Source organism: Achromobacter sp. SIMBA_011 (assembly GCF_046535435.1).
Taxonomy (GTDB): Bacteria; Pseudomonadota; Gammaproteobacteria; order Burkholderiales; family Burkholderiaceae_B; genus Achromobacter; species Achromobacter dolens.
In genome coordinates, this window is the sequence record NZ_JAWRWN010000010.1 from 1 (window position 1) to 57,299 (window position 57,299).

Annotated in this window: 48 protein-coding genes and 1 pseudogene (1 of these 49 running past the window's edge); 24 read left to right on the plus strand and 25 right to left on the minus strand. The window is 69.3% G+C overall.

From position 1 onward, the window contains the following. The 8 genes and pseudogenes from SB816_RS25505 to kdgD (SB816_RS25540) form a co-directional block, all read right to left on the minus strand. Positions 1-201 (minus strand): annotated as a pseudogene (locus SB816_RS25505) (amino acid ABC transporter permease); the annotation flags it as partial. 1 nt (position 202) lies between these two features. Continuing rightward, the gene (locus tag SB816_RS25510) at positions 203-1,390 is read right to left on the minus strand and encodes an amino acid ABC transporter permease (RefSeq protein ID WP_395757791.1); all 1,188 of its coding nucleotides are present in this window, start codon (positions 1,388-1,390) and stop codon (positions 203-205) included. Positions 1,391-1,393: 3 nt separating this feature from the next. Further along, the gene (locus SB816_RS25515; protein ID WP_410547694.1) at positions 1,394-2,602 is read right to left on the minus strand and encodes an aminotransferase class I/II-fold pyridoxal phosphate-dependent enzyme; all 1,209 of its coding nucleotides are present in this window, start codon (positions 2,600-2,602) and stop codon (positions 1,394-1,396) included. A 106-nt stretch (positions 2,603-2,708) separates the two neighbouring features. Then, on the minus strand, positions 2,709-3,725 hold the full coding sequence (locus tag SB816_RS25520; protein ID WP_410547695.1) for an amino acid ABC transporter substrate-binding protein: 1,017 nt from the start codon (positions 3,723-3,725) through the stop codon (positions 2,709-2,711). Positions 3,726-4,184: 459 nt separating this feature from the next. Continuing rightward, complete coding sequence (locus SB816_RS25525; protein ID WP_049073862.1) at positions 4,185-4,907, minus strand: FadR/GntR family transcriptional regulator; 723 nt, start codon at positions 4,905-4,907, stop codon at positions 4,185-4,187. Positions 4,908-5,137: 230 nt separating this feature from the next. Next, entirely contained in the window at positions 5,138-6,052 is a 915-nt protein-coding gene (kdgD, locus tag SB816_RS25530; protein ID WP_059270414.1) for a 5-dehydro-4-deoxyglucarate dehydratase, read from the minus strand. Between the two features lie 179 nt (positions 6,053-6,231). Then, positions 6,232-7,812 carry an aldehyde dehydrogenase (NADP(+)) gene (locus SB816_RS25535; RefSeq protein ID WP_410547696.1) on the minus strand — a complete coding sequence of 527 codons (1,581 nt, stop codon included), beginning with the start codon at positions 7,810-7,812 and terminating at the stop codon, positions 6,232-6,234. Positions 7,813-7,873: 61 nt separating this feature from the next. After that, the gene (kdgD, locus tag SB816_RS25540; protein WP_059270414.1) at positions 7,874-8,788 is read right to left on the minus strand and encodes a 5-dehydro-4-deoxyglucarate dehydratase; all 915 of its coding nucleotides are present in this window, start codon (positions 8,786-8,788) and stop codon (positions 7,874-7,876) included. A 247-nt stretch (positions 8,789-9,035) separates the two neighbouring features. On the opposite strand from kdgD (SB816_RS25540), the gene garD reads away from it, so the two are divergent. Together garD and SB816_RS25550 are read left to right on the plus strand one after the other, a co-directional pair. Next, a complete protein-coding gene (garD, locus tag SB816_RS25545; protein WP_144657397.1) occupies positions 9,036-10,610 on the plus strand; it encodes a galactarate dehydratase in 1,575 nt (524 codons plus the stop codon). A 128-nt stretch (positions 10,611-10,738) separates the two neighbouring features. Further along, positions 10,739-11,716 carry a Bug family tripartite tricarboxylate transporter substrate binding protein gene (locus SB816_RS25550; protein ID WP_116793544.1) on the plus strand — a complete coding sequence of 326 codons (978 nt, stop codon included), beginning with the start codon at positions 10,739-10,741 and terminating at the stop codon, positions 11,714-11,716. A gap of 87 nt (positions 11,717-11,803) precedes the next feature. Here SB816_RS25550 and SB816_RS25555 read toward each other — a convergent pair whose 3' ends face one another. Next, positions 11,804-12,478, minus strand: coding sequence for a ProQ/FinO family protein (locus SB816_RS25555; RefSeq protein ID WP_175167782.1), 675 nt, complete (start codon positions 12,476-12,478; stop codon positions 11,804-11,806). 133 nt (positions 12,479-12,611) lie between these two features. On the opposite strand from SB816_RS25555, the gene SB816_RS25560 reads away from it, so the two are divergent. From SB816_RS25560 to copD, 3 genes are all read left to right on the plus strand, one after another. Next, entirely contained in the window at positions 12,612-13,082 is a 471-nt protein-coding gene (locus SB816_RS25560; RefSeq protein WP_410547697.1) for a hypothetical protein, read from the plus strand. Between the two features lie 189 nt (positions 13,083-13,271). After that, a complete protein-coding gene (gene copC, locus SB816_RS25565) occupies positions 13,272-13,628 on the plus strand; it encodes a copper homeostasis periplasmic binding protein CopC (protein WP_054502452.1) in 357 nt (118 codons plus the stop codon). 1 nt (position 13,629) lies between these two features. After that, positions 13,630-14,517, plus strand: coding sequence for a copper homeostasis membrane protein CopD (gene copD / locus SB816_RS25570; RefSeq protein ID WP_410547698.1), 888 nt, complete (start codon positions 13,630-13,632; stop codon positions 14,515-14,517). A gap of 37 nt (positions 14,518-14,554) precedes the next feature. Here the strand turns inward: copD and SB816_RS25575 are convergent, their stop codons facing one another. The 8 genes from SB816_RS25575 to SB816_RS25610 form a co-directional block, all read right to left on the minus strand. Beyond that, positions 14,555-15,928 (minus strand): hypothetical protein, encoded by a 1,374-nt coding sequence (locus SB816_RS25575; RefSeq protein ID WP_410547699.1) that lies wholly within the window; start codon positions 15,926-15,928, stop codon positions 14,555-14,557. A gap of 80 nt (positions 15,929-16,008) precedes the next feature. Then, positions 16,009-16,722, minus strand: a complete 714-nt coding sequence (locus SB816_RS25580; RefSeq protein ID WP_410547755.1) for a glutamine amidotransferase — start codon at positions 16,720-16,722, stop codon at positions 16,009-16,011. A 145-nt stretch (positions 16,723-16,867) separates the two neighbouring features. Next, positions 16,868-18,244, minus strand: coding sequence for an LLM class flavin-dependent oxidoreductase (locus SB816_RS25585; RefSeq protein WP_372413310.1), 1,377 nt, complete (start codon positions 18,242-18,244; stop codon positions 16,868-16,870). Positions 18,245-18,348: 104 nt separating this feature from the next. After that, positions 18,349-19,215, minus strand: a complete 867-nt coding sequence (locus SB816_RS25590) for an ABC transporter ATP-binding protein (protein ID WP_064525120.1) — start codon at positions 19,213-19,215, stop codon at positions 18,349-18,351. Between the two features lie 18 nt (positions 19,216-19,233). Then, positions 19,234-20,058, minus strand: a complete 825-nt coding sequence (locus SB816_RS25595) for an ABC transporter permease (RefSeq protein WP_410547700.1) — start codon at positions 20,056-20,058, stop codon at positions 19,234-19,236. Then, positions 20,055-20,888, minus strand: a complete 834-nt coding sequence (locus SB816_RS25600) for an ABC transporter permease (protein ID WP_258955741.1) — start codon at positions 20,886-20,888, stop codon at positions 20,055-20,057. The genes SB816_RS25595 and SB816_RS25600 overlap by 4 nt, the downstream gene beginning before the upstream one ends. A gap of 12 nt (positions 20,889-20,900) precedes the next feature. Continuing rightward, entirely contained in the window at positions 20,901-21,992 is a 1,092-nt protein-coding gene (locus SB816_RS25605) for an ABC transporter substrate-binding protein (RefSeq protein ID WP_054502456.1), read from the minus strand. 81 nt (positions 21,993-22,073) lie between these two features. Further along, the gene (locus SB816_RS25610) at positions 22,074-23,600 is read right to left on the minus strand and encodes an amidohydrolase family protein (protein ID WP_410547701.1); all 1,527 of its coding nucleotides are present in this window, start codon (positions 23,598-23,600) and stop codon (positions 22,074-22,076) included. A 238-nt stretch (positions 23,601-23,838) separates the two neighbouring features. Between SB816_RS25610 and SB816_RS25615 the strand changes: the two genes are divergently transcribed. Continuing rightward, positions 23,839-25,167, plus strand: a complete 1,329-nt coding sequence (locus SB816_RS25615; RefSeq protein ID WP_410547702.1) for an LLM class flavin-dependent oxidoreductase — start codon at positions 23,839-23,841, stop codon at positions 25,165-25,167. A gap of 12 nt (positions 25,168-25,179) precedes the next feature. Here the strand turns inward: SB816_RS25615 and cysW are convergent, their stop codons facing one another. From cysW to SB816_RS25635, 4 genes are all read right to left on the minus strand, one after another. Then, positions 25,180-26,007: a sulfate ABC transporter permease subunit CysW gene (cysW, locus tag SB816_RS25620; RefSeq protein WP_054502459.1), complete on the minus strand. Its 828-nt coding sequence runs from the start codon at positions 26,005-26,007 to the stop codon at positions 25,180-25,182. A 3-nt stretch (positions 26,008-26,010) separates the two neighbouring features. Beyond that, the gene (gene cysT, locus SB816_RS25625) at positions 26,011-26,853 is read right to left on the minus strand and encodes a sulfate ABC transporter permease subunit CysT (protein ID WP_054430478.1); all 843 of its coding nucleotides are present in this window, start codon (positions 26,851-26,853) and stop codon (positions 26,011-26,013) included. Positions 26,854-26,933: 80 nt separating this feature from the next. Next, entirely contained in the window at positions 26,934-27,950 is a 1,017-nt protein-coding gene (gene cysP / locus SB816_RS25630) for a thiosulfate ABC transporter substrate-binding protein CysP (RefSeq protein ID WP_054474425.1), read from the minus strand. 211 nt (positions 27,951-28,161) lie between these two features. After that, positions 28,162-29,106 carry a LysR family transcriptional regulator gene (locus SB816_RS25635; RefSeq protein WP_410547703.1) on the minus strand — a complete coding sequence of 315 codons (945 nt, stop codon included), beginning with the start codon at positions 29,104-29,106 and terminating at the stop codon, positions 28,162-28,164. Between the two features lie 181 nt (positions 29,107-29,287). Here SB816_RS25635 and SB816_RS25640 point away from each other — a divergent pair, with 181 nt between their 5' ends. The 8 genes from SB816_RS25640 to SB816_RS25675 all read left to right on the plus strand — a co-directional run bounded on the left by SB816_RS25640 (position 29,288) and on the right by SB816_RS25675 (position 38,299). Beyond that, positions 29,288-30,493, plus strand: a complete 1,206-nt coding sequence (locus tag SB816_RS25640) for an aminotransferase class V-fold PLP-dependent enzyme (protein ID WP_054502461.1) — start codon at positions 29,288-29,290, stop codon at positions 30,491-30,493. 45 nt (positions 30,494-30,538) lie between these two features. Further along, positions 30,539-32,092: an ABC transporter substrate-binding protein gene (locus SB816_RS25645; RefSeq protein WP_410547704.1), complete on the plus strand. Its 1,554-nt coding sequence runs from the start codon at positions 30,539-30,541 to the stop codon at positions 32,090-32,092. A gap of 7 nt (positions 32,093-32,099) precedes the next feature. Further along, a complete protein-coding gene (locus SB816_RS25650; protein WP_116793531.1) occupies positions 32,100-33,056 on the plus strand; it encodes an ABC transporter permease in 957 nt (318 codons plus the stop codon). Then, positions 33,053-33,883, plus strand: a complete 831-nt coding sequence (locus SB816_RS25655) for an ABC transporter permease (protein ID WP_175167792.1) — start codon at positions 33,053-33,055, stop codon at positions 33,881-33,883. Before SB816_RS25650 ends, SB816_RS25655 begins: the two co-directional genes overlap by 4 nt. After that, the gene (locus SB816_RS25660) at positions 33,880-34,746 is read left to right on the plus strand and encodes an ABC transporter ATP-binding protein (protein WP_144657371.1); all 867 of its coding nucleotides are present in this window, start codon (positions 33,880-33,882) and stop codon (positions 34,744-34,746) included. Before SB816_RS25655 ends, SB816_RS25660 begins: the two co-directional genes overlap by 4 nt. Beyond that, entirely contained in the window at positions 34,743-35,564 is an 822-nt protein-coding gene (locus SB816_RS25665; protein ID WP_410547705.1) for an ABC transporter ATP-binding protein, read from the plus strand. Before SB816_RS25660 ends, SB816_RS25665 begins: the two co-directional genes overlap by 4 nt. Before the next feature lie 139 nt (positions 35,565-35,703). After that, positions 35,704-36,102 (plus strand): DUF2946 family protein, encoded by a 399-nt coding sequence (locus SB816_RS25670; protein WP_410547706.1) that lies wholly within the window; start codon positions 35,704-35,706, stop codon positions 36,100-36,102. Between the two features lie 88 nt (positions 36,103-36,190). Then, positions 36,191-38,299: a TonB-dependent copper receptor gene (locus tag SB816_RS25675; protein ID WP_410547707.1), complete on the plus strand. Its 2,109-nt coding sequence runs from the start codon at positions 36,191-36,193 to the stop codon at positions 38,297-38,299. Here the strand turns inward: SB816_RS25675 and SB816_RS25680 are convergent. Further along, positions 38,289-39,203: a LysR substrate-binding domain-containing protein gene (locus tag SB816_RS25680; protein WP_054502469.1), complete on the minus strand. Its 915-nt coding sequence runs from the start codon at positions 39,201-39,203 to the stop codon at positions 38,289-38,291. The genes SB816_RS25675 and SB816_RS25680 overlap by 11 nt on opposite strands. A gap of 108 nt (positions 39,204-39,311) precedes the next feature. Between SB816_RS25680 and metC the strand changes: the two genes are divergently transcribed. From metC to SB816_RS25725, 9 genes are all read left to right on the plus strand, one after another. Next, positions 39,312-40,460, plus strand: a complete 1,149-nt coding sequence (gene metC / locus SB816_RS25685) for a cystathionine beta-lyase (RefSeq protein ID WP_410547708.1) — start codon at positions 39,312-39,314, stop codon at positions 40,458-40,460. Between the two features lie 155 nt (positions 40,461-40,615). Then, positions 40,616-41,767: an amino acid ABC transporter substrate-binding protein gene (locus tag SB816_RS25690; RefSeq protein ID WP_410547709.1), complete on the plus strand. Its 1,152-nt coding sequence runs from the start codon at positions 40,616-40,618 to the stop codon at positions 41,765-41,767. 19 nt (positions 41,768-41,786) lie between these two features. Then, positions 41,787-42,935 (plus strand): amino acid ABC transporter permease, encoded by a 1,149-nt coding sequence (locus SB816_RS25695; protein ID WP_410547710.1) that lies wholly within the window; start codon positions 41,787-41,789, stop codon positions 42,933-42,935. After that, positions 42,932-44,026 (plus strand): amino acid ABC transporter permease, encoded by a 1,095-nt coding sequence (locus tag SB816_RS25700; protein WP_175142300.1) that lies wholly within the window; start codon positions 42,932-42,934, stop codon positions 44,024-44,026. The genes SB816_RS25695 and SB816_RS25700 overlap by 4 nt, the downstream gene beginning before the upstream one ends. After that, positions 44,023-44,778 (plus strand): amino acid ABC transporter ATP-binding protein, encoded by a 756-nt coding sequence (locus tag SB816_RS25705; RefSeq protein WP_410547711.1) that lies wholly within the window; start codon positions 44,023-44,025, stop codon positions 44,776-44,778. Before SB816_RS25700 ends, SB816_RS25705 begins: the two co-directional genes overlap by 4 nt. 91 nt (positions 44,779-44,869) lie before the next feature. Then, positions 44,870-45,373: a sigma-70 family RNA polymerase sigma factor gene (locus SB816_RS25710; RefSeq protein WP_049073825.1), complete on the plus strand. Its 504-nt coding sequence runs from the start codon at positions 44,870-44,872 to the stop codon at positions 45,371-45,373. After that, positions 45,360-46,334: a FecR family protein gene (locus SB816_RS25715; RefSeq protein ID WP_410547712.1), complete on the plus strand. Its 975-nt coding sequence runs from the start codon at positions 45,360-45,362 to the stop codon at positions 46,332-46,334. Before SB816_RS25710 ends, SB816_RS25715 begins: the two co-directional genes overlap by 14 nt. A gap of 162 nt (positions 46,335-46,496) precedes the next feature. Continuing rightward, complete coding sequence (locus SB816_RS25720; protein WP_410547756.1) at positions 46,497-48,878, plus strand: TonB-dependent siderophore receptor; 2,382 nt, start codon at positions 46,497-46,499, stop codon at positions 48,876-48,878. Between the two features lie 90 nt (positions 48,879-48,968). Then, entirely contained in the window at positions 48,969-50,642 is a 1,674-nt protein-coding gene (locus SB816_RS25725; RefSeq protein ID WP_155865912.1) for an NAD(P)/FAD-dependent oxidoreductase, read from the plus strand. A 114-nt stretch (positions 50,643-50,756) separates the two neighbouring features. Here the strand turns inward: SB816_RS25725 and SB816_RS25730 are convergent, their stop codons facing one another. The 3 genes from SB816_RS25730 to prpB are packed head-to-tail and all read right to left on the minus strand — an operon-like array spanning position 50,757 to position 55,410. Next, positions 50,757-51,734 (minus strand): Bug family tripartite tricarboxylate transporter substrate binding protein, encoded by a 978-nt coding sequence (locus SB816_RS25730; protein WP_410547713.1) that lies wholly within the window; start codon positions 51,732-51,734, stop codon positions 50,757-50,759. A gap of 38 nt (positions 51,735-51,772) precedes the next feature. Further along, entirely contained in the window at positions 51,773-54,442 is a 2,670-nt protein-coding gene (acnA, locus tag SB816_RS25735) for an aconitate hydratase AcnA (RefSeq protein WP_410547714.1), read from the minus strand. A 59-nt stretch (positions 54,443-54,501) separates the two neighbouring features. After that, positions 54,502-55,410 carry a methylisocitrate lyase gene (gene prpB, locus SB816_RS25740; protein WP_054502479.1) on the minus strand — a complete coding sequence of 303 codons (909 nt, stop codon included), beginning with the start codon at positions 55,408-55,410 and terminating at the stop codon, positions 54,502-54,504. Between the two features lie 175 nt (positions 55,411-55,585). On the opposite strand from prpB, the gene prpR reads away from it, so the two are divergent. Continuing rightward, positions 55,586-57,299 carry the 5' portion of a propionate catabolism operon regulatory protein PrpR gene (gene prpR / locus SB816_RS25745; RefSeq protein ID WP_155865909.1) on the plus strand. 233 nt of this gene lie beyond the right edge of the window, so the window shows 1,714 of its 1,947 coding nt (coding positions 1-1,714); it begins with the start codon at positions 55,586-55,588; the stop codon falls past the right edge of the window.

Sequence of the window (57,299 nt, forward strand, 5' to 3'; positions counted from 1 at the left end):
GTTGGCGGCGGTGAAGTTGGCCTTGATGAAGGCCCACTCGACCAGCGCCGGCACCGACATCAACAGGAACCACGCCACCAGCACCGTGATCAGGATGTTCAGCGGCGAGGAAAACAGGCGCGAGCGCAGCCACGCCCACGCGCCGACATGGGTCTTGGGCGGCGGCAGCCCTTCGCTGGGGGTATGCGTAGTGCTGCTCATATCAACGCTCCACCAGCGCGATGCGCTTGTTGTACCAGTTCATGAAGATCGAGATCGACAGGCTGACCGTGAGGTACGCGCCCATGATGATGAGAATGCCCTCGATGGCCTGCCCGGTCTGGTTCAGCGTGGTGTTGACCACCGACACGATGTCCGGATAGCCGATGGCCACGGCCAGCGAGCTGTTTTTCAACAGATTGAGATACTGGCTGGTCATGGGCGGAATGATGACCCGCAAGGCTTGCGGCAGCACCACCAGGCGCAGGGCCAGCGGCCGCCGCAATCCGAGGGCGCCGGCCGCTTCCCATTGGCCGTTGCCGACCGCCTGGATGCCCGAGCGCACCACCTCGGCGATGAACGCCGCGGTGTAGATCACCAGGCCCAGCAGCAGCGCCGCGAACTCCGGCGTCAGCGTCAGGCCGCCCGTGAAGTTGAAGCCCTTCAGTTCCGGCATGTCCAGTGTCAGCGAGGCGCCGCTGGCGAGCCAGCCGATCACCGGCAGGGCGATCAACAGGCCGATGGCCGCGCGGCCCAGCGGGAACGCCTGGCCGGTGGCTTCCTGGCGTTTCCGGCCCCAGTGGCCCAGGAACAGGATGGCGACGACCGCCAGGCCCAGCCCGGCCAGCACCCAGTCGAGCGAGGCGCCTTCCAGCCCCGGCACCTTGAGGCCGCGGTTGGAGATGAAGACGCCCGGCAGCGGATGGTGCGCCTGGCGCGGACCCGGCATGTTCTCGGTGATGAGCGCATACCAGAAGAACAACTGCAGCAGCAGCGGCACATTGCGCATGACCTCGACGTAGATCGAGGCCAGCCGCGCCACCAGCCAGTTCCTGGACAGCCGGCCCACGCCGATCAGCACGCCCAGCACGGTGGCGGCCACCAGCGCCAGCAGGCCGACCCGCAGCGTGTTCAGGATGCCCACGACGATGGCGCGGCCGTAGGTGTCGGCCGGCCCGTAGGCGATGGGCGATTCGCCGATGGCGAAACCGGCTTCGCGCGCGAGGAAGCCGAAGCCGGTAGCGATGTTGCGCAGCGCCAGGTTCTGCAGGGTGTTGTGGACCAGGAACCAGATCGCCGATCCCGCCAGCGCCAGCGCCAGGGCCTGGTAGGCCAGGGCGCGCGTGGCGGGATCGTTCCAGGACCAGCGGCGCGGCGCTCGCCGCGCGTTGGCATTGTTCTGCTTGCCCACGGTTCAGCCTGCCATCAGCGCGCCGACCGCGGCGGCCAGCCGGTCCATGCCCTGTTCGATTACTTCGGTGGCGGTGGCGAAGGAGAACCGCACATACGGCGACAGGCCGTACGAACCGCCGTCGATCACCGCCACGCCTGCCTGGCGCAGGAAGAACAGGCTGACATCCAGGTCGGTCTTGAGTTCGCCGTCCGGCCCCTTGCGGCCGATCAGGCCGGCGACGTTGGCATAGACGTAGAAGGCGCCGTCGGGCGTGGCGCAGGAAATGCCGGGAATCGCATTCAGGCGCCGCACGATCAGGTCGCGGCGCGCCTTGAAGATGGCGACCATCTCGGTCACGCTGGACTGGTCGCCTTCGAGCGCGGCCTGGGCCGCGGCCTGCGAGATGGCGCTGGTGCAACTGGTGCTTTGCGACATGACCGTGCTCATGGCCTTGATGAGGTCGGCCGGGCCGGCGCCGTAGCCGATGCGCCAGCCGGTCATGGCGTAGGCCTTGGACATGCCGTTGACGATCAGCGTGCGCTCGGCCAGGCGCGGCTCGACCTGCACCGGCGAGACGTGCGCTTCGGCGCCATAGCAGAACGGCGCGTAGATTTCGTCGCTCAGGATCCAGACGCGGGGATGGCGCACCAGCACTTCGGTCAGGGCGCGCATCTCGGCGCGGCTGTAGACCGCGCCGCTGGGGTTGCTGGGCGAATTCAGGATCAGCCAGCGGGTGCGCGGGGTGATGGCCGCCTCCAGGCTGGCGGCGTCGAGCTTGAAGCCCTGCGATTCGGGTCCGGTCACGACCACAGGCTTGCCCTCGTTGAGCAACACCATGTCGGGATACGACACCCAGTACGGCGCGCACACGATCACTTCGTCGCCCGGTTCCAGGCTGGCGGTCAGGGCCGCGCCGATGATCTGCTTGGCGCCGGCGCCCACGGTGATCTGGTCCAGGCCGTACTTGGCGCCCAGGGTCTGCTCCAGGCTGCCGGCGATGGCGCGGCGCAGGCCCGGGGTGCCGTTGGGGCTGGTGTAGCGGATATCGCCGCCGGCGATGGCGTCCTGGCCGGCGCGCGCGATGTGGGCGGGCGTGGCCATGTCGGGCTCGCCCAGGGTGAAGTCGGCGATCTCGCGCCCGGCGCGGCGCAATTCGTCGACCACGATCTTGGCGGCCATGCTGGGGGAGGGTTTGATCTGCTTGAGGCGGGCGTTGACGATGCTGTTCATGGTGACTGCTTCAAAGAATGCGGAGGCCGGCGCGAGGCGGCCAGTCCGCGGAAATCGGGAAAACGCGGCGCGACCCGGCGCCATCGCCGGGCCGCGCGAGAGTCGCTCAGCGCACGGGCCAGCCGTACATCAGGCCGCCCTGGGTCCACAGCTTGTTCAGGCCGCGGTCCAGCTTCAGGGGGCTGTTCTTGCCCATGGCGCGGTCGTAGCTTTCGCCGTAGTTGCCGACCTGCTTGATGATGTTGTAGGCCCACTTGTCGTCCAGGCCCAGGTTCTTGCCCATGCCGGGCGTCACGCCCAGAATGCGCTGCACGTTGGGGTTGGCGCTCTTGAGCATCTCGTCGACGTTCTTGGACGTGATGCCGTATTCCTCGGCTTCGAGCATGGCGTTGAGCGACCAGCGCACCACGTTGAACCACTGTTCGTCGCCCTGGCGCACCATGGGGCCGAGCGGTTCCTTGGACAGGTTCTCCGGCAGGATCTCCCAGTCGTCCGGCTTGGCCAGGCGGGTGCGCATGTTGGCGGCGGTGTTGGACTTGTCGTTGGTGTAGGCGTCGCAGCGGCCCGACTCCAGCAGGCGGAAGTTCTCGTCGTAGTTCTCGACCAGCACCGGCTTGAAGGTGATGCCGCGGGCGCGGAAGTAGTCGGCCAGGTTCAGTTCGGTGGTGGTGCCGGGCTGCACGCAGACCGTGGCGCCGTCCAGTTCCTTGACCGTCTTGACGTTCATCGACTTCTTCACGATCAGGCCCTGGGCGTCGTAGAAGTTCACGCCCACGCCGATCAGGCCCAGGGTGGTGTCGCGCGTCAGGGTCTGGGTGGTGTTGCGCGACAGCATGTCGATCTCGCCCGATTGCAGGGCCGTGAACTTGGCCTGCGCGGTCAGCACGTTGCCCTTGACCTTCGCGGCGTCGCCGAACATCGCGGCGGCCACGGCGCGGCACATGTCCACGTCCAGGCCGGTCCATTCGCCCTTGCTGTCGAGCACCGAGAAACCGGGAATGCCGGCAAAGCCGCATTGCAGGAAGCCTTTTTTCTTGACGGCTTCGAAGGTGACGCCGGCCTGGGCGCCGGAGGCAACGCACAACAGGGTCGCCGCGACGGCGGTGGTCAGGAACTTGCGCATGAGAGTGTTCTCCAGGGGTACGGAAAAGGGCAGGGAATGGCTAGGAAACAGACCGGCGGCGCACCGTCGCGTCCCCCGGGCGGGCGGGATGGGACAGGCGCTTGGGACGGGGAGGGGAAAGGCGGGGCGTCAGCGACGATGGCCTTCCGGGCGGGCCTTACCGGTGGAGGCGGGCGGCGTAGCGTTGGAAGGTCGGGCGGGGGACAGGCAACAGGCTCATCGGCGGCACTTGGACGGCAGATCTTGCATAACTGATGCGACGTATGATGGCAGCCATCATACAAGTGAGCAAGTCAGGGGATTCCCGTAATTTGCAATGTCGGCAGCGGTTATATGGCGCGAGCGGCCGGGCGCCATGAGGGCGCGGTGCGCGGCAGGCGACGGGCCTGGGCGGGGCGGCGCGTGGCCGCCCCGGAGGATTCCGCGGCGCAGTCGCGCCGGGAATGGGACCGGGGCCGGTCAGGCCGGCGGGTTGGACAGCAGCTTGCGGTAGCGGGCGATGCTGTCGCCCAGGTGGCGGGCCATGGCGGCGCGCGCGGCGCCGGGATCGCGGCGCATGATGGCGGTCAGGATGGCTTCGTGCTCCTGCACGTTGCGGGTCTCGTAGACCTCCAGCTCTTCGGGGGTCTTGCCGCCGTGCTTGATGTTCAGGTCCAGCATCACGTCGCGCACCGCCGCCTGCAGCAGGGCCGGGAAGTGCGGGTTGTTGGACGCGCGCGCGATCGACAGGTGGAACTCGTAGTCGGCCTTGACGGCGGCTTCCATGTCGCGGGTGGCGCGGTTGAAGGCGTCGAAGGCTTCGACGATGCCGCTCAGGTCGGCGGCGCTGCGGCGCTCGGCCGCCAGGCCACAGGCCTCGACCTCGAGGCCGGCGCGCAGCTCCATGATGTGCAGCGCCCAGCGCGGATCGGCGGCCGGGGCGACGACGAAATCGATGGGCTTTTCGCGGTCTTCGGTGACGAACACGCCGATGCCGGCCTTGCTGACCAGCCGGCCGCTCAGGCGCATCGAGGCCACGGCCTCGCGGATCACGGTGCGGCTGACGTCGAATTCGGCGCACAGCGCATGCTCGGACGGCAGCTTGTCGCCGGGGCGGTACTGGCGGGCGTCCAGCCGCTTGGTCAGTTCGTCGATCACGACGTCGGTCAGGCGCGAGCGCGGGCGGGGCCGGGGAGTTTCCATTGTCTCTCTTGTAGGGTTGCGGCGCCGGGAGGGCCGTAACCCCTATGATAAACGCCCGATGCCGTATGACAGCATACAGGAGCGTTATCGGGCCATGGCTGGGGCGGGCTCATGGCGCCGTGGCCGTGGCGCCCAAAGCAGGACGCCCTCCGGTGGGCGGAGGGCGTCCTGGCTGCGCGGAACCGCAAGAGGCAGTGGTCGGCGCGTGGCCGCCCGTTGCGGGCCGGCGTTTACTGCGGGCCGAGCTTGCGGATCAGGGCGTCGAGCATCTCCAGTTCCTCGGGATGCAGGTCGGTCAGCGGCGCGCGCACGGGGCCGGCATCGTGGCCGACCAGTTTGGCGCCAGCCTTGACGATGCTGACGGCGTAGCCGGCGCAGCGGTTGCGGATCTCGAGGTAGGGCAGGAAGAACTCGTCGAGCAGACGGTTGGTGGTGTCGTGGTCATTGGCGGCGATGGCGCGGTAGAACTGCATCGCGGTCTTGGGCACGAAGTTGAAGACGGCCGACGAGTAGACCGGCACGCCGAGCGCGCGGTAAGCAGCGGCATAGACCTCGGCGGTGGGCAGGCCGCCCAGGTACGAGAAGCGATCGCCCAGCTTGCGGCGGATGCGGACCATGGCTTCGATATCGCCGACGCCGTCCTTGAAGCCGATCAGGTTGGGGCAGCGCTCGGCCAGGCGGGCCAGGTGGTCGGCCGACAGGCGCGACTGGGCGCGGTTGTAGACGATGACGCCGATCTTGACGGACTTGCAGACCTGTTCGACGTGGTCGGCGATGCCTTGCTGGGAGGCCTCGGTCAGGTAGTGCGGCAGCAGCAGCACGCCCTTGGCGCCCAGGCGCTCGGCTTCCTGGGCGTAGGCGATGGCCAGGCGGGTGGGGCCGCCGGCGCCGGCCAGGATCGGCACTTTGCCGGCGCAGGTGGTGACGGCGGTGCGGATGACATCCGAATACTCGTCGGGGGCCAGCGAGAAGAACTCGCCGGTGCCGCCGGCGGCGAACAGGGCGGTGGCGCCGTAGGGGGCCAGCCATTCCAGGCGCTGGGCATAGGTCTTGGCGTTGAAGTTGCCTTGCGCGTCGAAATCGGTCACGGGGAAGGAGAGCAGTCCTTCCGAGACGATGGCCTTGAGTTCCTGGGGTGTGGTCATGCCTGGGTCCATTGAAGCGAAGTGAAGGCCGCCGTAGCGTCATGCCCGCGGCCGGGATTGGGTAACTTAAGATGTATGTCATCGTACAACATACAAGATGAATCGACAATGCCTGTGCGCCGATCCAAAAGAAAACGGGCGGCCCACGGCCGCCCGTTCATGGCTTCGCCGGAAGCGGATCAGGCCGACAGCACGCCGTCGGTCATGCGCGGCAGGCCGAGCGGATTGGCGCGCTTGAGGCCGTCGGGCAGCAGCGCGTCGGGCAGGTCCTGGTAGCAGACCGGACGCAGGAAACGGCGGATGGCGGTGGCGCCGACCGAGGTCGAGGCGGGATTGGAGGTGGCCGGGAACGGGCCGCCGTGCACCATCGCATGGCTGACTTCGACGCCGGTGGGATAGCCATTGGCCAGGATCCGGCCGGCCTTGCGTTCGAGCACCGGCAGCAGGCCGCGCGCCATGTCGGCGTCGGCTTCGTCCACGAACAGGGTCGCGGTCAACTGGCCTTCCAGGTGCTCGGCCACCGCGCGCATCTGCGCGGCGTCGCGGCACGCCACCACCAGCGAGGCGGGGCCGAAGACTTCGGCCTCCAGCTCGGGCGAGGCCAGGAAGCGGGCGGCGTCGGTGCCGAAGACGGCGGGGCCGGCGGCGTTGGCGGCGGGCCGCGAGGCTTCGCCGCGTCCCAGCGTGGCGACGCTGGCGTGGCCGGCCAGGGCCTGTTCGCCCTGTGTGTAGGCGGCGAAGATGCCGGGGGTCAGCATGGTGGCGGCGCCCTTGGCCTGCACCGCCTGCCCGGCGGCCTGGCGGAAGCGCTCCAGCGCCGGGCCTTCGATGCCGATCACCAGGCCGGGGTTGGTGCAGAACTGGCCCACGCCCATGACCAGCGATTCGACGAAGCCCTTGGCGATGGTTTCGGCGCGCGCTTCCAGGGCGGCAGGCAGCAGGAAGACCGGGTTGATGCTGGACATCTCGGCATACACCGGAATCGGCACCGGGCGCGCGTTGGCGGCCGCCACCAGGGCCAGGCCGCCGCGGCGCGAGCCGGTGAAGCCGACCGCGGTGATGGCCGGGTGCGTCGCCAGTGCGGTGCCGATCTCGTTGCCGGCGCCGAACAGCAGCGAAAACACGCCTTCGGGCAGGCCGTGCTTGGCCACCGCTTGCTGGATCACGCGGCCCACCATTTCGGAGGTGCCGGGATGGGCGTTGTGCGCCTTGACGATCACCGGGCAGCCGGCGGCCAGCGCCGACGCGGTGTCGCCGCCCGCCACCGAGAACGCCAGCGGGAAGTTGCTGGCGCCAAATACGGCCACCGGGCCCAGCGGCACGTTGGCCAGGCGCAGGTCGGCGCGCGGCAGCGGCTGGCGGTCGGGTTGGGCGGGGTCGACGGTGGCGTCCAGGAAGTAGCCGTCGCGCACCACGCGCGCGAACAGGCGCAACTGGCCGACGGTACGGCCGCGCTCGCCCTGCAGGCGGGCCAGCGGCAGGCCGGTCTCCAGGTGGGTGCGCTCGATCAGCGCATCGCCCAGTGCCAGGATGCCTTCGGCGATGCTCTCGAGAAATTGCGCGCGGGTCTCGAGCGGCGCGGCGCGGTAGGGGTCGAACGCGGCGGCGGCCAGTTCCGCGGCGCGCGCTACGTCCTCGGCGGTGCCGGCGCGGAAACCGGGTTGCAGCGGTTCGCCGCGGGCCGGGTCGATGGCGTGCAGCGGGGCGCCGGCGCCCTTTACGGACTGGGCGCCGATCAACATATTGCCGGTCAAGGTCATGAATCTCTCCGAATGAAAACGCCCCCGGAACGGGGGCGAACAGGTGTGGCGCGTCGCGGGCCTATTGCGGGCCGAGCTTGCGGATCAGGGCGTCGAGCATCTCCAGTTCCTCGGGATGCAGGTCGGTCAGCGGCGCGCGCACGGGGCCGGCATCGTGGCCGACCAGTTTGGCGCCAGCCTTGACGATGCTGACGGCGTAGCCGGCGCAGCGGTTGCGGATCTCCAGGTAGGGCAGGAAGAACTCGTCGAGCAGGCGGTTGGTGGTGTCGTGGTCATTGGCGGCGATGGCGCGGTAGAACTGCATCGCGGTCTTGGGCACGAAGTTGAAGACGGCCGACGAGTAGACCGGCACGCCGAGCGCGCGGTAAGCGGCGGCATAGACCTCGGCGGTGGGCAGGCCGCCCAGGTACGAGAAGCGGTCGCCCAGCTTGCGGCGGATGCGGACCATGGCTTCGATGTCGCCGACGCCGTCCTTGAAGCCGATCAGGTTGGGGCAGCGCTCGGCCAGGCGGGCCAGGTGGTCGGCCGACAGGCGCGACTGGGCGCGGTTGTAGACGATGACGCCGATCTTGACGGACTTGCAGACCTGTTCGACGTGGTCGGCGATGCCTTGCTGGGAGGCTTCGGTCAGGTAGTGCGGCAGCAGCAGCACGCCCTTGGCGCCCAGGCGCTCGGCCTCCTGGGCGTAGGCGATGGCCAGGCGGGTGGGGCCGCCTGCGCCGGCCAGGATCGGCACCTTGCCGGCGCAGGTGGTGACGGCGGTGCGGATGACATCCGAATACTCGTCGGGGGCCAGCGAGAAGAACTCGCCGGTGCCGCCGGCGGCGAACAGGGCGGTGGCGCCGTAGGGGGCCAGCCATTCCAGGCGCTGGGCATAGGTCTTGGCGTTGAAGTTGCCTTGCGCGTCGAAATCGGTCACGGGGAAGGAGAGCAGTCCTTCCGAGACGATGGCCTTGAGCTCCTGCGGCGTGGTCATGGGCGGGTTTCCGTAAGTGGCGGGGTGACCGCTGGCAGGCGTGCCTGTCGCGCGGACCCGATTGAATAGGTACGTCATCGTACAACATGATTTTGGGCGGTTCAACCGATTGCCCAGCGCTTGCAGGCGTAATGTTCGGGAAATCCGCAATGCGAGCCAGGCTTGGGGCAAAGCATAATTGCATTGGTTGTACGATAACGTATCGCGCGCCGCCTACCGCGGCACTCCATTCTCAGAGGACTCCCCCATGCTGCCCGCGGCTGGCCCTGCGCCCGTGCTGATCAAGATTCATCCCGAGGACAACGTTGCCATCGTCGCCAATGACGGCGGCCTGGCGGCCGGCGCCGCGCTGGCCGACGGCCTGACGCTGGTCGAAGCCGTGCCGCAAGGCCACAAGGTGGCGCTGCGCGACCTGGCGCAGGGCGAGCCGGTGCGCCGCTACAACGTCATCGTGGGCTACGCCGCGCGCGACCTGCCGCGCGGCAGTTGGGTCAATGAACGCGTCACCACCATGCCCGCCGCGCGCACGCTGCAGGACCTGCCGGTCGGTACGCGCAAGCGCGCGCCGCTGCCGCCGCTGGAAGGCTACACGTTCGAGGGCTACCGCAATGCCGACGGCACCGTCGGCACGCGCAACATCCTGGCGATCAGCACCACGGTGCAATGCGTGCAGGGCGTGGTCGAACATGCGGTCGAGCGCATCCGCCGCGAGCTGTTGCCGCGCTATCCCAACGTCGACGGGGTGGTGGGCATCGAGCACACCTATGGCTGCGGCGTCGCCATCGACGCGCCGGGCGCGGCGATTCCGGTGCGCACGCTGCACAACATCGCCCGCAATCCCAACTTCGGCGGCACCGCGATGGTGGTGAGCCTGGGCTGCGAGAAACTGCAGCCCGAGCGCCTGCTGGCGCCCGGCGCCATCCCGATCCGCGCTGGCGAGGGCATGGCGGCGGACGGCGGCGTCGATACCATCGTGCTGCAGGACGACGAACACGTGGGCTTCGAGTCCATGATCGCCAACATCATGCGCACCGCCGAGCGCCATCTGCGGATCCTGGACCAGCGCCGCCGCGAAACCTGTCCGGTGTCGGAGCTGGTGGTGGGCGTGCAGTGCGGCGGCAGCGACGCGTTCTCGGGCGTGACGGCCAATCCGGCGGTCGGCTTCGCGGCCGACCTGGTGGTGCGCGCCGGCGGCACCGTGATGTTCTCGGAAAACACCGAGGTGCGCGACGGCATCGACCAGTTGACCGCGCGCGCCGCCACGCCGGAAGTGGCGCAGGCGCTGGTGCGCGAAATGGCCTGGTACGACGAATACCTGCAACGCGGCAGCGCCGACCGCAGCGCCAACACCAGCCCGGGCAACAAGAAGGGCGGCCTGTCCAACATCGTCGAGAAGGCGATGGGGTCGATCATCAAGTCCGGCACGTCCAATATCGATGGCGTGCTGTCGCCGGGCGAACGGCTGACGCGCAAGGGTCTGATCTTCGCGGCCACGCCGGCCAGCGATTTCATCTGCGGCACGCTGCAGTTGGCGGCGGGCATGAACCTGCACATCTTCACGACCGGCCGCGGCACGCCTTATGGGCTGGCGCAGGTGCCTGTGATCAAGGTCGCCACCCGCAGCGACCTGGCGCGGCGCTGGCACGACCTGATGGATGTGGACGCCGGCCGCATCGCCACCGGCCAAGCCAGCATCGAAGACGTGGGCTGGGAGCTGTTCCGTCTGATGCTGGACGTGGCCAGCGGCCGGCGCCAGACCTGTGCCGAGGCGCTCAAGCTGCACAACGCCCTGGCGCTGTTCAACCCGGGTCCGGTGACCTGACGCCTTTCCCTCGGGGCCGCCGGCGGCGGAGCCGACGCAAGCGGCACCCCGGCGCGCGACGCCGGGGGCTGGACCGGGCCTGCCGCGGCCGGCCCGGACACTCTACTTACAACGACAACGGAGACAACATGGATTCAAACAGAAGGCACCTGCTGGCCGCCGCCGCCGCGCTGGGACTGGCGCGGCTGACGCCGGCCTGGGCCCAGGCAGACGCATGGCCGACGCGGCCGGTGCGCATCGTGGTGCCGTACCCGCCCGGCGGTTCGTCGGACATCATCGCCCGCGTGATCGCGCCGCGCCTGGCCGAAGCGCTCAAGCAGACGGTGGTGGTCGAGAACAAGCCGGGCGCCAACGGCAACCTGGGCGCCGGCATCGTGGTGCAGTCGGCGCAGGAGGGCCACTCGGTGCTGCTCTGCGACGTCGGCGCGCTGGCGATCAGCCCGTCGGTCTACACCAAGCTGTCGTTCGATCCATCCAAGGATCTGCGCGCGGTCGGCATGCTGGCGTATTCGCCGCACGTGCTGGCGGTGCATCCCGATGTGCCCGCCAGGACCGTGCCGGAGCTGGTGGCGCTGTCGAAGAAGCAACGCCTGAATTTCGCCGTCACCGCCATCGGCAGCGCGCCGCACCTGGCGGCCGTGGCGGTGCAGCAGGCCACCGGCGCGCAATGGGAATACGTGCCCTACAAGGGCGGTTCGCAGGCGGTGACGGACACCATCGGCGGCCAGACCCAGGTCATCATGAACGGCCTGCTGGCGACGCTGCCGCACATCAAGGGCGGCAAGCTGCGCGCGATCGCGATCTCGAAGAAGGAACGCATGCAACTGGTGGCCGACATTCCGACGATTTCGGAGCAGGGTGTGGCGGGCTTCGAGTCCGGCACCTGGCAGGGCGTGATGGCGCCCGTCACCACCACCGACAAGACCGCCAGCCTGCTGGCCGCGCTGATGGGCCAGATCGTCAACCAGCCCGACGTGAAATCGCAACTGAACGAGCAGGGCGCCGAGATCGTGGTGCGCGATCCGGTGCAACTGGCGCAGTTCTTCAACAGCGAGCGGGCGCGCTGGGCCAAGGTGGTGCAGAGCGCCGATATCCGGCTGGATTGAGGCGGGCGGCTCCGCCCGGCCCTCCAAAGCACCGCGGACCGTGGAGCGCCTGGCGCCGCACGGTCCGCGTTCTTTGGGATGCAGCGATCAGTCGGCCGTCTGCGTATCCGACGGCGCCTGGGCCGGCGTTGCCACCGAGGTATCGACAGACTTATCGACAGACGTGTCGACCGTCGCGTCCACGGACGTGGCGGCGGGCGCGGCGGCCTCGACCTGCGCCGGCTGCTGGGCGCCTTCCGCGGCCGGCTTGCCCTTGTTCGCATTGCCCTTGCCGCCGCGACCGCCCGCCTTGGCGTGGCGGCGCGAGGCCATCCGCTTGGCGTGCTGCGCCTCGTTGGCGGTGACGGCGCCGGCGGGTTCGCCGTTCAGGTCCACGCGCGCGGCGGCCTCGACCATGCAGTCCCAGTAGCGGCGGCCGTCACACCAGGTCTTGACGGCCTGCTTGATCTCGTCGGCGCTGAGCTGCAGGGCCTTGGCGTGTTGCACCAGATCCTCGAGCACGCCCAGCTTGAGCGGCACCTTGGGCGCCGGCTTCTTGGGGAAGGCCTTGGGGAATTGCCGTTGCAACCGCGAAATGGCGATCAGCACCGGGTCGACCGCCGGCGCCTCGCGTCGTTCGCCAGCCGGCGAACGCGCAGGTTTCTTCCGGGCGGCAGCCGCATCGTCGGACGGACGCGCGGAGGGCTTGCGCGACCCCGCTTCGTTGGCGGCCGGACGGGCGGGTTTCTTTTTGGAAGCCGCCTCTTCGGGAGCCTGCTTCACGAGCAGTTCTCGGATTGCGGCGAGCTGTTCTAGACCCATGGTGTGCTGCGACTTCAAATGTTGAAAGCGTGGAGCATAACAGTTGTAGCGGGTCAGATTGAAGTTGCGGCCCTCCGGCGGCCGTCGTAAGCTCATGGCCACCATGGGGATGCACACGCCGGTTACGTTTACAAGCCCGTCCGCCGCCACCCGCCGCGCGGTGGCGTGGCTGGCGGCGGCGTTGCTGGTTTTCCAGTCGCTGGTGGCCTCCGCGGCGTTCGGCGCGCCCGCGCCGGCGGCGTCCGCGGGGGGGTCCGGAAATGGAGCCAGCGTCGTCCTCTGCACCGCCAGCGGTCCGCGCGTGGTGGTGTTGGCGGCGGATACACCGGCCAGCCCGTCCGCGGCCGGCCATGACGCCGGGGCCCTGGGCGGCCCGTTGCCGCACTGCTGCGCATCGACCTGCGCCATGCTGGGCGGGGCTTGCCCGCCCGCGCCAGCCGGCATCGCCTGGCGCCTGCCGGCCGAGCTGCCGGCGTTGCCTTTTGCCATCGACGTCGCGCCGCATCCCCGCGGCGAGCCGCTGTGGCTGCCACAGCAGTCACGGGCCCCGCCGCGCGCGGCCTGATGCCGTTTTCGCGCCGCGCCTGCACGGTTTCGCCCGGCTGGCTCGTCGTTGACACGCACGGGACCCCGGCCCTGGCGCCTGCCTCGCCCCGTCTCGCGCGCCATTCCTTTCGCGACTTTCCCCCGCGCCTGCCGCGCGTCTCTTATTCGCCACGCGGCCCCGCGCCGCCTATTTTCCAGGAGATTCATCATGTTCAAACCCGTTCTGATCGCCGCCACGCTGATCCTGGCCCCGCAATGGGCCTGGGCCCACGCCCACCTGCAGCGCGCTACGCCGGCCGACAAGGCCGAAGTGGCCACGCCGTCCTCGGTGAGCGCCAGCTTTTCCGAAGGGCTGGAGCCCGCGTTTTCCACGCTGACCGTGCTGGATGCCGCCGGCAAGCCCGCCGTCACGGCCAAGGCGGCGCCGGCGCCCGGCGACGACAAGACCCTGGTGCTGCCGGTGGCCCAGCCGCTGCCGGCCGGCGCCTACACGGTCAAATGGCAAGCGCTCTCCAAGGACGGCCACAAGACCGACGGCGCCTGGACCTTCACGGTCAAGCCTTGAGATGACCCCGTTGTTGCTGGCGTTCGCGCTGTGCCGGGCCCTCGCCGCCGGCGCGGTGGCGGTGTTGTTCGGCGCTGGCGCGATGCTGGCCCTGGGCGGTTCGCCCCGCCTCGGGCTGGAGACGGAAGCCGCGCTGCGGCGCGCTTTCCGCCTGGCGGGGATCGTCGGCCTCGTCGCCACGCTGTGCCTGTTGCCGTTGCAGGTCGCCAGCATCGCCGGCGACTGGCACGCGATGTTCGATGAAGACATGCTCGACACCGTCATCCTGCAGACGCGCTACGGGCAGGTCTGGATCGTGCGGGCGCTGGCCGCGGCGGCGCTGCTGGGCGTGGTGCTCGGCTTGCGGCCCGGCAGCCCCAGCCTGATCGCCGGGGTCGCCGCGCTGGCGCTGGCGCCGCTGGCCCTGAGCGGCCATGCGGCGATGCACGAGGGCTGGTTGGGGTTGGCGCACGCGCTGAATGACTTCCTGCACGTGCTGGCGGCGGCGTTCTGGCTGGGATCGCTGCTGGTCTTCCTGCTGTGGCTGGCGGCTTGGCGGCGGCCGGCGTGGCGGCGGGACGCCACGCGGGCGCTGCTGCGGTTTTCGGCCTGGGGGCATGTGGTCGTGGCCGTGCTGCTGTTGAGCGGCGTCGCCAATGCGGCGCTGATTCTCGGTCCCGGGTTGCCCGACCCAGCCTCCGGATACGTGCAGGCGTTGATGGTCAAGGTGGCGCTGGCGCTGGCCATGACGGGCCTGGCGCTGTGCAACCGCTATCGCTGGATCGCGCGCATCCGGACACAACCCGTGGTGGCGTTGCGCGCGATCCGGCGCAACACGCTGTGGGAGCTGGCGCTGGGCGCGTTGGTGCTGGCGGTGGCGGGCCTGTTGGGGCTGACGTCGCCGCACTAGCCTGCGCCCGCCACGTTGGCCGGGCGCGGCGTGCGGTTCAGCCCGCCAGCACCAGCAGCAGCGCCAGGCCCAGCAGGATGGCGAAGGCGCTCAGCGCGAACGGCAGCAGTTGCGCGTAGACGGCCCGTTCCTGGCCACGGCCGTGCGCCAGGCCGGCGGCGATCGACATGCGGATCGGCGAGAAGAATCCCATCGACGTGCCCGACACGTGCAGCAGCGCGGCCGCCGCCGGCAGGCTCAGGCCGGCGTGCAGCGCCAGCGATAGCTGCGACGGCATGAACAGGCTGTTGGGCGCGTTGCCGCTGTTGGCCAGGATGCCGAAGGCGCCGGCCAGCAGCGGCGTCAGCAGCAGCGTCCAGTCCTGCAGGCTGCGGAACAGCCCGTCGGCGAAGGCCTGTGAAATGCCGGCGCCGGCCAGCACCTCGGCCATCATCGCGAACAGGAACACGGACAGCACTGCGTGCTTGCCGGTGTTCCAGGCGTGGCGCGCATTACCGGCCAGCAGGCCGGGCTGGCGGCGCAGCAGCGCCATCAGCAGCGCGCCGCCGATCAGCCAGCTCCCGGCGTGCAGGAAAGGCGCCCAGGCGGGCAGGTCGGGATAGGGCGCGATCCTTGCCAGCCGGGCCAGGGCCGGGTTCAGGCCCGGCGTCAGGCGCGTCACCACCAGGCAGGCGATCAGCACGACGTAGGGCAGGGCGCCGCGCGCCGCCGTGCGCAGCTCGGCGCGGCCGGGCCGGCGGTCGAGCACGAAACGCAGCACGATCAGCGGGCCATAGGCCGCCAGCAAGGCGGTCTCGGGCCCCAGCAGCGCCGTGGCCGCCGTCAGCAGCGCCAGGCAGGCCAGCATCCAGCCGGCCTCGCGGGCGCGCTCGTTGGCGGCGGCCGGCAGTCCGGCGCGGTTCGCGGTGCGCCAGAACAATGTCATCCAGACGATCATCAGCAGGGCCACCGGCACCATGCCGACCAGCGCCAGATGGGCTGCCGGCACGCGCGCATAGGCCGAGGCCAGCAGCGTGCCGCTGCCCATGGCGCCCCAGGGGATCAGGGTCTGGCTCAACAGCGCGAACACCATCAGCTCGCGCGGCTTGAAGCCGAGCGGCCGGATCAGCAGCACCGTGCCCAGCATGCCGACGCCGAAGCCGGTGGCCGACTCCGCGAAAGGGCCGATCAGGAAACAGGCGAAGAACAGCAGGCGGCGCCGCGCCAGCGGGTCGGCCGGCGCCAGCGCGTCACGCTGGCCGGGATCGCCGCGCGCGGCCATCTGCCAGAACAGCAGGCCGCCCAGGATGTAGGGAGTGATGATGGCGCCGATCCACAGGCCGCGCGCCAGGGCATGGCCCAGATGGCCCGCGCCGAAGACGCCGGGCGCGCTGAACAGGGCCACCGGCGCGGCCGCCAGCAGGCCCAGCACGGCGGCCAGGGTGGTGTTCAGGCGGCCGCTGGCGATGGCGGCAATGACGATCAGCGCCGGCAGCGACCACAGCAGATAGGTCAGTATGCCGCCGCGAAGCCGCGCAGGATCGATTGCGCGTGCGGGGTGGGCGCCAGGGCGGCGCGCAGCGCGGCGACGTCATGGCCGTCCGCCGCGAGCAGGCCCTGGCGCCGCGCCAGGCAGGCGTCCATCAGGCCGGCGGTGAATTCGGGGTGGAACTGCACCGACAGCGCGCGCGGGCCGTAACGCAGCACCTGGTGCGGATCGTGCGCCGTGCCGGCCAGCACCGTCGCGGTCGCGGGCGGCCGCAGCACGCTCTGTTCGTGCGTCAGGTGGGCCAGGAAACGGTCGGGCAGGCTCGCCAGCAGCGGATCGGCGGCCGCGGCGGGCAGGCGCTGAACCGTATGCAGGCCGATTTCGCGGCCGCGCGGGTGATAGTCGACCACGCCGCCGAACGCGTGCGCCATCAGTTGATGGCCATAGCAGATGCCTAGCAGCGGCAACTGCGCGGCCATGGCGTCGCGCAGCCATTGCGCGGTGCGCTCGCTCCACGGCTCGCGGTCGGTCACCATGGACCAGGAGCCGGTCAGCACCGCGCCGCGCAGCGAGGCGGGGTCGGGCAGCGCGTCGCTGGCGGCGGGATGCAGGACCGCCAGGGGGACGTCGATGCCGTCCAGGGCGGCGGCGACCCAGTCGGCCTGTTCGCCGTGGGTGGCGCGCAGGTCTTCGGGCGGACGGCCCATTTGCAGGATGGCGAGCGGTTTGTGCGGCATGTCGGTGGCGGAATCGGCGCGGGGTCCGGACGGCCCCCGCGCCATGATGAGGCCAGCGCGGTCATTCATCAATATGAAAAACCGCCTATCTGCTATGAGCCAGGATGATATCGCCGGGCCGCCTGGCGTCCCGCCACGCCCGGCCTCAGGCGGAGGCGGCTTCCGCCTCGGCGACAGCGGCTTGCGCCGCCGCCACGGCCCGATGCGGCGGACGCGCCAGGCCGAGATGCTGGCGCAGCGTGGCGCCCTCATACTCACTGCGGAACAGGCCGCGGCGGCGCAGCTCCGGCAGCGCCAGTTCGATGAAGTCGTCCAGCCCGCCGGGCAGCCACGGCGACATGATGTTGAAGCCGTCGGCGCCATCTTCCTCGAACCATTGCTGCAACTGGTCGGCCACGCTCTGCGGCGTGCCGACCACCTGCTGGTGGCCGCGGGCGCCGGCGATGCGCAGGTACAGCTCGCGGATCGTCAGGTTGTCGCGCCGCGCCAGATCGATCAGCAACTGCTGGCGGCTCTTGCCGCCGTTGGTCTCGGGCAGGTCGGGCAGGGGCCCGTCGACCGGATACCCCGACAGGTCGAAGCCGCCGATCATGTTGGACAGCAACTGCACGCCGACCACCGGATGGATCAGGTCCTGCAGGCGCGCGAACTTGTCCTCGGCCTCGGCCTGGGTGCGGCCGATCACGGGAAAGATGCCGGGCATGATCTTGATATCGTCGGGATCGCGGCCGTACGCCACGGCGCGGCCCTTGATGTCGCGGTAGAACGCCTGGGCTTCGTCGAAGGTCTGGTGGGCCACGAAGATGACCTCGGCGGTGCGCGCCGCCAGGTCGCGGCCGGCGGGCGAGGCGCCGGCCTGCACCACCACCGGCCGGCCCTGCGGCGAACGCGACACGTTCAACGGCCCGCGCACCGAGAAATGCTCGCCGCGATGGCGCAGCGGATGCAGCTTGGCGGGGTCGAAGTACTGGCCGCTGGCCTTGTCGCGCAGGAAGGCGTCGTCCTCCCAACTGTCCCACAACCCCAGCACCACGTCGTGGAATTCGGCGGCGCGGGCGTAGCGGCGGGCGTGTTCCACGTGTTCGTCCAGGTTGAAGTTCTGCGCCTCGCCCTGGCCGCTGGAGGTCACCAGGTTCCAGCCCGAACGGCCGCCGCTGATGTGGTCGAGCGAGGCGAACTTGCGCGCCACGTGGTAGGGCTCGTTGTAGGTGGTGGAGACGGTGGCGATCAGGCCGATCTTCTCGGTCACGGCGGCCAGCGCCGACAGCAGCGTCAGCGGCTCGAAATGGTCGCTGCGCGCGGTGCGCGACAGCGATGGCAGGTCGGTGTTGCGCACGCCAACCGAGTCGGCCAGGAAGATGGCGTCGAACTTGGCGGCCTCGGCGCGCCGCGCCAGTTCGACGTAGTGGCGGAAGTTGACCGGCGCGTCGGCCTGCGCCTCGGGATGGCGCCAGGCGGCGATGTGGTGGCCGGTCTGCATCAGGAAGGCGCCGAGCTTGATCTGGCGCGAGGGGCGGGTCATGGGTTTCCCTCCAAAAGGAATGGCGGCCTCGCTCGGGCGGCGGCCGTCGGCAAGTGACGAAACAGGCGGTCAGGGCGCGACAAGTGGCGTGGCCGTCGCAGGCATCACCAGGCCATCCGCAGCGAGGCCAGCGACGGCAGCGCCGGCACGCCGCCGGCCGCCTCCGCGCCCAGCGGCGGGCTGTCGTCGGCGGGCGCGCCATCCGGCTCCAGGAAGTCGGACAGCACGTCGTCGCGCAGGCGGATGAAGCGTGGATCGCTGCGGTTGCGGGCGTGCGCCAGCGGCACGTCGACGATGCGGCGGATGCGCCCCGGGCGCGGCTGCATGATCACCACCCGGTCGCCCAGGTAGACCGCTTCCTCGACATCGTGCGTCACCAGGAGCATGGTGATGCGCTCCTTCTGCCAGATGCGCTGCAACTCGGTCTGCAGCCGCGCCCGGGTCAGCGCGTCGAGCGCCCCGAAGGGTTCGTCCAGCAGCAGCACGCGCGGCCGGTTGACCAGGCCGCGCGCGATCGCCACGCGCTGCGCCATGCCGCCCGAGATCTGGTGGGGATACGACTGCTCGAAGCCCTCCAGCCCCACCAGGGCGATGTGCTCGGCCACCCGGTCGCGCTTTTCGTTGTTGGAAATCGCCGCGTTCCGCAGGCCCACGGCGATGTTCTGCGCCACCGTCAGCCACGGGAACAGGCGGTGGTCCTGGAACACGATGCCGCGTTCCGGCCCGGTGCCGCGCACCGGCTCGCCGCCCAGCGTGATGGCGCCCTCGAAGCTGTCGTCCAGCCCCAGGATCAGGCGCAGCAGGGTGGACTTGCCGCAGCCGCTGGCGCCTACGATGGAAACGAACTGGCCTGCGGGGATGTCCAGGTCCACGCCCGTGAGCACCTGCAGCACGCCGCCCTCGGCCTGGGCGCTGGGATAACGCTTGCCGACCGCCTGCAGCGACAGGTCCAGCGAAGTAGGTTGAGTCATGCCTGAGTTTTCCTGCGGTTATTGGTCCTGCCCGCGCAGGCGCGCGAGCCGCCGTTCGGCCACGCGGGCCAGGGCATTCATGAGCCAGCCGATCACCCCGACCACGAACATGCCGAAGATCACCAGGTCCATCTGGAAATGTTCGCTGCCCTCGATCAGCAGGTTGCCGATGCCGACACCCGCCACCAGCAGGTATTCGGCGCCGATGGTGGCCAGCCAGGAATAGATCAGCGCCAGGTAGACGCCGGTGAAGATGGCCGGCGCGGCGGCCGGCAGCACCACCTGGGCGAAGGTCTGCCAGCGGCTGTAGCCGTAGACCCGCGCCACCTCCAGCAACTTGGGCGGCGCGTTGCGCACGCCATCGCAGGTGTTGACCACCACCGGCACCAGCGCCGCCAGCGACAGGAACACCACCTTGGCGGTGTCGCCCAGCCCGAACCACACCGAGATCAGCGGAATCCAGGCGAACAGCGAGATCTGTTTGAAGGTGTTGAAGCTCGGCCCCACCAGCCGGTTGAACAGCGGCGACAGGCCCAGCAGCACCCCCAGCAGCAGGCCCGGGACCGTGCCGATGGCGAATCCGGTCAGCTCGCGCGCCAGGCTGGCGCCCAGTGCGCGCCACAGCTTGCCGCCGACGATCTGGTCGGCGGCGGTGGCCAGCACCTTGCCGGGCGACACCAGCAGGGCCGAGTTCACCAGGTCGGCGCGGGCCAGCAGCCACCACAGCGCGATGGCGGCCACCGGCAGCACCAGGCCGCGCCACCGACCGCCGCCGCGCACGGCCAGCGGTTGCGCCAGCGCCAGTTCGGCCGCGTCGCGCGAGGCAGGCGTGGGCGCGTTCATGGCCGCACCTGTACGTTGGCGGCGCCGCGGCGGCCGTGGATCAGGCGCGTCTCGGTCCAGTCGAGCAGCCGGTCGATGGCGTAACCGATGGCGCCCACCACGATCACCGCGGCCATCACCAGGTCGAGCTGGAACAGTTGGCGGCCATAGACGATCAGGTAGCCCAGGCCCTCGCTGGAGGCCACCAGCTCGACCACCACCAGCGACAGCCAGGCCTTGGTGAAGCCCAGCCGCAGGCCGGTGAAGAGCGTCGGCAGGGCCAGCGGCACCACCACCTCCAGCACTTCCTGGCGCCGGCTGTAGCCATAGACCCGCGCCACTTCGCGCAGCGCCGGACTGGCCTGGCGAAAGCCCTGCAAGGTATTGAGCGTGACGGGCACCAGCGCCGCCTTGGCGATCAGGATGTACTTGAGCGGTTCGCCGATGCCGACGATCAGCAGCACGAACGGCAGCCAGGCCAGCACCGGGATCTGCACCAGCGCGTTGAAGGTCGGCAGCACGTAGGCCTCGAGCCGGCGAGACAGGCCCATCGCCGTGCCCAGCAGCAGCCCCAGCAGGCTGCCCAGGGCAAAGCCGACCAGCACCCGTTGCAGGCTGGCGCGGGTGTTCAGCCACAGGTCGCCGCTGGTCGCCAGGTCGCGCAGGGTGTCCCAGACGAAGGCGGGCGGCGGCAGCACCTGGGGCGAGATCCAGCCCTGGCTGGCGCCAGTCTGCCACAGCGTCAGCAGCGCCAGCGGCAGCAGCCAGGGCGCGGCGGTCCAGGCCGCCTGGCGCGCCCTGGCCGGCGCCGGGGCCAGGCGCGGCAGGGCGTGATGAGAAAGAGAGGCCATGGCGCGGTCCCGTCAGCGCGCAGCCTGCGCCGGGCCCGATACCGGCTTGCCGGCGGCGTCGAACGCGGTCCAGTAGCGCTCCAGCCCCTGGGCCTTGAGCGCATTCTGCAGATAGCGCGGATCGAACCAGCCGTCCAGCGAGACCTCGCGGCGGATCAGCTTGAGCTTGGCGGCGTCGGCCACCACCGCCTTGTAGCGGGCGATGATGAAGTCGTCGATCAGCGGCGAGTTGCGCGAGGCCAGGTCCTGCTTGTCGAACTCGGCCTGCCACGAGGCGTAGGGCACGCCGCTCTTTTCCCAGATCTTGAAGAGGGCGTCGCGGTTCTTCTCGTCGGACGACCACTGCGCGGCGCGCACGAACACGTCCACCACCTTCTGCACCTGGGCGGGATTCTCGCGCTCGAAGTCCTCGCGCACCAGCAGCGAGGCCTGGCGGGTGTAGGCGGGATCCTGGCCCTGGGTGCTGTAGATGACCTTGGCCAGGCCCTGGTCGCGCACCTTGAACCATTCGTAGCCGCCGAAGGCCGCGTCCACGCCGTTGGACACCAGCGCCGCCTGGGCGCTGCCGGCATCCAGGTTGACGCCCTTGATGTCGCGCTCGGCCAGGCCATGCGCGGCCAGCACGTTGATCGCCACCAGGTGGCCGTTGGTGCCGCGGAAGATCGACACCTTGCGGTCCTTCAGGTCCTCGATGGACTTGAGCGGGGAGTTCGGCGGCGTCACCAGGTACAGGTTGTTGCGCGCCCCGCTGACCAGCAGCAGCTTGGTCTTCAGGCCGTTGGCGCGGCCCACCACCTGCGGCAGGTCGCCCTGGTAGGCGAAGTCGATCTGCTTGTTCGACAGCGCCTCGTTGACGGCCGGGCCGGCGCCCTTGAAGAACAGCCACTCGACCTTGACGCCGTCGGCGGCGAAGGCCTGTTCCAGCCACTGGTTGACGCGCACCACGCCGCCGGGCGAGCCGCCCCAGGTGATCGGGTCGCCGCCGCCGGCCGTGGCCACGCCGACGCGGATCACGTCGGCGGCCCGGGCGCTGCCGCCCCACGCCGCCAGAGCCACCAGGCCCAGTGCGGCAACGCGTTTACTCAGGATCATCAATGACTTCATGGAAAGACTCATTCAGGAAAGGATCGGGCAACCGGCCGGCATCACGCCGCCCGGCGGTCAGGCAAACAGCGGCGGGCGGGATCAGGCGGCCGCGCGCGCGGGCGCGGCGGCGGCGAGCTTGCGCTCGATGGCGGTGCCCTGGAAGAAGGCCGGATTGGCCTCGGTATAGAAGCGGTAGGGGTTGCCGAACACCAGCGCCTTGAAGTCCTGCGCGCTGATCACGCCCTGTTCGACCAGGTCCCAGCTTTCGGCCAGCGGCGCGGTGAGGTCGGGCACGTCCCAGTGGCCGATGTCCGAGGACCAGATGGCGTTGATCTTCACGCCGAGCGGGTTGACCTTGTCGTTGAAGGCCGCCGCCACGGTGCGGTCGTCGGATTCCGAGCCGAAGTAGAAGCTGTCGACCCAGCGCTTGCGGATGTCCTCGACCGATTCGATGCCGGCGGCGGCGAAATCGTCCAGTTCGTCCGGATGCGGGTCGCGGCTGTGCGGCAGGGCCGAGATGCCCAGGCTGTCGCGCAGCAACTGCTGCGGGTCGATGTCGCGGCCCCGGATGAAATCAGCGCCGTAGCGCTGGAACAGCTCGTGCAGCAGCGCCACGTCGGCGTTGGCCGGGTTGTAGTTCTGCACCGCCGCGCGGTTGCGCTTTTCCCAGCGGTCCACCAGGTGGGTGTAGACGTGCGAGCCCCAGTCGGCGCCGCCTTCCAGCAGCGCCACGCGCAGGTTCGGAAAGCGCCGCGTGACGCCGCCGAAGAACAGCGCCTTGGCGAAGGCCTGCGAGCCATCGGCGAAGTGGCCGATGTGGTTGAACATGTAGTTGCTGATGGAATGGCGCCCGGTCCAGCCCTGGCTGCCGTAGTGCGTGGTGACCGGCACGCCCAGCTCGACCACCTTGGCCCAGAACGGGTCGTAGTCGTACTCGCTGTCGATGCCGTAGAAGTCGATGTAGCTGGCGTGTTTCGAGACCTCGGGATGGTCGGCGGCGGGATACTTGCGCGCGATCGCCTTGATCGGCCGCTTCACGCCGCCGGCGATGTTGATGACTTTCAGGCCCAGCGTCTTGACCGCGAACTCCAGTTCCTCGATGCCTTCCTGCGGCGTGTTCAGCGGAATGCCGGCCACCGGCGTCAGGCGGTCGCTGTACTTGCGGTACTGGTCGGCATGGAAGTGGTTGATGGCGCGGTGCAGCGGCTGGCGGAACTCGTCGCCCGCGGCCAGCGGCGCCAGGACGTCATTGGGGAATAGCACGGAGTAGTCCGCGCCTTGCTCGGCCAGGCGCTCGTTGAGCAGCTCGGGCAGGGTGTAGGTGGCCAGGTCCAGCGTGTTGCGCGTGACCCGCGCCCACCAGGGCGAGCGCAGGGTGCGGTTGTCCTGGCGCTCGGCCGGCGTCTGCTGGTACCAGTCCTTGCCGCCGCTCTTGGTGGCGAAGCGCGAACCCAGCGCCTTGCGCAGCGCATCCACCAGCTTGCCGCCGCCGTAGTGCTGGACATAGTCCTCCAGGACCGGCGCGTAATCGTTGACGTGCACGTCGGTGTCGATCACCGGGAAATCCAGGGTCGCCTTGACGGCGGCGGACCGTGACGCGTGGCTCGGGTGCAAAGGCTGGTTCATGCTGGCGCTCTCCGTGGGTCATGTCGCGAGGCGCAGGGGAAGGTCCCTGCTTGCCCGGCAAACATTACGGGAGCGCCGCGCGGCGACCAACGAAGGATTGGTTGTTTAGTTGTGCGTCATGACCAAATAACCGGCGCGCGCTCGACGCGCCGGCTTATAGCCATATAGCGCCAGGTTGGTTCGCCTGGCCGTCGGGGCGCGCTATCTTTTTCGTTTCGGCGAAAACAGGGTTCTTGTCATGCCAGCGCAACGTCAACTCAAGCTGGGCGCGTTCATGCGCCCCGTCAGCATCCACACCGGCGCCTGGCGCTACCCCGGCGCCCAGCGCGACGCCAATTTCAACTTCGAGCACCTCAAGCGCTACGCCCAGGCGCTGGAGCGGGCGCGCTTCGACGCGTTCTTCATGGCGGATCACCTGGCGCTGCTGAACATGCCGATCGAGGCGCTCAAGCGCAGCCATACCGCCACTTCGTTCGAGCCGTTCACGCTGCTGTCCGCGTTGAGCCAGGTGACCGAGCGGCTGGGGCTGGTGGCGACCGCGTCGACCACCTTCGATGAACCGTTCCACGTGGCGCGGCGCTTCGCCTCGCTCGACCACCTGAGCCAGGGGCGCGCCGGCTGGAACATCGTGACCACCTCCAATCCCGACGCCGCGCTCAATTTCGGCCGCACCGAACAGCCCGACCATGCCCGGCGTTATGCCCGCGCCCGCGAGTTCTACGACGTGGTCACGGGCCTGTGGGACAGTTGGGCCGACGACGCCTTCATCCGCGACGCCGACAGCGGCATCTATTTCGACCCGGCGCGCCTGCGCACGCTGGATCACCGCGGCGAACACCTGTCGGTGCGCGGACCGCTGCACATCGCGCGGCCGGTGCAGGGCTGGCCGGTGATCGTGCCGGCGGGCGCCTCCGAGCCCGGCCGGCAACTGGCGGCGGAGACCGCCGAGGTGGTATTCGCCGCCTCTGCCACGCTGGAGGACGGGCAACGCTTCTATGCCGACGTCAAGGGCCGCATGGACGCGCTGGGGCGCGACCGCGACCATCTCAAGATCCTGCCCGGCGTGCTGGTGGTGGTGGGCGAGACCGATGACCAGGCGCGGGCCATCCGCGCGCGCCTGGACAGCCTGGTGCACTACGAAAGCGCGATCGCCTCGCTGTCGGTCGCGCTGGGGTGCGATGCCTCGCGCTTCGATCCGGACGCGCCGCTGCCACCGTTGCCCGAGACCAACGCCAGCAAGAGCAGCCAGGAACGCGTGCTGCGCCTGGCCGAGCGCGAATCGCTCACGGTGCGTCAACTGGCGCAGCGCCTGGGCGGCTATGGCGGGCTGGCGATGGTCGGCACGGCCGCGCGCATCGCCGACCAGATGCAGGAATGGCTGGAGACCGAGGCATCCGACGGCTTCAACGTCATGTTCCCGTGGCTGCCGGGCGGCCTGGACGCTTTCGTCGGCCAGGTCGTGCCGGAACTGCAGCGGCGCGGCATCTTCCGGCGCGAGTACGAGGGCCGCACCCTGCGCGAGAACCTGGGGCTGCCGCGTCCGGCCAACCGCCATTTCACGCCGTGACGGGCGCCGCGGTCAGTGCGTCGGCGCGGGGCGGGCCTCGCCCCGGCGCCGCTCCATATAGGTCTTGACCACCAGTGTCAGCAGCGCCATGCAGGCCAGCAGCGCCGCCGCCGTGAAGGCGGCAACGGTCTTGTAGTCATCGTTGAGCTGTTCGATCAGCAGCGGCAGCGTCAGCGTCTTGCCCCGGATGGCGCCGGCCACCACCGACACCGCGCCGAACTCGCCGACCGCGCGCGCATTGGTGATGACCGCGCCGTACAGCAGGCCCCACTTGATGTTGGGCAGTGTCACGCGGCGGAAGATCTGCCAGCCGCTGGCGCCCAGCGTCAGCGCGGCCAGTTCCTCTTCCTGGCCTTGCGCCTGCATCAGCGGAATCAGCAGGCGCGCGACGAACGGCGAGGTCACGAACACCGTCACCATCAGGATGCCGGGCCAGGCGAACATCAGTTGCACGCCGTGGCCGCTGAGCCAACGGCCGAAGATGCCTTCCAGGCCGTACACCACCAGGTAGCACAGCCCGGCCACCACCGGCGAGGTGGCATAGGGGATGTCGACCAGCGCCACCAGCAGGCGGCGGCCGCGGAAATCGTAGCGCGTCACGCACCAGGCCAGCAGCACGCCGAACACCAGGTTGACGGGCACGCTGACCACCGCGGCCAGCAAGGTCAGGCCGATGGCGGCGCGCATGTCGCTGGCGCCCAGGTTCTGCAGCAGGGCGTCGAAGCCGCCGGCGATCACCCGGGCGAAGATCAGGGCCAGCGGCAAGGCCAGCAACAGCAGGGCGGCGAGCAGGCCGGCGCCGATCAGCAGGCGGCGCGGCCAGGGGGAAGGGCGCGTCATGGCTCAGATTCCCGGCACGCGCTGCCACGGCAGCAGGCGGCCCTGCAGCACCTGCAGGGCGAACAGCAGCAGCAGGGAGGCCGCCAGCACCACGGTCGCGATGGCGGCGGCGGCGGGGTAGTTGTATTCGGCCAGGCGGCTGAAGATCATCAACGACGTCACCTCGGTCTTGTAGGGAATGTTGCCGGCGATCATGACCACCGCGCCGAATTCGCCCAGGCTGCGGATGAAGGCCTGCGAGCCGCCGGTGAACAGGGCCGGCACCAGCGCCGGCAGCAGGATGCGCCAGGCGGTCTGGCCCGGGCTGGCGCCGAGCGTGCGGGCGGCTTCCTCGTATTCGGCCCCGATGTCGGCCAGCACCGGCTGCACCGAGCGCACCACGAACGGCAGGCTGGTGAAGATCATGGCGATCACCAGGCCCGGGAATGCATACGAAATCTTGATGCCCAGCGGCGCGAACCATTGGCCGACCCAGCCGCCCGGCGCCAGCAGCACCGACAGGGTCAGCCCGGCCACGGCCGTGGGCAGCGCGAATGGCAGGTCGATGGCGGCGTCCAGCAGGGCCCGCCCGGGGAAGCGGTAGCGCACCAGGATCCAGGCCAGCAACAGGCCGATGACCAGCACCACGGCGGTCGAATAGAACGCCGCCAGCAGCGTGACGCGGTAGCTGGCGAGCACGCGCGGGTCGGTGACGGCCTGCCAGTACTGGCCCCAGCTCATCTGGCTGCTGTAGAGCGGCAGGGCCGACAGCGGCAACAGGATCACGAGCGTGATGAACAGGCTGCTGACGCCGAAACTGAGGCCGAAGCCGGGCAGGACGGGATGCTGCCGGAAGAACGTGGACATGCGGACCTGAACGTAAAAACGCCAGCCACCCTCGCGGGCGGCCGGCTGACGAGACGGAAGGCGGGGATCGACGCGGCGCGTCAGCGGCCGGCGCCCAGCAGTTGGTCGAGCACGCCGTTGGCGGCGAAGTGGGTCTTGGTGATCTGGTCCCACGAGCCCAGCACGTCCTGCGGATTGATCAGCCGGATCGACGGAAAGCGGCTGGCCGCGGCCTTGACCGCCTCGGGGTCATGCACCCGGTAGTTGAAATCGGTCAGCAGCTTCTGGATGGCGGGCGAGTACTGGAATTGCAGATAGGCCTCGGCGACCTTGCGCGTGCCTTTCTCGTCGGCGACCTTGTCGACCACCGCCACCGGGAACTCGGCCAGCACGCTGACCGGCGGCACCACCACCTCGAAGCCCTGCGCCTTGAACTCGTCGCCCTTGGCGATGTTGTTGACCTCGGATTCGAAGGTCAGCAGCGCGTCGCCCTGGTTGTTCTGGGCAAACGCCACGGTCGCGCCGCGGCCGCCGGTGGGAAAGCTCTCCACGTTCTTGAGCAGCTTGCCGACGAAGGCGCGGGTCTGCGCGTCGTCGCCCTTGAACTTCTCGTTGGCGTAGAGCCAGGCGCCCAGGTACGAGTAGCGCGCGTTGCCCGAGGTCTTGGGATTCGGGAACACCAGCTTGACGTCGTCGCGCACCAGGTCGTCCCAGGTCTTGATGTTCTTGGGATTGCCCTTGCGCACCAGGAAGGCAATGGTGCTGTAGTAGGGCGAGCTGTTGTTGGCGAACTTCTTCTGCCAGTCGGCGGCCAGCAGCTTGTTCTGCGCCAGGATGTCGACGTCGGGCACCTGGTTGAAGGTCACCACGTCGGCCTTCAGGCCCTGGATGATCGACTGCGCCTGGCGCGAGGTGCCGGCGAACGACTGTTCGATCGTGACGTCCTGCCCGGTCCTGGCCTTCCAGTCGGCCTGGAATTTCGGATTGATGGCGGCGAACAGTTCGCGCGCGATGTCATAGGACGTGTTGAGCAGGGCCTGGGGCGCTTGCTGGGCTTGGGCGGCGCTGGCGGCCAGCGCCGTCAGCGTCAGGGCCGAGGCGAGCAGTCGTTTGAGCAAAGGGCTTCTCCGGATGAAAGACGCTACGCGGGAAACCCGCGGCCGGGGCGAAAGGCCCCGATACCGCATGATGCTTATGCCGGCCGCTATTTGGAAATATTCAATTACCTTTAACTCATAGCCGGGCGTTGTAACCGGCGCGCCGCACCCGCGTTTTCCGGCATGTGGCGGTCTCGCGGATCGACCAGGCCTGGCGCGGGCGGCGCCGGTCTCACGGGAACGCCATCAACGCGTCGCTTTCGGCGGGATCGGGCTCGATCAGTTCGACCCGTTCCGGCGCCATCTCCTTGACCAGCCGGATCAGCATGCGGGCGAACTCGCGCGCCTGCTCCGACGGCGCAAAGGCGCTGGGCAACAGGAAGCCGTAGGGCATGGTCAACCGCGGCTCGAAATCGCGCAGCACGATGCCCGGCACATTGGCCGCCAGGATCGGATCGGCCAGCGCAATGCCGATGCCCAGCGCCGCCAACTGGCAGGCCGACTGGCCGGAGGAAGTTTCCATCACCAGCCGCAGCGGCAGCCGGCGCCTGGCCATCAGATCGTCGATGTGCTGACGCAGCAGGGTAAACGGGCGCAGCGCGATGAAAGGCTCGTGCTGGATGTCGTCGGCGGTGACCACCGCCTTGGCCGCCAGCCGATGGCCCTCGGGCATGGCGATCACCAGCCGCACCTGGGCGAAGGTGCGCGAGATGATGCCGGGGAAGTCGATCGGCAGCGCCGCCACGCCCAGGTCGAACTGCTGCCCGGACATCCACAGGCCGACGTCGACCCGCGAGCGCACCTCCAGCGACACCCGCGTATGCGGATGACTGCGGGCAAACTCGGCGATGGCGCGCGGCGTGACGCTGTAGGCGAAGTACGGCTGGGTCAGGATGCGCAGCCAGGCGTCCTGCCTGTCGCGGATCGAATCGGCGATGCGCGAGACCTCTTCGAACCCGGCCAGGATGTGGCGCGTGCCTTCGTAAAAGCGCAGGCATTCCTGCGTCGGGATCAGGCCGCGCCCCTGGCGCAGGAACAGCGGAAAGCCGACTTCCTCCTCCAGCGCCGAGATCAGCCGGCTGATCTGCGGCTGGGTCCGATGCATGCGATGCGCGGCCTCGGTAACGCTGCCGGTCTCGAGCACGGCGCGCAGCGCCTGCAGGCGGTTCAGGCGCATAGGGACAAACCCCGATGGGTCGGACAGGGGGGTGGCGCTAGTTGGATACCGCGCCAGAGGGAAAATCGCCTTGGCCGCGCCAACACATTACAAAAGCGCATGAATCAATACTCCAAACGAAATTGACGCATGAATTCACGCAATCTTAGGATCATCCCACCTTCAATGAAAGAGGCGCGGCGTGAATATCCTCGACAAACCGGTTTCCGTGGGCGGACCCGCGGCACTTTTTCCCGATGACCGCAACGGCATCGAACAGCTCGACTGGAGCAATATCGGCGACGCGTTTCCGATCAAGCAGCGGCGGGCCTACCTGAACAACGCCTCGATCGGAGCGCTGAGCCTGCCGGTGGTGGCGGCGGTGAACCGCTTCATGGAGGACGTGCGCGACAACGGCCGCAACGCCTATCCCGAGTGGTGCCGCTACGCCGAGGAGACCATCAAGGCCCGCATCGGCCGCCTGATCGGCGCCCATCGCGATGAGATTGCCTACGTCAAGAACACCACCGAAGGGCTGGTTAACGTGGCCAACGGCTTTCCCTGGCGCGACGGCGACAACCTGATCCTGCCGGACATCGAATACCCGTCCAACGTCTATTGCTGGATGAAGCTGGCCGCGCGCGGCGTGACCATCCGCTGGGTCAAGAACCGCAACGGCCGCATCCTCGTCGATGACATCCGCAAGCTGATGGACGACCGCACCCGCCTGGTGTCGCTGAGCGCGGTGCAGTTCTCCAACGGCTTTCGCCAGGACCTGGAGGCCACCGCCAACCTGTGCAACGAGCGCGGCGTCTACCTGAACCTGGACGCGATCCAGTGGGCCGGTTCGCTCGAACTGGACGTGGAGAGGCTGGGCGTCCATTTCCTGTCGGTGGGCGGCCACAAGTGGATGCTGGCGCCGATCGGCACCGGCTATTTCTATTGCCGCAAGAGCGTGCTGGGCCTGCTGGATCCGCCCAGCGTGGGCTATCACAGCGTCGACAGCACCGAGGACCACATGCACTACCTGCTGGAGTACCGGGCCAACGCCGGGCGCTTCGAGGAGGCCCTGGCCAACTTCACCGGCATCTGGGGCCTGGACGCCGCGGTGCGCATCCAATTGGCGCTGACGCCGGCCCGGATCGAGTCGCATATCCTGGAGCTGACCGATTACGCCAGCGCCGCGCTGCAACGCAAGGGCTACCAGATCGTCAGCTCGCGCGCGCCGGGCGAGGCCTCGGGCAACCTGTCGTTCAAGCACTCGGGCCAGGATGCGCAGGAACTGGCGCTGCGCCTGCGCGAGGCGGGCGTGGATCTGGCGGTGCGCGGCGGCAACCTGCGCATTTCGCCGAGCTACTACAACGATTCCACTGAAATTGACCGCCTGGTCGAGGCGCTGCCGTCCTGAGGGCGCGCCTGGCAAGCGGATAATCCAGAGCAAAAGGGGTACAACATGACGTTCAAGCAGACCTGGCGCCGGATGGCGCAACTGGCGGGCGCGTGCGCGCTGGCGGCCGCCGCCGCGGTCGCGCACGCGGCCGACACGCCCAAGCCCGGCGGCACGCTGCGCTATGGCACGGTGTCGGAAATCGTGTCGCTCGATCCGCACGTCTACGGCGGCAGCGCCTGGAAGGTCCTGATCGAGGCGCTCTACAGCCCGCTGGCGGGCTACGACAAGAGCGGCGCCATCGTGCCGCGCCTGGCGCAAAGCTGGGACCAGCCCGACGCCCGCACGATCGTGTTCCACCTGCGGCCCGACGTGGCGTTCCAGGACGGCACGCCGGTGACCGCCGACGACGTCAAGTTCTCGCTCGACCGCATCCTGGAGCCGGGCACCGGCGCCACGCTGCGCTCGAACCTGCTGGGCGCCACCGTCACCGTGGTGGATCGCGCCACCGTCAAGGTCGAAAAGCCGTCGCCCGACGCCACCATGCTGAGCCTGCTGGCCTTGCCCGAGGCGGCCATCGTGTCGCGCAAGTGGGTCGAGAGCGGCGCCAACCTGAAGCTGTCGGCCAACGGCACCGGCCCGTTCCTCTTGAAGAGCTACGAACCCGCCGTGCGCGCCAGCCTGGTGCGCAACCCGCGCTATTTCGTGGCCGGGCAGCCGTACCTGGACGGCGTTGACTTCCGCATGATCAAAAGCGACGACGCGCGCGTCAACGCGCTGCGCAGCCAGTCGCTGGACATGATCGACTTCGTGCCGTGGAAGGACATCGACGTCCTGCGCCGCAATGCCGGCACCAGGATCGACACCGCCGGCGGCGCCTTCATGAGCGTCTGGTTCAACGCCAGCAAGAAGCCGTTCGATGATGCCCGCGTGCGCCGCGCGGTGTCGTACGCCATCGACCGCGAGGCCGTGTCCAAGGCCGCCTTCTTCGGCTATGGCAAGCCCATCTACGGCGCGCCGACGCCCGAGGATTCGCCGTACTACGACAAGTCGCTGGACGGCACCTACAAGCGCGACACCGCCAAGGCCCGCGCGCTGCTGGCCGAGGCTGGCTACGCCAATGGCGTGGACGCGTCGATGGTGGTGTTCCAGGGCCTGGGCATCTACACCACGATGGCGCAGGTGGTGCAGGCCAACCTGAAGGATGTCGGCATCAACCTGAAGCTGGAGCCGGTCGAATGGGCCACGCTGGTCGAGCGCAAGAACCGCGGCGACTATGATTCGATGATCTACGGCGTGTCGGTCAAGCTGCCCGACCCCGATGCCTACGCCTATTACCTGGGCGGCGACTCCAGCTATTGGGCAAAGCCGATCGGCTACCGCGACCCCGAGCTGGAAAAACTGCTGGCCGAGGGCCGCGCGCTGACCGACACGAAGGCGCGCCAGCCGATCTACCAGCAGGCCGAAAAGCGCATCCTGGAGACCAGTCCCTGGGTGTTCGTGAGCTGGCGCGAACAGGCCCAGGGCTACCTGCGCAAGGTGCACGGCTACACGCAGTTGGGCGGCGCGCTGAGCGAAAGCAGCCCGGGCATTTCGCTGCCGACCATGTGGATCAACTGAGGCCGGCATGCTGCCTTTCCTGTTCAGACGCCTGGCGTCGGCCATCGTCACCCTGGCGCTGGCGACGGGCGTGGTCTTCATCGCCATCCACCTGCTGCCGGGCGATCCGGTCGCCATCATGCTGGGCGATCAGGCCGGCAGCGATCCGGTGGCCGTGGCGCGGGTGCGCGCCCAGCTCGGCCTGGACCTGCCGCTAGGCACGCAGTTCACGCACTGGGCCGGCGCGCTGGCGCGCGGCGACCTGGGCGTGTCGCTGCGCACCGGCGAGCCGGTGGCCGACGAGCTGGCGCGGCGCATTCCGCGCAGTCTGGAACTGATCGGCGCCGGCCTGCTGGTGGCCGTGCTGCTGGGAGTGCCGCTCGGCGTGGTGGCGGCGCGCTCGCGCGGCCGGCTGGCGGGCGCCGCGGCCTCGGTGGTGGCGGTGGCCGGCTTCTCGGCGCCGGTGTTCGTGCTGGGCATCCTGCTGGTGCTGCTGTTCAGCCTGGCGCTGGGCTGGCTGCCGTCGTCGGGCTTCGTGGCGTTCTCGGACGATCCCGCGCAGCACCTGCTGGCGCTGATTCTGCCGTCGCTGACCATCGGCCTGAACTTCATGGGCGTGGTGGCGCGCATGACCCGCGCCAGCCTGTCAGACGTCATGGGCCGCGACTACGTCAAGCTGGCCCGCGCCAAGGGTCTGCCGCGCGGCAAGGCGATCCTGCGGCACGCGCTGCCCAACGCGCTGGTGCCGGTCATCGCCATCGTCGGCGTGCGCGCCGGCAACCTGCTGGGAGGCACCGTCATCATCGAGGCCCTGTTCGACTGGCCGGGCCTGAGTTCGCTGCTGGTGAGCGCTGCCTTCTCGCGCGACTATCCGGTGATCCAGGGTTCGCTGCTGGCCATCTTCGCCTTGTTCATCCTGATCAGCCTGGTCATCGACCTGGCGCAGGGTTTCGTCGACCCCCGCATCCGCAGGCCCTCCGCATGATCGCATTCCTTCGAGCTTCCAAGGCCGGCGTGCCGGTGCACCTGGCGCTGGGCTTCCTGACGGTGGTGGTGCTGGCCGCCGTCTTCGGGCCGGCGCTGGGGCTGGCCGATCCCTATCTCATCGACGCCGCCAATCTGCTGTCTTCGCCATCGTGGCAGCACTGGCTGGGCACCGACGAGCTGGGGCGCGACCTGCTGGCCCGCGCGGTGTACGGCGCCCGCGTGTCGCTGTCGGTGGCCGCGGCCGCCGTGATCCTGGCCGGCGTGCTGGGCGTGGCCGTCGGCGTCGGCGTGGCCTTCCTGGGCCGGCGCGCCGAGGCGGCCGCCATCCGGGTGGTGGACGTGTTCGTGTCGCTGCCGGAGATTTTCGTGGCGCTGGTGGTGCTGGCCTTCATCGGCGGCAACCTGCCGACGCTGGTCGCCACCATCGGCGTGCTGTACGCGCCGCAGTTCGCCCGGGTCGCGTGGGGCGTGGCGCGCGGCATCCGGGCGCGCGAGCACGTGCTGGCGGCCAGTTCGCTGGGCGCGGGCACCGGCTGGATCATCTGGCACGAGGTGCTGCCCAACATGCGCTCCATCATCGCGGTGCAGGCCTCGTTCACTTTTTCCTTCGCGATGCTGCTGGAGGCGGGCCTGAGCTTTCTCGGCCTGGGCGTGCGTCCGCCGGTGCCGTCGTGGGGGCAGATGGTCGGCTCGCTCAAGGATTACCTGTTCACAAATCCATGGCCGGTGCTGGTGCCGGCGCTGGCGCTGTTCTTCACGGTGCTGGCCGTCAACGTGCTGGGCGACTGGCTGCAGGACGCGCTCAATCCGGAGTTGCAACGATGAGCCCCGAAACGGATGTGCTGCTGTCGGTCAGGAACCTGACCGTCGATTTCGACACGCCGCAGGGGACGTTCGCCGCGGTCAAGGGCGTGGACCTGACCCTGCGGCGCGGCGAGGTGGTGTGCCTGGTGGGCGAATCGGGCTCGGGCAAATCGGTCACCGGCTTTTCCCTGATGGGATTGGTGGACGCGCCCGGACGGGTCGCGGCCGACGAGCTGCGTTTCGCCGGCCGCGACCTGTTGCGCGCCACCGAGCGCGAACGCGACGCGCTGCGCGGCAAGGACATCGCCATGGTGTTCCAGGAGCCGATGACCGCCCTCAACCCCGGCCGCAACGTCGGCAGCCAGATCGCCGAAGTCATGCGCATCCATGGCGACATCGGCCGCCAGGCCGCCTGGGAGCGGGCGGTGGCGCTGCTGGAGCGGGTCGGCATCCGCGAACCGGCGCAGCGCGCCAAGGCCTATCCGCATGAGCTGTCCGGCGGGATGCGGCAGCGGGTCATGATCGCCATCGCCTGCGCCTTGTCGCCACGGCTGATCATCGCCGACGAGCCGACCACCGCGCTGGACGTGACGGTGCAGGCCCAGGTGCTGGAACTGCTGTTTTCAATCCAGGCCGAGACCGGCGCCGCCGTGCTGTTCATCACGCACGATCTGGGCGTGGTGGCCGAGATCGCCGACCGCGTGGTGGTGATGCGGGCGGGCGAAGTGGTGGAGGAGGGCGACGTGGGCCAGATCTTCGGCCGGCCCGCGCATCCCTACACCCAGGCGCTGCTGGCCGCCGTGCCGGACGTCGACGCGCCGCGCGATCGCGGCCGCCGGCTGGCGCGGCGTGCGCGGGCCGAGGCACAAGGATCCTCATCATGAGCGAATTCATTTTGCGCGCCGAAGGCGTCACCAAGGATTATGTCGCCGCCCGCGGCCTGCTGGGCCAGCCGACGCGGCTGGTGCACGCGGTCAGGGGCGTCAGCCTGGCGGTGGCGCCGGGCACCACGCTGGCGCTGGTAGGCGAATCGGGATCCGGCAAGAGCACCCTGGGCCGCTGCATCGCCGGACTGTTGCGTCCAACCTCAGGCCATATCGAGCTGGCGGGCCACGACGTGCGCCATCTGGCGGGCAGTCGGCTGATGGCGTTCCGGCGCCAGGTGCAAACGATTTTCCAGGATCCCTATTCCAGCCTGAATCCGCGCCGCCGGGTCGGCGACGCCATCATGGACGGCATGGTGATCCACAAACTGTTCTCACCCGACGAGCGCCGCGACCGCATGCAGGCGCTGCTGGCGCGGGTGGGACTGCGGCCCGAGCACGCGCAGCGCTTCCCGCACCAGTTCTCGGGCGGCCAGCGCCAGCGCATCGCCATCGCCCGCGCCCTGGCGCTGGAGCCGCGCTTCATCATCGCCGACGAGGCCGTGTCGGCGCTCGACGTCTCGGTCAAGGCGCAGGTGCTGGACCTGCTGGCCGACCTGCAGGCCGAGCAGGGGCTGACCTACCTGTTCATCTCGCACGACCTGGGCGTGGTGCGTCACTTCGCCGACCGGGTCGCCATCATGGCCGCGGGCGAACTGGTGGAAGAGGGCGAGTGCGACCGCATCTTCGAGGCGCCCGCGCAGGACTACACGCGCAGGTTGATCGCCGCCGTGCCGCGCCCCGATCCGTCGCGCCGTCGCCTGCGCCAGGCGGCCTGATCCGGGGCGCGGGCTTGACGCGGATCAAGCCCGCGCATCGGCCGCGGTCGTTGACGCGTTTCCGAACGTCCTACAAGGCGCCGCGCACCTTTTTGGCCGGATCCTGCGTGCTACCATCGGCGCCTTCGAGGGGATGCGAATGCACACGGGCGCCAATACCGGTAGACGATGGACCGCGTTAGCCGCGGCGTTCCTGTTCGTGTTCCAGGCGCTGATCGCCTCCGCCGCGCTGCCCGGCCCCGGCGCCAGGGCGGGCGCCACCACCATCATCTGCACGGCCAGCGGCCCGCGCGTGGTCACGCTGGACGCCGAGGGCGGCGTCGCGCAGGACGCGCAACAACACAGCGGCGCCTTGCCGCATTGCTGCTTCGCCGGCTGCGCCATGCTCGGCGCCGCGGCGTTGTTCGGGCTGCTGCCGCTGGCCTGGCGCCTGCCCGTGGTGCGGCAGGCGCTGCCGGCGCCCACCGTCGACATCCACTTCTCCAGCGCGCAGGCGCGATTGCCGCGGCAGTCGCGCGCGCCGCCCGTCCTGGCCTGAACCCCACCCGTTCCCGTTGTTGCTGGCGCGCCTTGCTTGCGGCCCGCGTGGCCGCGCGCGTCCAGCCCGTTCAGATCCAGAGACTCTCATGCACAAGAACAACGACATCCTGCGGGCGACCGGCCTGGCCTGCGCCCTGGCCGCGTCGTTTCCCGCCTGGCCGCAGGCCGCCGGCGTCGACGCCATCACGACCGTCGATCCGGTGGTGATCACCGGCGTCGCCCCGAGCGCGCCGCTGACCTTCACGACCGACCCCAAGATCCCGCGCCAGCCCTTGCCGGCCAGCGACGGCACCGACTACCTCAAGACCATTCCCGGCTTTTCGGCCATCCGCAACGGCGGCACCAACGGCGACCCGGTATTGCGCGGCATGTTCGGCTCGCGCCTGAACATCCTGACCAACGGCACCTCGATGCCTGGCGCCTGCCCGGCGCGCATGGACGCGCCCAGCTCGTACATCTCGCCCGAAAACTTCGACAGGCTGACCGTCATCAAGGGCCCGCAGACGGTGCTGTGGGGGCCGGGCGCCTCGGCCGGCACCATCCGCTTCGACCGCGACACGCCGCGTTTCACCGAGCCCGGCGTGCGCTTGGACGGCAGCCTCGTGGGCGGATCAAACGGCCGCAACGACCAGGCCGCCGACCTGACCATGGGCAACGACAAGGTCTACGCCCGCATCACCGCCAACCACTCGCACGCCCAGGACTACAAGGACGGCGACGGCAACAAGGTGCCGTCGCGCTGGGACAAGTGGAACGCCGACGTTGCGCTGGGTTTCACGCCCGACGCCGACACGCTGTACGAGCTGACGGCCGGCACCGGCGATGGCAACGCGCGCTACGCCGGGCGCGGCATGGACGGCTCGCAGTTCAAGCGCGAGAGCTTCGGCCTGCGCTTCGAGAAGCGCAACCTGGGCGGCGTGCTGGACAAGCTGGAGGCGCAGCTCTACTACAACTACGCCGATCACGTGATGGACAACTACACGCTGCGCACGCCGGACCCGCACGGCATGATGCCGATGGCGATGGCCTCGAACGTGGATCGCGCCACCTGGGGCGGGCGCGTCGCCGGCACCTGGAACCTGGCGCCGGACCTGAGCCTGGTGACCGGACTGGATTTCCAGCAGAGCCGGCACCGCTCTCGCAGCGGCACGGACACGGTCTCGTACCGCTCGCAGAACTGGGTCAAGGACGCGAGCTTCGCCAATACCGGCCTGTTCGGCGAGCTGACCTGGCACGCCACGCAGGACAGCCGCATCATCGGCGGGGCGCGCGTGGACTGGGCCTCGGCCAAGGACTTCCGCCGCGACAATGGTTCGATGATGATGCCGATGCCCAACCCGACGGCCGGCGAACGCCGCAACGAGACGCTGCCCAGCGGCTTCCTGCGCTACGAACGGGATCTGGCGGACCTGCCGGCCACGGTGTACGTCGGCCTGGGCCACGCGGAACGCTTCCCGGACTACTGGGAGCTGTTCTCGCCGAAAAAGGGACCCGAAGGCTCGGTCAATGCGTTCCGCGGCGTCAAGCCCGAAAAGACGACGCAGCTCGATTTCGGCGCGCAGTACAAGACCGAGACCCTGGATGCCTGGCTGTCCGGCTACGCCGGCTATGTCGACGACTTCATCCTGTTCGACTACGCCAAGCGCGGCATGGGGGGCATGGGAGGCATGGGCGGCATGCATGGCGGCCATGGCGGACACGGCAGTTCGACGCAGGCCGCCAACATCGACGCCCGCATCGCCGGCGGCGAACTGGGGCTGTCCTACCAGGCGGCGCCGCGCTGGAAGCTGGGCGCGACGCTGGCGTATGCCTGGGGCCAGAATCGCAGCGACGGCCGCGCCTTGCCGCAGATGCCGCCATTGGAGGCCAAGCTCAGCGCCGCCTACGACGACGGCACCTGGTCGGCCGGCGCGCTGTGGCGGCTGGTGGCGGCGCAGCGCCGCTACGCGCTGAACCAGGGCAACGTGGTGGGCAAGGACTTCGGCCCCAGCGCCGGCTTCGGCGTGTTCTCGCTGAACGGCGGCTACGCGGTCAGCAAGCAGGTCAAGCTGTCGCTGGGCGTGGACAACCTGTTCAACAAGACCTACGCCGAGCACCTGAACCTGGCGGGCGACGCCGGCTTCGGCTTTGCCGCCAACACGGCCTTCAATGAACCCGGCCGCACCCTCTGGGCGCGCCTGAGCTTCAAGTACTGAGCGCCGTCCGGATCCGCTTGAGGTCCCGTTCCAGCTCGATGCGCATCGCTTTCAGCAACGCCCGCGCGTTTTCCGAAAGCGGTGTGCCGGGCCGGAACACCAGCAGGCACGCAAAGCCGATGTCCAGTTCCAGCGGCTTGATGGCCAGCCCGCGCGCCAGGTAGTCCAGCGCCATGACCGGATGCACCATGCCGATGCCCACGCCGTGCAGGGCGAACTCGCAGACGGAGTTGGAGTAGGGCGTCTCCAGCACCGGGCGCAGCGCCAGGCCCTGGTCGTGCAGCGCCGCTTCCAGCCGTCGACGGCTGGCGTCCTCGGGGTTGAGCGCGATGAAGGCGTGCTCGGTCAGGTCGCGCAGCGTGATGCGCGGCCGCGCCGCCAGCGGATGGCGGCTGTGCATGGCGATCACGCCCGGCAGCCGCAGGAATTCCGAGTGCTCCAGGCCGGCTACCGACAGCTCGTCGGCCATCAGGCCGAAATCGAGCTGGCCGGCCGCGACCTGCCGCAGCACCTCGCGCGAACTCATGATCTGGAACGACATCTGGATGCGGCGGTCCTGCAGGCCGAAGGCGGCAATGGCGCGCGGCATGAAACCGGTGCCCAGCGCCGGCAGCGAGCCGACCGCCAGGCGCCCGACGCCGAACGATTTCAGGCTGCGGATGCGGTGCTCGATCAACTCGAAGCCGGCGAAGCAGCGGTCCACTTCCTCCATCAGCGCGCCGGCCTCCTGGGTCGGCACCAGCCGGCCGCGCACGCGCTCGAAGAGGCGCAGTTCCGACGAGGTTTCCAGCTTGCGGATGGCCTGGCTCACCGCCGGCTGCGAAATGCCCAGCAGGGTGGCGGCCTTGCTGGTGGTGCCGGCCTGCATCACGGCCCGGAAGACCTGGATCTCGCGCATGTCCATCTATAAGTCCCGCTTATTGACTAAGTTTTTTCGATTGTTGAGGCAATGGTGGGAAAGACAGACACTGGCGCTGTTCCCGATCACTCCTAAGCCCAGCAAATAGAGTAGATGAAAGCTATCAATCAGACTAATAGAGATTTCGCCAGTCTCTCGCCCGCCGTCCAGCGGGCCTCCACCGTGGTGTTCGATTCGCTCGACGCCTTCGTCAACCGCAAGCACCGCCAGCCCGACGGCTTCAGCTACGGCGTCACCGGCACGCCCACCGCGCGCCTGCTGGAAGACCGCATCGCCGCGCTGGAAGGCGGCCGCCACTGCGTCATCACGCCGTCGGGCGCGGCGGCGCTGATGACGGTGGTGATGGGCTTCGTGCGCGGCGGCGACCACCTGCTGCTGTCGGCCGCCTGCTACGGCGCGCTCAAGACCTTCGGCGAGAAATGGCTGGCGCACATGGGCGTGGACGTCGAGCTGTACGACCCGTCCATCGGCGCGGGCATCGAGGCCTTGATCCGCCCGGCCACCCGCATGATCTGCATCGAGGCGCCCGGCACCGTCACCATGGAAATGGTCGACGTGCCCGCCATCGCCGCCGCCGCCCGACGCCATGGCGTGCTGACCATGATGGACAACACCTGGGCCAGCCCGCTGGGTTTCCAGCCGCTGGCGCACGGCGTCGACTTCAGCGTCGAGGCCGCCACCAAGTTCTTCGGCGGCCATTCGGACGTGCTGATGGGCAGCATCAGCATGAACGACGCCGACCACTACGCCGTCCTGCGCGAGACCCAGAGCATCCTGGGCCAGCAGGTCAGCCCGGACGATTGTTTCCTGGTGCTGCGCGGCCTGGAGACGCTGGCGCTGCGGCTGCGCGCGCAGAGCGACGCGACGCTGCGCGTGGCCGAGTGGCTGCAGAGCCAGCCGCAGGTCGAGCGCCTGCTGTATCCGCCGCTGCCGTCGGACCCGGGCCATGGCCTGTGGAAGCGCGACTTCCGCACCAACGGCTGCCTGTTCTCGATGGTGCTGGCGCCGGCGTCCGAGGCGGCTTTCAACGGTTTCTTCGATTCGCTGCGTCATTTCGCCATCGGCGCCAGTTGGGGCGGCGTGCACAGCCTGGCCGCCTATTACCCGGCGGGCTTGCAGGCGGGCCGTGCCTTCCCGGCGACCGACCGGCCGATCGTGCGCCTGTCGATCGGGCTGGAGGACGTGGACACGCTCAAGGACGACCTGCGCGGCGCGCTGGCGGCGTACCAGGCGCAACGCTGAGCGCCGGCCGGCAAGGGTGCAGGCCGAGCGTTCGCCGCTGGCGCCGCCCCGCACGCCGGCTCGCGCCGAATCCAGTTCAACACACCGGCCGGCCGCGCATGGCCGACCGGCACGAAGCGCCCCGAGGCGCTCACCACATAGCAAGGGGAATTGCCATGTTCAGCTTCAAACAGACTTACCGTTGTCTCGCCCTGGCCATCGCGGCCTGCGTCCCGGCCGCCGTGCCGGCCCTGGCCGCCGCCCAGCCCGCGGCGCAACCCGAGGCACAAGCCGCGACACAAACCGCGACACAAACCGCGACACAAGCGCCCGCCGCCGGCGCCTCGCCGGTGGCGGCGGCCGTCACCCAGGCCAACAGCCCCACGGTCGACCAGATCCGCGCCCGCGGCTACGTCATCTGCGGCTCCGGCCATGGCACCACCGGCTTCTCGGCGCCCGACAAGGACGGCAACTGGAAGGGCCTGGACGTCGACACCTGCCGCGCCATCGCCATCGCGGTGCTGGGCGACGCCAGCAAGACGCGCTTCGTGCCGCTGACCGGCCAGCAACGCCTGACCGCCTTGCAGACCGGCCAGATCGACGTGCTGCCGCGCACCACCTCGTGGACCCTCCGGCGCGACGCCAACGGCATCAACTTCACTTATCCGAACTACTACGAGTACGACGCCTTCATGGTGCGCAAGGACCTGGGCATCACCCAGACCAAGGACATGAACGGCGCCACCATCTGCGTGCAGACCGGCTCCACCAACGAGGTGACGGTGGCCGACCTGTCGCGCAAGTTCAAGCTGGGCCTGAAGACCGTGCTGTTCGACAACGTCGCGGCCTCGCGCCAGGCGTTCTTCTCGGGCCGCTGCGACGGCCTCATCACCGACGCCTCGGCGCTGGCGGCGGTGCGCGCGACCCAGGCGCAAAACCCGGACGACTACGTGATCTTCCCAGCCAGCGGCCACAGCGAGGCGCTGACGCCGTCGGTGCGTCATGGCGACGACCGCTGGTTCGACATCGTCAAATGGGTCATCCAGGTGCCGATCGCCGCCGAGGACATGGGCATCACCCAGGCCAACGTCGACGACATGCTCAAGTCCGACGACCCGCGCATCGCCCGCTTCCTGGGCACGGAGCCGGGCAACGGCAAGGCGCTGGGGCTGGATGAGCGCTGGGCCTACAACATCGTCAAGCAATTGGGCAACTACGGCGAGATCTTCGAGCGCAACGTCGGCAAGAACAGCCCGATGAAGCTCGAGCGCGGCATGAACCGCCTGTATCGCGACGGCGGCCTGATGTACCCGTACGTCTTCAACTGAGCGGCGCGCGGGGCTCATCATGTTCAAGCGACTCTGGTTCGACGGCCGCGCCCGGTCCGTCCTGGCGCAACTGCTGATCGCCGGCGCCTTCGTCGGCGGCGTGGGCTGGCTGGCCTGGAACGCCCACGCCAACCTGACCCAGCGCGGCATCGCCATGGGGTTCGACTACCTTGGCGAGGCGGCCCGTTTTCCCATCGCCGAAAGCCTGCTGGCCTACCAGCCCACCGACAGCTACGGCCGCGCCTTCCTGGTGGGGCTGGCCAACACGCTGTACATCTCGGCGCTGGTGATCGCGGCCTCGACGCTGCTGGGCTTCGGCCTGGCGCTGGCGCGCCGCAGCCGCCATCCGCTGGTGACGGGCGTGGCCACGGTCTACCTGGAAGCCGTGCGCAACACGCCGCTGGTGGTGCAACTGCTGTTCTGGTACAGCCTGGTGACGATCAACCTGCCGCCGGCGCGGCAGGCGTTGCAGCCGCTGCCGGGCGTGTTCCTGTCGGTGCGCGGGCTGTTCTTTCCGAGCCTGTCGTTGCAGGGCGATACCGGGCCGCTGTGGTGGGCGCTGGCCGTCGCTTTGCTGCTGCTGTGGGGCTCATGGCACCTGGCACGGCGCGCCGTCGCGCCGAGCATGCCGTGGCACCGCCTGGGCCTGGTCGCGGCGCTGGCATTGGTAGCCGCCGTGGCGCAGTGGGGCGGCGCCTCGCTGCACGCCGACGTGCCGGCGCTGCGCGGCCTGAATTTTGCCGGCGGCAGCGCCTTCACGCCGGAATTCACCGCCTTGCTGGTGGGACTGACGATCTACTCGGCCGCTTTCTCCGGCGAGATCATTCGCGGCGGCATCGACGCGGTGCCCGCCGGCCAGTGGGAAGCGGCCCATTCGCTGGGCCTGAAACCCGGCGCCGCGCTGCGCTGGATCGTGGTGCCGCAGGCGCTGCGTGTGATCATCCCGCCGATGACCAGCCAGTACCTGTCCATCATCAAGAACACCACGCTGGCGCTGGCGGTGGGCTACCCGGACCTGTCCTTCGTCATCACCACCACCATCAACCAGACCGGCCAGGCCATCGAGGGCGTGGCGGTGCTGATGGCGGTGTACCTGAGCATCAGCCTGAGCGTGTCGCTCTTCATGAATCTGTACAACCGCCGCATCCTGAGGACGCAACGCGCATGAGCCTGTCCCATCCTTCCTCTCTGCCGCGGGTTCTGCCGCCGCCGGCGGATCGCCGCGACAGCGCCTGGCATCGCCTGTTCGGCAGCGCCGTCAGCGCGTTCGCCACCGTGGCCACGCTGGCGCTGGTGCTGGCCGCTGCCGGCAAGCTGCTGAACTGGGCGGTGCTGGATGCCGTCTGGCCGGGCGCCACGGGCGCCGTCTGCCGCCAGGCCAGCGGCGCCTGCTGGGCCTTCCTGGGCGAAAAAATGCGCCAGATCCTGTTCGGCATCTACCCGCCCGGCGAGCAATGGCGGCCCACCGTGGTCTGCCTGTTCATCCTGGCGATGACGGTGTTCTCGCTCAGCCCGCGCCAATGGCGCGCCCGCACGGCGGTCATCTGGATCGCGGGGCTGCTGGCGGGCCTGGCGCTGATGCAGGGCGGCATGTTCGGCCTGGCGCGGGTGCCGACCTCGTCGTGGGGCGGCCTGCCGATCACGCTGCTGCTGGCGGTATGCGCGCTGGGCGCCGGACTGCCGCTGGGCGTGCTGCTGGCGCTGGGACGTCGCGGCAGCCTGCCGACGGCGCGCTTCATCAGCATCGGCGTGATCGAGCTGATCCGAGGATTGCCGCTGGTCAGTCTGCTGTTCATGGCCTCGATCGTGCTGCCCATCATGCTGCCGGCCGGCATGACCATCGACAGTCTGCTGCGCGCCGGCATCGCGCTGACGGTGTTCTCGGCCGCCTACCTGGCCGAGGTGATCCGCGGCGGCCTGCAGGCCATTCCGCCCGGGCAGACCGAGGCCTCGCGCGCGCTGGGGCTCTCATGGTGGCAGATGACGCGTCTGGTGGTGCTGCCGCAGGCGCTGCGCAAGGTGATCGCGCCGCTCACCAACACCGCCATCGTGATGATCAAGAACACCAGCCTGGTGCTGATCGTGGGCCTGTTCGACCTGCTCAGCTCGGGGCGCGCGGCGTTGACCGATCCGGCCTGGCCCACGCCCTACGTCGAGACCTATCTCTTCATCGCATCGATCTATTTCTGCATCTGCTTCGGCCTGTCGCGCTATTCGATGTGGCTGGAACATCGCTATAAAAAAGGGGAACTCCGATGACCACGCCTTCCGCCGCCACGCCGCCCGCCATCGCCATCGCCGGCATGCACAAGTGGTATGGCGACTTCCATGTGCTACAGGACATCAACCTGCAGGTCCGGGCGGGCGAGCGCCTGGTGATCTGCGGGCCGTCCGGTTCCGGCAAATCCACCATGATCCGCTGCATCAACCGGCTCGAACGCCACCAGCAGGGCTCCATCGTGGTCAACGGGGTTGAGCTGAGCGACGACCTGCGCGCCGTGGACGGCGTGCGCACCGACGCCGGCATGGTGTTCCAGCACTTCAACCTGTTCCCGCACCTGACCGTGCTCGAGAACTGCATCCTGGCGCCGACCCAGGTGCGGCGCATGCCGCGCGCGCAGGCGGTGGATCTGGCCATGCGCTACCTGGAGCGGGTGCGCATTCCCGACCAGGCCGGCAAGTACCCGGGCCAGTTGTCGGGCGGGCAGCAGCAGCGCGTGGCCATCGCCCGCTCGCTCTGCATGCAGCCGCGCATCATGCTGTTCGACGAGCCGACCTCGGCGCTGGATCCGGAGATGGTCAAGGAAGTGCTGGACACCATGACCTCGCTGGCCGAGGACGGCATGACCATGCTGTGCGTGACCCACGAGATGGGCTTTGCCCGCAACGTCGCCGACCGGGTGGTATTCATGGACGGCGGCCGCATCATCGAGATGGGCGAGCCGGGCGATTTCTTCGACAACCCCCGGCATGAACGCACGCGCTCCTTCCTGGAGCGCATCCTGCATTAAGGAGGGCAGGGCGGCGGACGCAGCCATCACGCCCGGGTTTGTTTATGAAAATGGAAACCATTATCATGCATGCCTCTGTCGATTGTGCGTCATGTCCTCGCGTCCGTCCCGTCCCTCCGGCTTCCTGGCCTATTACGAAGAGCTGCTCGCGGTCTGGACCCGCAAGCTGGGCTGCCGCGACGCCGCGCGCGACCTGGCCCACGATGCCCTGGTGAAGTGTCTGGAGACCGACCCGGCGCAGGTGGCGCAGCCGCGCGCCTATCTGCACCAGGCCGCGCGCAACGCGGCCGTCGACCAGTTCCGCCGCGACGGCGGGCAGGAATGGGTGCCGCTTGATACCATTGCCGACCACGCCAGCCCCTTGGGCGACCCGATGGCCCAGGCGCGCACCGGCCAGTTGGGCCAGGCGCTGGAAGCGGCGCTGGCGGAACTGCCGCTCAAGTGCCGCCAGGTGTTCGTCTGGCAGCGGCTGGAAGGCCTGACGCAGGCCGAGATCGCCGAACGCATGGGATTGAGCAAGAACATGGTCGAGAAATACATGATCCGTACCGCGCTGCATCTGCGCGAGCGGCTGGGGGCGTATGCGCCCCACTGACGCCGCATCGCCCGGGCCGGCCGGCGCCGACGCCATCCGCGCCGAGGCGGCGCGCTGGTTCGCGCGCGCCCATTCCGGCGAGTGGGACGCCGCGCAAGAACAGGCGCGCGCCGACTGGCTGGCCGCCGATCCGCGCCACGCCTATGAGTACCGCCTGCTGGAATCGATCTGGCAGGCCGCGGACGCCGTCGCGCCCGAGCGCCTGCGCGCCCTGGCCGAAGCGCCGCGCCGCACGGCCCGTTCCGGACGGCGCGCCGCGCTGGCCCTGAGCCTGGGCGCCGCGATCCTCGCCGTGGGCGGCCGGGCGCTGTGGCCGCGCGGCGCGGGCTGGACCGAATACCAGACACAGATTGGCGAACTGCGCAGCGTGGCGCTGCCCGATGGTTCCCGCGCCGAATTGAATAGCAACAGCCATATCCGCGTGCACTTCGACGACGCCGAGCGGCGCGTGCTGCTGGTGGCGGGCGAGGCGCTGTTCTCGGTCGAGAAGAACGCCGCCCGCCCGTTCGTGGTCGATGCCGGCTTGGGCACCGCCACCGTGACCGGCACGCGCTTCGACGTGCGCCGCGACGCGGAACAGGTGCGGGTGCTGGTGGAGTCGGGTTCGGTCAAGGTGGCCGGCGCGCACGACGCGGCGGCCGTGCCGGTCACGGCCGGGCAGGGCGTGCGCATCGGCGCGGCCGGGCAGGCCGGGGCGGTCGAGCCCGCCGACGTGGCCGCGACACTGGCCTGGCGCGGCGGCCAGATCCGCTTCAGCAATACCGACCTCGCCACGGCGGCGCGGGAAGTATCGCGGTACCGGCAGCATCCGATCGTGCTGGGAGCCGGGGTGGCGCATCTCACCGTGACCAGCGTGTTCCAGACCCGCGACACGGACGCCTTCCTGACGGCTTTGCCGCACATCCTGCCGGTGCAGGTGCGCCAGTTGCCCGACGGCCGCAGCGAGATTTCGGCGCGGTGACGCTGTTACAAAATAGTTCGGCCAGACATTCAGGTTTTTTTGCCGTATTGCGTCTTCTTCTTGATTCCGTGGGGCATGGGGCCCATCGATAACGGATCAGGAGCAGAAGCTGTGGTTCACAAGAAAATGGGACAAGGCGCGCCGGTGGCCGCGCGCCTGACGATGGCCGCGATGGCGGCAGTGCTGGCGTTCGGTCCGGGGATGGCCGACGCGCAGGCGACGGCGCCCGTCGCCATCGACATGCCGGCGCAATCGCTCGACCAGGCGCTCAAGCGGCTGGCCGAAACGCACGGCCTGCAGATTTTCTATGCGCCCCAGACCGTGGCCGGCATGCAGGCGCCGGCACTGTCCGGGTCCATGACGCCACAACAGGCGCTGGCCGCGCTGCTGCAGGGCAAACCATTGCGGCTGCGGCAGGAAGGCTCGGCCACCATCATCGAACCCGAGGCGGCCAGCGGCGGCGCCACCGTGATGGCGCCTATCGAGGTCAGCGCCTCGCGCACGGCCAGCAACCTGGTCAGCCCCGTGCAGCAGACCATCGTGCTGGAGCGCGACACCTTGCAGGAACTGCGCGCCGGCTCCGACAGCCTGGCCAGCGTGCTGGCCAAGACCGTGCCGGGCATGGCCGATTCCAGCCGCACCATGACCGACTACGGCCAGACGCTGCGCGGACGCGGCGTGCTGGTGCTGGTGGACGGCATCCCGTTGAACACCAACCGCGACTCGTCGCGCAATCTGGCCAACATCGACCCGGCCACCATCGAGCGCGTCGAAGTGCTGCGCGGCAGCAGCTCGATCTACGGCGCCGGGGCCACCGGCGGCATCGTCTCGATCACCACCCGGCCCGCCGGCGGCGAACCGGTGGCCGAAACCACCGTGACCGCCGTCAGCCCGCTGAGCCGGCTGAATTCGGACGGGCTGGGCGGCCAACTGCAGCAGCATTTCGCCGGCAGCCAGGGCATGCTGGACTACGCGCTGGACCTGGGCGCGCGCCACAACGGCGCCTCCTACGACGCGCGCGGTCGCCGCATCGCGCCCGAACCCAGCCAGGGCGATCTGTTCGACTCCAACATCTACAGCCTGGGCGGCAAGCTGGGCCTGCGGCTGGACGACAAGCAGCGCCTGCAATTGTCGGCCAGCTACTACAACGCCGACCAGCATTCCGATTACACCTCGGATCCCTCGGTCGGGCGCCTGCCGCCGGGCACGGCGCGCGCGCTGCCGCTCGGCGGCCTGGACCTGGCCGACCAGAACCAGATCCGCAACACGCTGGTGAACCTCGAATACCAGCATCTGGACCTGCTGGGCAGCAAGGTCACGGCGCAGATGTACTACCGCGACTACTACACGCGCTTCACGCCGTTCGACGCGCGCGCCGTGGTCACGCGCGGCGGCAACGTCGACCAGGTCATGCAGAACACAAAGGTGTTCGGCAGCCGGCTGACGATCGACACGCCGCTGGGCGAGCAGTCGAAACTGCTGTGGGGCATGGACTTCAACCAGGAACGCAGCGACATGCCGATCGACGTGTTCGACGCGGCCGCCTACGACGCCAGCGGCGGCCGGGTGTTCCGCAAGACCGGCCGCCTGACCTACATGCCCGAGCTGACCTCGCGCAGCACCGGCATCTTCGGCCAACTGGAGCACCGCTTCAACGAGCAATGGTCGGTGCAGGGCGGGGCGCGCTACGAGTACGCCACGGCCCGCTTCGGCGACTTCGTGCCGCTGTCGCAATCGCGCGTGGCGTCGCCAGCCTCGGTGCGGGGCGGCTCGGTCAGCTACGACGCCTTCCTGTTCAACGCGGGCCTGACCTACGCGCCGATCCGCGGCCAGGAGCTGTACGCCAACTTCAGCCAGGGCTTCCAGTTGCCGGACATCGGCGTGCAGATGCGCAACGCGCGGCCGGGCTTCGACATCGGCTCGTCGGACCTGCAGCCGGTCAAGACCAACAACTACGAGCTGGGCTGGCGCGGCGGGGTGGGCAACACGACCGCGTCGCTGGCGCTGTTCTACACCACCTCCAAGCTGGGCGATGTACAGAGCTTCAACAACGGCCTGATCCTGACGCGCACCGAAGAGCGCATCCACGGCATCGAGGCGACGGTGGACTACCTGACCGACGACGAGAAATGGGGCACGGGCGGCACGTTCACGTGGATGAAGGGACGCGAGCGGCCCGACAACGGCCAATGGCGCGACATGACCGGCTACCGCATTCCGCCGATCAAGCTCACCGCGTACCTGCAGTACCGGCCCAACGAGCGCTGGAGCAACCGCATCCAGGCCAATTACTTCGGGGCCAAGGACTACCGGCTGGATGGAGTCGAGAGTTTCGGCCGCCGCGACGTGGGCAGCTACTTCACGGTGGACCTGATGAGCCGCTACCAGGTCACGCCGAAGGACACGCTGATCGTCGGGGTCGAGAACCTGTTCAACCGCGACTATTACCCGCTCTACAGCCAGTTGATGCGCACCAGCACCAATACCAGCCGCCTGCCGGCCCCGGGCACGGTGCTGACGCTGACGTACCAGCATCGCTGGTAGCGACCGGGAAGAGGCAAGGGTCAAGGGCCGTCGGCGTGTTTTAATACGCGTTTTACGAGCCCTTGAACCCTGACACGGTTCCCCTGCCTCATGTTGCGCCTGACCGAAATCATCCTGCCCCTGTCGACCTCCCAGGACGACATCGAAAACACCCTGCGCGCCGCGGCCTGTAGCCGCCTGGGGATCGCCCCGGAAGCCCTGCGCGCGTTGACCATCTTCCGCCGCAGCTATGACGCGCGCAAGCGCAGCGCCATCACGCTGACCTATTCCGTGGATGTCGAGGTGGCCGACGAGGCCGCCGTGCTCAAGCGCGTCGCCGGGTTGCGCACCGTCATGCCGACGCCGCCCATGGAATACCAGTACGTCGGCCACGCGCCGGCCGATCTGCCCGAGAGCCGTCGCCCCGTCGTGATCGGCTTCGGCCCCTGCGGCCTGTTCGCGGCGCTGATCCTGGCCCAGATGGGGTTCCGGCCGATCATCCTGGAGCGCGGCCGGGTGGTGCGCGAGCGCACCAAGGACACCTGGGGGCTGTGGCGCAAGAACACCCTGCAACCCGAGTCGAACGTGCAGTTCGGCGAGGGCGGGGCGGGCACGTTCTCGGACGGCAAGCTCTCGACCCAGGTCAAGGACCCCAAGCATTACGGCCGCAAGGTGCTGCAGGAATTCGTCGCCGCCGATGCGCCGCCCGAGATCCTGTATGTCAGCAAGCCGCACATCGGCACCTTTCGCCTGGTCAAGATGATCGAGCAGATGCGCGCGCAGATCGCCGCGCTGGGCGGCGAGTTCCGCTTCGAGAGCCGCGTGGACGATATCGAGATCGAGGACGGCCGGGTGCGCGGCGTGCGTCTGGCGGGCGGGGAGTTTATTGCCGCCAGCCACGTGGTGCTGGCGGTGGGCCACAGCGCCCGCGACACCTTCCGCATGCTGCACAAGCGCGGGGTGTTCATGGAAGCCAAGCCGTTCTCGCTGGGGTTCCGCATCGAGCATCCGCAGTCGGTGATCGACCGCGCCCGCTTCGGTCCCAGCGCCGGCCATCCGGTGCTGGGCGCGGCCGACTACAAGCTGGTGCACCATGCCGGCAACGGCCGCGCGGTCTACAGCTTCTGCATGTGCCCGGGCGGCACCGTGGTGGCCGCCGCGTCGGAGCCCGGCGGCGTGGTCACCAATGGCATGAGCCAGTATTCGCGCAACGAGCGCAATGCCAATGCCGGCATCGTGGTCGGCATCGAGCCCAAGGACTTTCCCGGCATCGAGGACTCGCCGCTGGCGGGCATCGACTTCCAGCGCCATTGGGAAAAGCGCGCTTACGAACTGGGCGGCGGCGATTACAGCGCGCCGGCGCAGTTGGTGGGCGACTTCCTGGCGGGCCGGCCGTCGACCGCGCTGGGCAGCGTCACGCCGTCGTACAAGCCGGGCGTGACGCTCACCGACCTGTCGTCCAGCCTGCCGGACTACGCCATCGCCGCCATCCGCGAAGCCCTTCCGGCGTTCGAGCGCCAGATCAAGGGCTTTTCCATGCACGACGCGGTGCTGACCGGCGTCGAGACGCGCACCTCGTCGCCGCTGCGCATCACGCGCCGCGACGATTTCCAGAGCATGAACACCGACGGGCTGTTCCCGGCGGGCGAGGGCGCGGGGTACGCGGGCGGCATCATGTCGGCCGCCATCGACGGCATGAAGGTGGCCGAGGCGGTGGCGCTGCACCTGCTGGGCCGCGACGACATCACCGGCGGCAATCGTCGCGGCGCCAGCGACGACTATTGATACGCGCCCGGGCCGTTGGCGACCGGGCGCGTTCGCTGCGCCTGGCGCGGCGCATCGAGGCCGGCATGGTGATCCTGGAGGGCGGCCGCGGCGCCGCCCATCCCTCGGCGCAGCTCATTCCGCCTTCATGTTGGCGCTCTTGACGATCCCGCCCAGCCGCTTGTCCTCGGCGGCGATGAAGCTGCCGAACTTCTCCACCGAGCCGGGAATCGCCTCGTAGCCCGCGTCCGCCAACTGCTGCCGGACCTTGGGCGTGGCCATGACGTCGGCGATGGCCTGGTTCATCGCTTTGATGACGTCCTGCGGCGTGCCCTTGGGCGCATACATGCCGCCCCAGTGGGTGATGTTGATCTGGGCGAAGCCCTGTTCCGCCGTGGTGGGCGTGTCGGGCAGCAGCGGCGAGCGGTGGTCCGCCGTGGCCGCCAGCGCGCGCACCCGGCCCGAAACGATATAGCTGCGCACCGACACCGCCGCCTCCGAGGCCGCGTCGACCTGGCCGCCCATCAGCGCGGTGGAACTCTCGGAACCGCTCTTGTAGGGCACGACCGTGACCGGCACCTTGAGCGCCTGGCCCAGCATCTCCGCGACGAAGTGGCCAGTGCTGCCGGTGCCGGCGGTGGCGAACAGGATGGGGCGCTTCTCCTTGGCGGCCTGTTGCTGCCAGTCCTTGAGCGAATGGATCTTGCTGTTGGCGCTGACGACAATGACCGAGGACGATTCGAACAGCAGCCCGACCGGCACCAGATCGCTGTCCTCATAGGGCATCTTGCTGCGCAGCAGCTTGTTGGTGATGGCGCCATTGCCGGCCACCAGGAAGGTGTAGCCATCGGCCGGGGCCTTGGCCACCATGTCCGAGCCGATGATGCCGCCCGCCCCGGGGCGGTTGTCGATGATGACGGGCTGCTTGAGATGATCGGACAGCCCGGTGGCGAAGATCCGCGTCATGTTGTCGAGCTGGCCGCCCGCCGAAAACGGCACGACAAGTCGCACCGGCTTCTCGGGCCAGGCGGCGGCGCTCGCGGCGGACGCCGTCATCACGCCCGCCGCGAGCGCGAGGGCGTACAGGGGATGCTTGAATCGGTCGAACTTCATGTTGTCTCCTTGGTAGGGCGTGAGGCGCTGCCTCATCTTTATGGTTGTGAAACGCGCTGCGAATCCTCCAGGGCCTGGCGCAGCACGGCGGGCAGGATGCCGCCCGCGCGCCAGATATCCATTTCGTGTTCGTTGTCCAGGCGGCAGAGCAGCGCCAGCGTGCGCGGCGCGCCAACGCCGCGGATCACGCACCGCGCCTCGCCCTGGGGCGCCAAGTCGGCCGGAATTTCGAGGTCGAACGTCTCGCTGCCGTCCAGGCCCAGCGTCAGGCGCGTGACGCCTGACGGCAACTGCAGCGGCAGGACGCCCATGTTCACCAGGTTGGAGCGGTGGATGCGCTCGAAGCTCTCGGCGATGACCGCGCGCACGCCCAGCAACCGCGTGCCTTTCGCTGCCCAGTCGCGCGACGAGCCATTGCCGTAATCTTTGCCCGCGACCACCACCACCGGCACGCCCGCGTCGCGGTAGCGCATGGCCACGTCGTAGATCGGCTGGATCTCGCCGTCGGGCTGGTGGCGCGTCAGTCCGGCCGGGCCTTGTGGCAGCAGTTCGTTGACCAGCGTCGGCTGCGCGAAAGTGGCGCGCATCATCACGCGGTGGTTGCCGCGGCGCGCCAGGTAGGTGTGCAGCGCATCGGCCGGCACGCCCAGCGACAGCAGGTAACGCCCGGCGCTCGATTCGGGCGGGATCTCGTTGGCGGGCGAGATATGGTCGGTGGTGACCGAGTCGCCCAGGATGAGCAGGGCGCGCGCGCCCTCGATGCGCACCGCGCCGGTCTGCGGCGGCACGTCCAGATAGGGCGGGCGGCGCAGGTAGAGGCTGTCGGCGTCCCACGGATAGCAGGCGCCGCTGCCGCCGGGCAGGGCCTGCCAGGCCGGATCGCCCTCGAATACGTCGCGGTAGCGTTCGGTGAACATCGCCGGCCGCACGTAGCCTGCCACCACGGCGTCGATCTCGGCGTCGCTGGGCCACAGGTCCGCCAGCATCACGGCCGTGCCATCGGCGCGCCAGCCGACCGCTTCGCGTTGCAAGTCACGCATGACCGTGCCGGCCAGCGCATAGGCCACCACCATCGGCGGCGACACCAGGTAATTGGCGCGCGCCAGCGGATGGACACGGCCGGGGAAATTGCGGTTGCCCGACAGCACCGCCGCCACGCGCGGCGAGCCGTCCGCAATGCGTTGCTCCACCGCCGGCGCGAGCGAGCCCGACAGGCCGGCACAGGTCGCGCAGCCATAGCCGGCGGCGTGAAAACCCACCGCGTCCAGCGCGTCCTGCAGTCCGCTGGCGCGCAGGTAGTCGGTCACCACCCGCGAGCCGGGCGTGAACGACGTCTTGGTCCACGCCGCGGGCCGCAGCCCCAGCGTCCGCGCCTTGCGCGCCAGCAGCCCGGCGGCCACCAGCAGGCGCGGATTGGAGGTGTTGGTGCAACTGGTGATCGCCGCCAACACCACCGCGCCCTGCGGCAGGTCGGCATGCTCATGGCGGGGCAGGGCAGCGGTGGCCTTGGCGAAGGTCAGCGGCACTTCCTCCAGCGGCAGGCGGTCCTGCGGCCGGCTGGGACCGGCCGCCACGCGCGTGAACTGCGACAGATCGACCTCGACCAGCCGGCTGTAGCCGGGACGTTCCTGCGTGCGCCAGAGCCCGGCGGCCTGGGCATAGCGCCGCACGCGTTCGATGTGCGCCGCGTCGCGGCCGGTGCGGGCCAGATAGGCCAGGGTTTCCTCGTCGACCGGGAAGTAGGCGCAGGTCGAGCCGTACTCGGGCGCCATGTTCGCCAGCGTGGCGCGGTCTTCCAGCGATAGCACGCCGTCCAGCGCCTCGCCGGTGAACTCGACGAACTGCGCCACCACCTTGGCCTCGCGCAGGACGCGGGTCAGGTTGAGCACCAGGTCGGTGGCGGTGACGCCAGGCGCCGGCTGGTTGAACAACCGCACGCCGATGACCTCGGGCGCGCGCAACACCAGCGCGTCGCCCAGCATCGCGGCCTCCGCCTCGATACCGCCGACGCCCCAGCCCAGCACGCCCAGGGCATTGACCATGGTGGTGTGGCTGTCGGTGCCGACCAGGGTGTCGGGACAGGTCACCGCCGCGCCCTGCGGCGTGCGCCGCATGGTGGCCACCTCGGCCAGGTACTCGATGTTGATCTGGTGCAGGATGCCCTTGCCGGGCGGCACCAGGCGCAGATTGTCGAACGCGCCCTGGGCCCATTTGAGGAAGGTGTAGCGTTCGCGGTTCTGGCGGTATTCGCGCGCCTCGTTGGCCCGGCGCGCGCCGGCATGGCCGCCTTCCTCGGCGATCAGCGAATGATCGACGATCAGGTCGGTGGGAATGAGGGGATTGATGCGGCGCGGGTCGCCGCCGCGCGCCTGCAGCGCATCGCGCATGGCGGCCAGGTCGATCAGGCTGGGAATGCCGCTGACGTCCTGCGCCAGCACCCGCGTCGGATGCAGCCAGACATCGGCGGGCGCGTCCGGCGCCGGCGCGTCGGGATGATAGGCCTGCAACAGGGCCAACGCGTGCGGCCGATGGCCGTGGAGGGCACTTTCATGCCGCAACGCGTTCTCGATCAGCACGCGCGCCACGTAGGGCAGGCGGCCGGCCTGCAGGCCGTGCTCGGCGGCGAAGGCCGGCACGCTGAAATGGCGGCCATATTCCGCGTCCGGGTCATAGGCCTGCAGATAGGGATCTTGCTCGGGGGGCTGCACGATGCGTTTGTCTCCGTTCCGTTGTCGCCGGGTCGGCGCCCGGCTGTCTTCAGCGCGTATCAGGCGGCCTTGCCAGCGTACAGCGCGTCCAGCCGCGCTTCATAGGCGAAATAGCCGATGCTTTCATAGAGTTCCATGCGCGTCTGCATCTGGTCGATCATGCCGCGCTGGGTGCCGTCGCGGCGGATCGCCTCGTAGGTGCGCTGGGCCGCGCGGTTCATGGCGCGAAACGCCGACAGCGGATAGAGCACCATGGCGACCTGGGCGGCTGCCAGTTCCTGCACCGTCAACAGCGGCGTCTGGCCGAATTCGGTGATATTGGCCAGGATGGGCGCTGGCAGCGCGCGGGCGAAATCGCGGAAGCCCTCGAGGTCGTGGACCGCTTCGGGAAAGGCGATGTCGGCGCCGGCCTCGATGCAGGCGGACAGCCGCTCCAACGCGCTTTGCCGGCCTTCGCTGGCCAGCGCATCGGTGCGGGCGATGATGACGAAGTGCGGATCGGTGCGGGCGTCGACCGCCGCCTTGATGCGATCGACCATCTCCGGCAGGGACACCACTTCCTTGTTGGGGCGATGGCCGCAACGCTTGGCGCCGGCCTGGTCCTCGATCTGCATGGCGGCGGCGCCGGCGGCGATCATCGAACGGGTGGTGCGCGCCACATTGAAGGCCGACGCGCCAAAGCCGGTGTCGACATCGACCACCAGGGGCAGGGGGCAGACCTCGGTGATGCGGCGCACGTCCGTCAGCACGTCCTCCAGGCCGACGATGCCCAGGTCGGGCACGCCCAGCGAACCCGCCGCCACGCCGCCGCCCGACAGGTAGATGGCGCGAAAGCCGGCCTGCCGCGCGAGCAGCGCGTGGTTGGCGTTGATGGCGCCGACCACCTGCAGAGGCTGCTCGGCCTGCATCGCCATGCGCAGCCGCAGGCCGGCGCTGGCCGGCAGGTCGGGTTCGGGGGAAGTCATCATGGGGAGCTCCGTGGTGGGTAAGGGCAGGGGAGGAATGACTTCCATCAAGCAAGATACATGCCAATCGCATCCGCACTGGGGCCGAAGGCGGTGGAGCGGGGTAGGGTTTTCATAATTGAAATGCGGCCATCGCAATGATGAAATCCCCTCTTCGAGTTTCGTTACCGGTGCCGCCATGCTGACTGTCCCGACGCCCGTGGAATCCGACCTGGCGGCGCTGCCGCGCATCTGGGCCGTGGGCGTGGCGCGCATCGCCCGCACCTTCGCCCAGATCCTGCCCAGTTATGCCCAGCGCGGCGAATTCAAGCTGATCGAGGCCGGTTTCGACGCGGCCGCCAGCGTCATCAACGAGGCCGCGCGCCAGGGCCGCGTCGACGTGGTGGTGGCCGCCGGCCTGAACGGCAGCTATCTGCGGCGCCACGTCACGGTGCCGGTGGTGCAGGTCAAGATCAGCGGCTTCGAGGTCATGAACGCGCTGGCCACCGCACGCCGGATCTCGCCGCGCGTGGCCCTGCTGGGCCAGCACGCGCAGTATCCCGAGCTGCAGACCTTCATGCAGACCTTCGCCGTCGACATCCTGGTGCGCACTTACCGCGACCAGGACGACGCGCTGGCGCAGGCCAAGCAGCTCAAGGACGAAGGCATCGAGGTCCTGGTCGGTTCAGGCCTGATCGTCGACTACGCCGAGCGCATGGGACTGGCCGGCGTGCTGGTGTATTCGCTGGCCACGGTGGCCGCGTGCATCGAGGACGCCATCGAGATCACGCGCCTGCAACGCGTCGAGTCGGGCCGGCGCGACTACCTGAACGCCGTGCTGGCCAATCTCGACGAGGGCGTGGCCGCCGTCGACGCCGCCGGCCGCGTGCAGGCGCTCAATCCCGCCGTCGAACGCCTGCTGGGCATCACCGCCGCCGGCCTGGCCGGACGGCGGCTGGAGGAAATATCGCCGGCGCTGTCGCTGGACGAGGTGCTGCGCACAGGCAAGCGCGAAGCCGAATCGGTGCATCGGCTCGGCGGCAAGATGGTGGTGGTGAACCGCATTCCGCTGGCCAGCGGCGCCGGCCTGTCGGGCGCGGTGCTGACCTTGCAGGAAGCCGGCGCCATCCACCGCGCCGACCGCAGCCTGCGCACGCGGGCCCGCACCCCAGTGCGCACCGTGCGCTACACGCTGGACGACCTGCACGGCCAGTCCGCCCCGTTGGCAAAGGCCCGCATGCTCGGCCTGCGCTACGCCCGGGTCGATTCGACCGTGCTGATCGGCGGCGAAAGCGGCACCGGCAAGGAAGTCATGGCCCAGGGCATCCACCAGGCCAGCGCGCGCCATCATTTCCCCTTCATCGCGGTCAACTGCGCCTCGCTGCCCGAAACCCTGCTGGAAAGCGAGCTGTTCGGCTACGAGGACGGCGCCTTCAGCGGCGCGCGCCGCGGCGGCAAGCCCGGGCTGTTCGAGGCGGCCCACAACGGCACGCTGTTCCTGGACGAGATCGGCGACATGCCGCCGGCGTTGCAGATCCGCCTGCTCCGCGTGCTGCAGGAGCGGCAGGTGATGCCCGTGGGCGGCAGCGAACCGGTGCCCGTCAATGTGCGCATCATGGCTGCCACTCATCGCGACCTGGCGGCCATGGTGGCGGCCGGCGCGTTCCGCCAGGATCTCTTTTTCCGCCTGAACATCCTGCGCATCGACATGCCGACACTGCGCGAGCGCCGCGACGACATCTGGCTGCTGGCGCAGAACCTGTACCAGCGGGTGCGGCAGAACCTGGGCCTGGCCGGCGAGCCGCCGTTGCCCGAAGCCTTGCGCGACGCGTTGCTGGCGCACGACTGGCCCGGCAACATCCGCGAACTGGAGAACGTGCTGGAACGCCTGGCGGTGTTCCTGGCGGAAATGC

Bases quoted from the DNA above. Each gene is read 5' to 3' on its own strand.
- cysW (WP_054502459.1), bottom strand. From the start codon at position 26,007: ATGACGCGCCCTTCCCCCTGGCCGCGCCGCCTGCTGATCGGCGCCGGC.
- SB816_RS25650 (WP_116793531.1), top strand. From the start codon at position 32,100: ATGCTGCCTTTCCTGTTCAGACGCCTGGCGTCGGCCATCGTCACCCTG.
- SB816_RS25550 (WP_116793544.1), top strand. From the start codon at position 10,739: ATGGATTCAAACAGAAGGCACCTGCTGGCCGCCGCCGCCGCGCTGGGA.
- SB816_RS25705 (WP_410547711.1), top strand. From the start codon at position 44,023: ATGACCACGCCTTCCGCCGCCACGCCGCCCGCCATCGCCATCGCCGGC.
- SB816_RS25700 (WP_175142300.1), top strand. From the start codon at position 42,932: ATGAGCCTGTCCCATCCTTCCTCTCTGCCGCGGGTTCTGCCGCCGCCG.
- SB816_RS25515 (WP_410547694.1), bottom strand. From the start codon at position 2,602: ATGAACAGCATCGTCAACGCCCGCCTCAAGCAGATCAAACCCTCCCCC.
- cysT (WP_054430478.1), bottom strand. From the start codon at position 26,853: ATGTCCACGTTCTTCCGGCAGCATCCCGTCCTGCCCGGCTTCGGCCTC.
- SB816_RS25720 (WP_410547756.1), top strand. From the start codon at position 46,497: ATGGCCGCGATGGCGGCAGTGCTGGCGTTCGGTCCGGGGATGGCCGAC.
- SB816_RS25665 (WP_410547705.1), top strand. From the start codon at position 34,743: ATGAGCGAATTCATTTTGCGCGCCGAAGGCGTCACCAAGGATTATGTC.
- SB816_RS25560 (WP_410547697.1), top strand. From the start codon at position 12,612: ATGGCCACCATGGGGATGCACACGCCGGTTACGTTTACAAGCCCGTCC.
- SB816_RS25690 (WP_410547709.1), top strand. From the start codon at position 40,616: ATGTTCAGCTTCAAACAGACTTACCGTTGTCTCGCCCTGGCCATCGCG.
- kdgD (WP_059270414.1), bottom strand. From the start codon at position 8,788: ATGACCACGCCGCAGGAGCTCAAGGCCATCGTCTCGGAAGGACTGCTC.
- SB816_RS25605 (WP_054502456.1), bottom strand. From the start codon at position 21,992: ATGAAGTCATTGATGATCCTGAGTAAACGCGTTGCCGCACTGGGCCTG.
- SB816_RS25580 (WP_410547755.1), bottom strand. From the start codon at position 16,722: ATGCCGCACAAACCGCTCGCCATCCTGCAAATGGGCCGTCCGCCCGAA.
- garD (WP_144657397.1), top strand. From the start codon at position 9,036: ATGCTGCCCGCGGCTGGCCCTGCGCCCGTGCTGATCAAGATTCATCCC.
- SB816_RS25710 (WP_049073825.1), top strand. From the start codon at position 44,870: ATGTCCTCGCGTCCGTCCCGTCCCTCCGGCTTCCTGGCCTATTACGAA.
- SB816_RS25655 (WP_175167792.1), top strand. From the start codon at position 33,053: ATGATCGCATTCCTTCGAGCTTCCAAGGCCGGCGTGCCGGTGCACCTG.
- SB816_RS25635 (WP_410547703.1), bottom strand. From the start codon at position 29,106: ATGCGCCTGAACCGCCTGCAGGCGCTGCGCGCCGTGCTCGAGACCGGC.
- prpB (WP_054502479.1), bottom strand. From the start codon at position 55,410: ATGATGACTTCCCCCGAACCCGACCTGCCGGCCAGCGCCGGCCTGCGG.
- SB816_RS25600 (WP_258955741.1), bottom strand. From the start codon at position 20,888: ATGGCCTCTCTTTCTCATCACGCCCTGCCGCGCCTGGCCCCGGCGCCG.
- SB816_RS25730 (WP_410547713.1), bottom strand. From the start codon at position 51,734: ATGAAGTTCGACCGATTCAAGCATCCCCTGTACGCCCTCGCGCTCGCG.
- SB816_RS25520 (WP_410547695.1), bottom strand. From the start codon at position 3,725: ATGCGCAAGTTCCTGACCACCGCCGTCGCGGCGACCCTGTTGTGCGTT.
- kdgD (WP_059270414.1), bottom strand. From the start codon at position 6,052: ATGACCACACCCCAGGAACTCAAGGCCATCGTCTCGGAAGGACTGCTC.
- SB816_RS25695 (WP_410547710.1), top strand. From the start codon at position 41,787: ATGTTCAAGCGACTCTGGTTCGACGGCCGCGCCCGGTCCGTCCTGGCG.
- SB816_RS25585 (WP_372413310.1), bottom strand. From the start codon at position 18,244: ATGACCCGCCCCTCGCGCCAGATCAAGCTCGGCGCCTTCCTGATGCAG.
- SB816_RS25615 (WP_410547702.1), top strand. From the start codon at position 23,839: ATGCCAGCGCAACGTCAACTCAAGCTGGGCGCGTTCATGCGCCCCGTC.
- SB816_RS25645 (WP_410547704.1), top strand. From the start codon at position 30,539: ATGACGTTCAAGCAGACCTGGCGCCGGATGGCGCAACTGGCGGGCGCG.
- SB816_RS25680 (WP_054502469.1), bottom strand. From the start codon at position 39,203: ATGGACATGCGCGAGATCCAGGTCTTCCGGGCCGTGATGCAGGCCGGC.
- SB816_RS25525 (WP_049073862.1), bottom strand. From the start codon at position 4,907: ATGGAAACTCCCCGGCCCCGCCCGCGCTCGCGCCTGACCGACGTCGTG.
- copD (WP_410547698.1), top strand. From the start codon at position 13,630: ATGACCCCGTTGTTGCTGGCGTTCGCGCTGTGCCGGGCCCTCGCCGCC.
- SB816_RS25715 (WP_410547712.1), top strand. From the start codon at position 45,360: ATGCGCCCCACTGACGCCGCATCGCCCGGGCCGGCCGGCGCCGACGCC.
- SB816_RS25675 (WP_410547707.1), top strand. From the start codon at position 36,191: ATGCACAAGAACAACGACATCCTGCGGGCGACCGGCCTGGCCTGCGCC.
- SB816_RS25660 (WP_144657371.1), top strand. From the start codon at position 33,880: ATGAGCCCCGAAACGGATGTGCTGCTGTCGGTCAGGAACCTGACCGTC.
- SB816_RS25535 (WP_410547696.1), bottom strand. From the start codon at position 7,812: ATGACCTTGACCGGCAATATGTTGATCGGCGCCCAGTCCGTAAAGGGC.
- SB816_RS25590 (WP_064525120.1), bottom strand. From the start codon at position 19,215: ATGACTCAACCTACTTCGCTGGACCTGTCGCTGCAGGCGGTCGGCAAG.
- SB816_RS25595 (WP_410547700.1), bottom strand. From the start codon at position 20,058: ATGAACGCGCCCACGCCTGCCTCGCGCGACGCGGCCGAACTGGCGCTG.
- SB816_RS25725 (WP_155865912.1), top strand. From the start codon at position 48,969: ATGTTGCGCCTGACCGAAATCATCCTGCCCCTGTCGACCTCCCAGGAC.
- copC (WP_054502452.1), top strand. From the start codon at position 13,272: ATGTTCAAACCCGTTCTGATCGCCGCCACGCTGATCCTGGCCCCGCAA.
- SB816_RS25610 (WP_410547701.1), bottom strand. From the start codon at position 23,600: ATGAACCAGCCTTTGCACCCGAGCCACGCGTCACGGTCCGCCGCCGTC.
- SB816_RS25670 (WP_410547706.1), top strand. From the start codon at position 35,704: ATGCACACGGGCGCCAATACCGGTAGACGATGGACCGCGTTAGCCGCG.
- metC (WP_410547708.1), top strand. From the start codon at position 39,312: ATGAAAGCTATCAATCAGACTAATAGAGATTTCGCCAGTCTCTCGCCC.